The 57,671-nt window shown below is 39.0% G+C and carries 54 protein-coding genes (1 of these 54 running past the window's edge); 33 read left to right on the top strand and 21 right to left on the bottom strand.

Translation table 11 applies throughout. The annotated features are described in order from the left end of the window. On the top strand, nucleotides 1-392 hold the 3' portion of the coding sequence (locus tag QL998_RS04930) for a Spy/CpxP family protein refolding chaperone (RefSeq protein WP_290192253.1). It extends 97 nt beyond the left edge of the window; only the last 392 of its 489 coding nucleotides appear in the window; its start codon lies beyond the left edge, outside the window; its stop codon occupies nucleotides 390-392. A gap of 72 nt (nucleotides 393-464) precedes the next feature. On the opposite strand, the gene yacG is transcribed toward QL998_RS04930, so the two are convergent. From yacG to nadC, 7 genes are all read right to left on the bottom strand, one after another. Beyond that, on the bottom strand, nucleotides 465-695 hold the full coding sequence (gene yacG, locus QL998_RS04925) for a DNA gyrase inhibitor YacG (RefSeq protein ID WP_002957774.1): 231 nt from the start codon (nucleotides 693-695) through the stop codon (nucleotides 465-467). A 101-nt stretch (nucleotides 696-796) separates the two neighbouring features. After that, complete coding sequence (pilB, locus tag QL998_RS04920; RefSeq protein ID WP_290192252.1) at nucleotides 797-2,473, bottom strand: type IV-A pilus assembly ATPase PilB; 1,677 nt, start codon at nucleotides 2,471-2,473, stop codon at nucleotides 797-799. A gap of 126 nt (nucleotides 2,474-2,599) precedes the next feature. Continuing rightward, nucleotides 2,600-3,241, bottom strand: a complete 642-nt coding sequence (coaE, locus tag QL998_RS04915) for a dephospho-CoA kinase (RefSeq protein WP_290192251.1) — start codon at nucleotides 3,239-3,241, stop codon at nucleotides 2,600-2,602. 1 nt (nucleotide 3,242) lies between these two features. Next, nucleotides 3,243-4,136, bottom strand: coding sequence for an A24 family peptidase (locus QL998_RS04910; protein WP_290192250.1), 894 nt, complete (start codon nucleotides 4,134-4,136; stop codon nucleotides 3,243-3,245). 162 nt (nucleotides 4,137-4,298) lie between these two features. Next, nucleotides 4,299-5,516 (bottom strand): type II secretion system F family protein, encoded by a 1,218-nt coding sequence (locus QL998_RS04905; RefSeq protein ID WP_290192249.1) that lies wholly within the window; start codon nucleotides 5,514-5,516, stop codon nucleotides 4,299-4,301. 71 nt (nucleotides 5,517-5,587) lie between these two features. Continuing rightward, a complete protein-coding gene (locus tag QL998_RS04900; protein ID WP_290192248.1) occupies nucleotides 5,588-5,989 on the bottom strand; it encodes a prepilin-type N-terminal cleavage/methylation domain-containing protein in 402 nt (133 codons plus the stop codon). Nucleotides 5,990-6,472: 483 nt separating this feature from the next. Further along, the gene (gene nadC, locus QL998_RS04895) at nucleotides 6,473-7,324 is read right to left on the bottom strand and encodes a carboxylating nicotinate-nucleotide diphosphorylase (RefSeq protein ID WP_290192247.1); all 852 of its coding nucleotides are present in this window, start codon (nucleotides 7,322-7,324) and stop codon (nucleotides 6,473-6,475) included. A 326-nt stretch (nucleotides 7,325-7,650) separates the two neighbouring features. On the opposite strand from nadC, the gene ampD reads away from it, so the two are divergent. Together ampD and ampE are read left to right on the top strand one after the other, a co-directional pair. Beyond that, nucleotides 7,651-8,205 carry a 1,6-anhydro-N-acetylmuramyl-L-alanine amidase AmpD gene (gene ampD / locus QL998_RS04890; protein ID WP_290192246.1) on the top strand — a complete coding sequence of 185 codons (555 nt, stop codon included), beginning with the start codon at nucleotides 7,651-7,653 and terminating at the stop codon, nucleotides 8,203-8,205. A gap of 13 nt (nucleotides 8,206-8,218) precedes the next feature. Continuing rightward, nucleotides 8,219-9,070 (top strand): beta-lactamase regulator AmpE, encoded by an 852-nt coding sequence (ampE, locus tag QL998_RS04885; RefSeq protein WP_007586130.1) that lies wholly within the window; start codon nucleotides 8,219-8,221, stop codon nucleotides 9,068-9,070. Nucleotides 9,071-9,221: 151 nt separating this feature from the next. On the opposite strand, the gene QL998_RS04880 is transcribed toward ampE, so the two are convergent. Continuing rightward, entirely contained in the window at nucleotides 9,222-9,674 is a 453-nt protein-coding gene (locus QL998_RS04880) for a transposase (RefSeq protein ID WP_290192245.1), read from the bottom strand. Between the two features lie 546 nt (nucleotides 9,675-10,220). Here QL998_RS04880 and pdhR point away from each other — a divergent pair. The 5 genes from pdhR (at nucleotide 10,221) to QL998_RS04855 (ending at nucleotide 18,097) form a co-directional block, all read left to right on the top strand. Beyond that, the gene (gene pdhR, locus QL998_RS04875) at nucleotides 10,221-10,970 is read left to right on the top strand and encodes a pyruvate dehydrogenase complex transcriptional repressor PdhR (RefSeq protein WP_002957764.1); all 750 of its coding nucleotides are present in this window, start codon (nucleotides 10,221-10,223) and stop codon (nucleotides 10,968-10,970) included. 86 nt (nucleotides 10,971-11,056) lie between these two features. Then, complete coding sequence (gene aceE, locus QL998_RS04870) at nucleotides 11,057-13,723, top strand: pyruvate dehydrogenase (acetyl-transferring), homodimeric type (RefSeq protein WP_002957763.1); 2,667 nt, start codon at nucleotides 11,057-11,059, stop codon at nucleotides 13,721-13,723. A 10-nt stretch (nucleotides 13,724-13,733) separates the two neighbouring features. After that, complete coding sequence (gene aceF, locus QL998_RS04865) at nucleotides 13,734-15,650, top strand: pyruvate dehydrogenase complex dihydrolipoyllysine-residue acetyltransferase (protein WP_290192244.1); 1,917 nt, start codon at nucleotides 13,734-13,736, stop codon at nucleotides 15,648-15,650. Between the two features lie 205 nt (nucleotides 15,651-15,855). Beyond that, the gene (lpdA, locus tag QL998_RS04860) at nucleotides 15,856-17,280 is read left to right on the top strand and encodes a dihydrolipoyl dehydrogenase (RefSeq protein WP_002957761.1); all 1,425 of its coding nucleotides are present in this window, start codon (nucleotides 15,856-15,858) and stop codon (nucleotides 17,278-17,280) included. A gap of 136 nt (nucleotides 17,281-17,416) precedes the next feature. Further along, a complete protein-coding gene (locus tag QL998_RS04855) occupies nucleotides 17,417-18,097 on the top strand; it encodes a tRNA-uridine aminocarboxypropyltransferase (protein WP_024594643.1) in 681 nt (226 codons plus the stop codon). Nucleotides 18,098-18,107: 10 nt separating this feature from the next. Here the strand turns inward: QL998_RS04855 and QL998_RS04850 are convergent, their stop codons facing one another. Then, nucleotides 18,108-18,623, bottom strand: a complete 516-nt coding sequence (locus QL998_RS04850; RefSeq protein ID WP_024604547.1) for a hypothetical protein — start codon at nucleotides 18,621-18,623, stop codon at nucleotides 18,108-18,110. A gap of 935 nt (nucleotides 18,624-19,558) precedes the next feature. Between QL998_RS04850 and QL998_RS04845 the strand changes: the two genes are divergently transcribed. Genes QL998_RS04845 through QL998_RS04830 form a run of 4 tightly spaced genes read left to right on the top strand, consistent with a single transcriptional unit; the run spans nucleotide 19,559 to nucleotide 24,192 of the window. Further along, complete coding sequence (locus tag QL998_RS04845) at nucleotides 19,559-20,563, top strand: Fe(3+) ABC transporter substrate-binding protein (protein WP_182694322.1); 1,005 nt, start codon at nucleotides 19,559-19,561, stop codon at nucleotides 20,561-20,563. Beyond that, a complete protein-coding gene (locus tag QL998_RS04840; protein ID WP_290192243.1) occupies nucleotides 20,563-22,194 on the top strand; it encodes an iron ABC transporter permease in 1,632 nt (543 codons plus the stop codon). The genes QL998_RS04845 and QL998_RS04840 overlap by 1 nt, the downstream gene beginning before the upstream one ends. Further along, complete coding sequence (locus QL998_RS04835; protein WP_165744811.1) at nucleotides 22,195-23,244, top strand: ABC transporter ATP-binding protein; 1,050 nt, start codon at nucleotides 22,195-22,197, stop codon at nucleotides 23,242-23,244. It abuts the gene before it with no gap. A 48-nt stretch (nucleotides 23,245-23,292) separates the two neighbouring features. Continuing rightward, entirely contained in the window at nucleotides 23,293-24,192 is a 900-nt protein-coding gene (locus tag QL998_RS04830; RefSeq protein ID WP_290192242.1) for a Dyp-type peroxidase, read from the top strand. 7 nt (nucleotides 24,193-24,199) lie between these two features. On the opposite strand, the gene argR is transcribed toward QL998_RS04830, so the two are convergent. Further along, nucleotides 24,200-24,667, bottom strand: a complete 468-nt coding sequence (gene argR, locus QL998_RS04825; protein WP_002957753.1) for a transcriptional regulator ArgR — start codon at nucleotides 24,665-24,667, stop codon at nucleotides 24,200-24,202. Nucleotides 24,668-24,892: 225 nt separating this feature from the next. On the opposite strand from argR, the gene mdh reads away from it, so the two are divergent. Continuing rightward, on the top strand, nucleotides 24,893-25,825 hold the full coding sequence (gene mdh, locus QL998_RS04820) for a malate dehydrogenase (protein WP_007586102.1): 933 nt from the start codon (nucleotides 24,893-24,895) through the stop codon (nucleotides 25,823-25,825). 86 nt (nucleotides 25,826-25,911) lie between these two features. Here the strand turns inward: mdh and ispB are convergent, their stop codons facing one another. Continuing rightward, nucleotides 25,912-26,883 carry an octaprenyl diphosphate synthase gene (gene ispB, locus QL998_RS04815; protein ID WP_290192241.1) on the bottom strand — a complete coding sequence of 324 codons (972 nt, stop codon included), beginning with the start codon at nucleotides 26,881-26,883 and terminating at the stop codon, nucleotides 25,912-25,914. Between the two features lie 422 nt (nucleotides 26,884-27,305). Between ispB and rplU the strand changes: the two genes are divergently transcribed. The 7 genes from rplU (at nucleotide 27,306) to QL998_RS04780 (ending at nucleotide 32,049) form a co-directional block, all read left to right on the top strand. Then, a complete protein-coding gene (rplU, locus tag QL998_RS04810) occupies nucleotides 27,306-27,617 on the top strand; it encodes a 50S ribosomal protein L21 (RefSeq protein WP_002957748.1) in 312 nt (103 codons plus the stop codon). 16 nt (nucleotides 27,618-27,633) lie between these two features. After that, nucleotides 27,634-27,891, top strand: coding sequence for a 50S ribosomal protein L27 (gene rpmA, locus QL998_RS04805; RefSeq protein ID WP_002957747.1), 258 nt, complete (start codon nucleotides 27,634-27,636; stop codon nucleotides 27,889-27,891). Between the two features lie 138 nt (nucleotides 27,892-28,029). Next, nucleotides 28,030-29,187: an Obg family GTPase CgtA gene (gene cgtA, locus QL998_RS04800; RefSeq protein WP_002957746.1), complete on the top strand. Its 1,158-nt coding sequence runs from the start codon at nucleotides 28,030-28,032 to the stop codon at nucleotides 29,185-29,187. Nucleotides 29,188-29,260: 73 nt separating this feature from the next. Next, nucleotides 29,261-29,752: a type 3 dihydrofolate reductase gene (gene folA, locus QL998_RS04795; RefSeq protein ID WP_182193978.1), complete on the top strand. Its 492-nt coding sequence runs from the start codon at nucleotides 29,261-29,263 to the stop codon at nucleotides 29,750-29,752. A 78-nt stretch (nucleotides 29,753-29,830) separates the two neighbouring features. Next, a complete protein-coding gene (locus tag QL998_RS04790) occupies nucleotides 29,831-30,208 on the top strand; it encodes a DUF3718 domain-containing protein (protein WP_182193981.1) in 378 nt (125 codons plus the stop codon). Between the two features lie 294 nt (nucleotides 30,209-30,502). Next, nucleotides 30,503-31,387, top strand: coding sequence for a UTP--glucose-1-phosphate uridylyltransferase GalU (gene galU / locus QL998_RS04785; RefSeq protein WP_290192240.1), 885 nt, complete (start codon nucleotides 30,503-30,505; stop codon nucleotides 31,385-31,387). 188 nt (nucleotides 31,388-31,575) lie between these two features. Further along, on the top strand, nucleotides 31,576-32,049 hold the full coding sequence (locus QL998_RS04780; protein ID WP_007586078.1) for a peroxiredoxin: 474 nt from the start codon (nucleotides 31,576-31,578) through the stop codon (nucleotides 32,047-32,049). 104 nt (nucleotides 32,050-32,153) lie between these two features. On the opposite strand, the gene QL998_RS04775 is transcribed toward QL998_RS04780, so the two are convergent. After that, nucleotides 32,154-34,280, bottom strand: a complete 2,127-nt coding sequence (locus QL998_RS04775; protein ID WP_182193986.1) for a S8 family peptidase — start codon at nucleotides 34,278-34,280, stop codon at nucleotides 32,154-32,156. A gap of 328 nt (nucleotides 34,281-34,608) precedes the next feature. Here QL998_RS04775 and QL998_RS04770 point away from each other — a divergent pair, with 328 nt between their 5' ends. After that, nucleotides 34,609-35,793, top strand: a complete 1,185-nt coding sequence (locus QL998_RS04770) for an NAD(P)/FAD-dependent oxidoreductase (protein ID WP_290192239.1) — start codon at nucleotides 34,609-34,611, stop codon at nucleotides 35,791-35,793. A 4-nt stretch (nucleotides 35,794-35,797) separates the two neighbouring features. Here the strand turns inward: QL998_RS04770 and QL998_RS04765 are convergent, their stop codons facing one another. From QL998_RS04765 to coaBC, 4 genes are all read right to left on the bottom strand, one after another. Further along, complete coding sequence (locus QL998_RS04765) at nucleotides 35,798-36,907, bottom strand: GGDEF domain-containing protein (RefSeq protein WP_197098806.1); 1,110 nt, start codon at nucleotides 36,905-36,907, stop codon at nucleotides 35,798-35,800. Between the two features lie 251 nt (nucleotides 36,908-37,158). Further along, complete coding sequence (locus QL998_RS04760; protein WP_290192238.1) at nucleotides 37,159-39,927, bottom strand: prolyl oligopeptidase family serine peptidase; 2,769 nt, start codon at nucleotides 39,925-39,927, stop codon at nucleotides 37,159-37,161. Between the two features lie 140 nt (nucleotides 39,928-40,067). Continuing rightward, complete coding sequence (gene slmA / locus QL998_RS04755; RefSeq protein ID WP_004335558.1) at nucleotides 40,068-40,655, bottom strand: nucleoid occlusion factor SlmA; 588 nt, start codon at nucleotides 40,653-40,655, stop codon at nucleotides 40,068-40,070. A gap of 111 nt (nucleotides 40,656-40,766) precedes the next feature. Further along, on the bottom strand, nucleotides 40,767-41,960 hold the full coding sequence (coaBC, locus tag QL998_RS04750) for a bifunctional phosphopantothenoylcysteine decarboxylase/phosphopantothenate--cysteine ligase CoaBC (protein WP_290192237.1): 1,194 nt from the start codon (nucleotides 41,958-41,960) through the stop codon (nucleotides 40,767-40,769). A 144-nt stretch (nucleotides 41,961-42,104) separates the two neighbouring features. Between coaBC and radC the strand changes: the two genes are divergently transcribed. The 3 genes from radC (at nucleotide 42,105) to rpmG (ending at nucleotide 43,457) form a co-directional block, all read left to right on the top strand. Further along, nucleotides 42,105-42,779, top strand: coding sequence for a DNA repair protein RadC (radC, locus tag QL998_RS04745; RefSeq protein WP_024598926.1), 675 nt, complete (start codon nucleotides 42,105-42,107; stop codon nucleotides 42,777-42,779). Between the two features lie 274 nt (nucleotides 42,780-43,053). After that, the gene (gene rpmB / locus QL998_RS04740) at nucleotides 43,054-43,290 is read left to right on the top strand and encodes a 50S ribosomal protein L28 (protein ID WP_016708423.1); all 237 of its coding nucleotides are present in this window, start codon (nucleotides 43,054-43,056) and stop codon (nucleotides 43,288-43,290) included. 11 nt (nucleotides 43,291-43,301) lie between these two features. Beyond that, complete coding sequence (rpmG, locus tag QL998_RS04735) at nucleotides 43,302-43,457, top strand: 50S ribosomal protein L33 (RefSeq protein ID WP_004335545.1); 156 nt, start codon at nucleotides 43,302-43,304, stop codon at nucleotides 43,455-43,457. A gap of 133 nt (nucleotides 43,458-43,590) precedes the next feature. Here the strand turns inward: rpmG and QL998_RS04730 are convergent, their stop codons facing one another. Further along, nucleotides 43,591-44,517, bottom strand: coding sequence for a manganese-dependent inorganic pyrophosphatase (locus QL998_RS04730; protein WP_182194000.1), 927 nt, complete (start codon nucleotides 44,515-44,517; stop codon nucleotides 43,591-43,593). Nucleotides 44,518-44,635: 118 nt separating this feature from the next. Between QL998_RS04730 and QL998_RS04725 the strand changes: the two genes are divergently transcribed. Both QL998_RS04725 and mutM read left to right on the top strand, forming a co-directional pair. Continuing rightward, complete coding sequence (locus QL998_RS04725; RefSeq protein ID WP_182194002.1) at nucleotides 44,636-45,151, top strand: hypothetical protein; 516 nt, start codon at nucleotides 44,636-44,638, stop codon at nucleotides 45,149-45,151. Beyond that, nucleotides 45,151-45,960, top strand: a complete 810-nt coding sequence (mutM, locus tag QL998_RS04720; RefSeq protein WP_007581941.1) for a bifunctional DNA-formamidopyrimidine glycosylase/DNA-(apurinic or apyrimidinic site) lyase — start codon at nucleotides 45,151-45,153, stop codon at nucleotides 45,958-45,960. The genes QL998_RS04725 and mutM overlap by 1 nt, the downstream gene beginning before the upstream one ends. A 101-nt stretch (nucleotides 45,961-46,061) precedes the next feature. On the opposite strand, the gene QL998_RS04715 is transcribed toward mutM, so the two are convergent. Genes QL998_RS04715 through QL998_RS04700 form a run of 4 tightly spaced genes read right to left on the bottom strand, consistent with a single transcriptional unit; the run spans nucleotide 46,062 to nucleotide 49,609 of the window. Beyond that, nucleotides 46,062-46,562 carry a DUF3299 domain-containing protein gene (locus QL998_RS04715; RefSeq protein ID WP_182194005.1) on the bottom strand — a complete coding sequence of 167 codons (501 nt, stop codon included), beginning with the start codon at nucleotides 46,560-46,562 and terminating at the stop codon, nucleotides 46,062-46,064. Between the two features lie 14 nt (nucleotides 46,563-46,576). Next, complete coding sequence (locus tag QL998_RS04710) at nucleotides 46,577-47,836, bottom strand: ABC transporter permease (protein WP_290192236.1); 1,260 nt, start codon at nucleotides 47,834-47,836, stop codon at nucleotides 46,577-46,579. Continuing rightward, on the bottom strand, nucleotides 47,833-48,531 hold the full coding sequence (locus QL998_RS04705; RefSeq protein ID WP_290192235.1) for an ABC transporter ATP-binding protein: 699 nt from the start codon (nucleotides 48,529-48,531) through the stop codon (nucleotides 47,833-47,835). Before QL998_RS04705 ends, QL998_RS04710 begins: the two co-directional genes overlap by 4 nt. Nucleotides 48,532-48,538: 7 nt before the next feature. After that, the gene (locus QL998_RS04700; RefSeq protein WP_290192234.1) at nucleotides 48,539-49,609 is read right to left on the bottom strand and encodes a CDP-glycerol glycerophosphotransferase family protein; all 1,071 of its coding nucleotides are present in this window, start codon (nucleotides 49,607-49,609) and stop codon (nucleotides 48,539-48,541) included. Between the two features lie 178 nt (nucleotides 49,610-49,787). On the opposite strand from QL998_RS04700, the gene QL998_RS04695 reads away from it, so the two are divergent. The 7 genes from QL998_RS04695 (at nucleotide 49,788) to QL998_RS04665 (ending at nucleotide 57,328) form a co-directional block, all read left to right on the top strand. Next, entirely contained in the window at nucleotides 49,788-50,891 is a 1,104-nt protein-coding gene (locus QL998_RS04695; protein ID WP_290192233.1) for a phosphoribosylaminoimidazolesuccinocarboxamide synthase, read from the top strand. Between the two features lie 122 nt (nucleotides 50,892-51,013). Beyond that, nucleotides 51,014-51,676, top strand: a complete 663-nt coding sequence (locus tag QL998_RS04690; RefSeq protein ID WP_076925058.1) for a methylamine utilization protein — start codon at nucleotides 51,014-51,016, stop codon at nucleotides 51,674-51,676. Further along, the gene (locus QL998_RS04685; protein WP_290192232.1) at nucleotides 51,669-53,984 is read left to right on the top strand and encodes an EAL domain-containing protein; all 2,316 of its coding nucleotides are present in this window, start codon (nucleotides 51,669-51,671) and stop codon (nucleotides 53,982-53,984) included. The genes QL998_RS04690 and QL998_RS04685 overlap by 8 nt, the downstream gene beginning before the upstream one ends. Further along, nucleotides 53,971-54,804 carry a DUF3034 family protein gene (locus tag QL998_RS04680; protein WP_024605086.1) on the top strand — a complete coding sequence of 278 codons (834 nt, stop codon included), beginning with the start codon at nucleotides 53,971-53,973 and terminating at the stop codon, nucleotides 54,802-54,804. Before QL998_RS04685 ends, QL998_RS04680 begins: the two co-directional genes overlap by 14 nt. Then, on the top strand, nucleotides 54,804-55,223 hold the full coding sequence (locus QL998_RS04675) for a group 1 truncated hemoglobin (RefSeq protein WP_024605085.1): 420 nt from the start codon (nucleotides 54,804-54,806) through the stop codon (nucleotides 55,221-55,223). The genes QL998_RS04680 and QL998_RS04675 overlap by 1 nt, the downstream gene beginning before the upstream one ends. A 222-nt stretch (nucleotides 55,224-55,445) precedes the next feature. After that, on the top strand, nucleotides 55,446-56,495 hold the full coding sequence (locus QL998_RS04670; RefSeq protein WP_290192231.1) for a capsular biosynthesis protein: 1,050 nt from the start codon (nucleotides 55,446-55,448) through the stop codon (nucleotides 56,493-56,495). Beyond that, the gene (locus QL998_RS04665) at nucleotides 56,495-57,328 is read left to right on the top strand and encodes a sulfurtransferase (protein ID WP_290192230.1); all 834 of its coding nucleotides are present in this window, start codon (nucleotides 56,495-56,497) and stop codon (nucleotides 57,326-57,328) included. Before QL998_RS04670 ends, QL998_RS04665 begins: the two co-directional genes overlap by 1 nt. Nucleotides 57,329-57,671 lie beyond the last annotated feature (343 nt).

Genomic DNA, 57,671 nt, shown 5'->3' with positions numbered 1-57,671 from the left:
ATAAGCAAGGCCATTCTCAAGCTCGTTTTTTACTTTCTGAGCGCGGCGTTGAAAAATTAAACCTAACAGATGAGCAGCAAACTAAGCTAAAGGCTATTTTTGAAGCGCAAAAAACACAAATGAAAGCACTGCGTGGCGACGATAAAGAAGCCCGTAAAGCGATGCGTGAAGCGCACAAAGCAAAAATGGATGCATTACTTTCGGCTGCAACATTTGACGAAAATGCAGCAAAAGAGCTATTAAATGAACGTCATGAAAAAGGTGAGCAATTTGGTTTAATTGAACTAAAAACACAACACCAAGTAATGCAAGTGCTTAACGCTGAGCAAAAAGAGAAGTTTGCTAAAATGCAAAAGCGTATGAATAAAAAGCACCGTAAACAAAAAAGTTAATTTTACTTTTTTGTAAATACTAAAAAACCAGCGTAATGCTGGTTTTTGTATTTAGGGCATTATGAAGATAAATTATTTAAAAAAGTCATCTTCATTTTTAGCCATCATTGCCTCAATATCTTCTATCATGTCTTGGCTAAACTCTTCAGCCGAGGTAATTGGTGCAGAAATTTTATTATTTTCGAACGACCATTCACCTAAATCAATTAGTTGGCAGCGCTTTGAGCAAAAAGGGCGAAATGGGCTTTGCTCTGACCATTCAACTTTAGTTTTACAGGTTGGGCAGTTTACAACAGTAGGCATAAATTACTCTCTACAAATTTTTGGTGCATATTACATTACTTAGATATGAGTCTCTAGCTATAAGGCTCTGAGCTTAGAGTCTTATCTTTTACTATGGGACTTTAAAAATTGGTTACGCGGTTTATTTCACCAAGGGATGTAAGGCCATCGGCTGCTTTGCGTAAACCCGATAAACGTAAATTATTAAACCCGGCTTTAAGTGATACGTCTGCTATTTCAAGCGAATTACCACCGCGCATAATAATTTGGGCAATTTCAGGAGTAATTTGCATTACTTCGTAAATACCCACACGCCCTTTGTAACCATCAGTACAGCTATCACACCCTTTAGGCGTATATAACGTCATTTCTTCAATTTGCTCGGCACTAAATCCTTGGCGAGCTAGTTCTTCACTCGGAAGTTGTTCTGGCGTTTTACATTTAGGGCACAAGCGACGTGCTAGACGTTGGGCTATTATTAAGCTGATCGAGCTTGCTACGTTATAAGCGGGTACACCCATATTTAATAAACGAGTGATTGTTTCCGGCGCTGAGTTTGTATGCAATGTTGATAAAACCAAGTGACCTGTTTGCGCCGCTTTTATTGATATTTCTGCGGTCTCTAAGTCACGTATTTCACCTACCATAACTACATCAGGATCTTGACGTAAAAATGCGCGCAGTGCGTTGGCAAAAGTCATGTCGGCTTTAATATTTATTTGTACTTGGTTTACACCTTCAAGGTTAATCTCAACCGGATCTTCCGCAGTACTAATATTACGCTCTGGCTGGTTTAATATATTTAAACCTGTGTATAGCGATACTGTTTTACCAGAACCGGTTGGCCCTGTTACAAGTATCATCCCTTGCGGCTGGGCAAGTGCATCCATGTAGAGCTTTTTCTGCTCAGGCTCGTAACCTAATACATCAATGCCTAACATAGCGCTTGATGAATCAAGGATACGCATTACTATTTTTTCGCCCCACAAGGTAGGCATGGTACTTACACGAAAGTCGATACTTTTGCGTTCAGTGATTTTTAGTTTTATACGACCATCTTGTGGTTTGCGTTTTTCGGCAATATCGAGTCGCGACATAACCTTAATACGCGCAGAAAGCTTGGTTGCTAATGTGTTAGGTGGGCTTGCTACCTCATGTAAAATACCATCAATACGAAAACGAATACGGTACTTGTGCTCGTAAGGTTCAAAGTGTAAATCAGAGGCGCCTTTTTTAATGGCATCCATTAAAATTTTGTTGATGTAAACGATGATAGGCGCATCGTCTTTATCGTCATCTTGCAGGGCTGTATCTTTTTGGCTGTCTGAGTCTAAATCAGCAAATTCCTGAAACTCGTCATCGGTTAAATTTAAGCTGCCAGCGGCATCTAGTAATTGCTCAATTTTGGCATCGAGTTGAACATAATCAACAACAACGACTTCGCATGAGAGACCAGTACTAAATTCAAAGTTTTCGAATGCGCCGTAATCTGTAGGATCGGATGCTGCTATATAAACTTTTCGATCTTTTTGAACAAGCGGCAAAATGTGATGCTTGCGAATAAGTTTTTCTTTTACAAGATCGGCCGGGATTTTTGTAGGATCAAAGTCTTTTAAATCAAAATAGGGTACGCGAAACAAATCAATACATTGTTCAGCTAAATCATTACTATCGATTTTTCCACATTTAGAAATAAGCTCAGCTGTTGAGGCAAATTCATTTTGTTTGTTTTTAACCGTGTCGGCATCAATGCGGCCAAGGGTTATAAATTTTCTCAATAACGGTGAGTTAATATTCATTGCGCACCTGTTTTATTCCTTCAATAGTAAGCAATTTATCAGAAAAAAGAAGGGGATTACATCTCCTTTCATTCTTTGTTGTGATTTTACTAACTAAAATACGAGTTTGTGTGAGTTAGGACAGTGTTAATATGAGTTAGTTTTGTTGTGTAATGCATATTGTAGGTACTTTTTATGCAGATCAACAAGTTCTATATGCACTAGGTTTAAACTACGGTCGTTATTTAAAATATCATTCGCTTTTTGCTGTTTATCGGCACGTGACATTTGTGAGGCAATAATACTTTTAACTTGCTCAATATTTGTGCTGTCACGTTTTACTGTACGCGCTATTTGTACAGAGGTTGGTACATCAATAAGTAGGGTATGGTCGCAATACTTATCAAGATTATTCTCAAACAATAAAGGCGCTACTAAAACAACATAAGGGCTAGTTGCATTATTTAAATCGTTTAGTATTTTTGACCGAATAAGAGGGTGCAGCAACGCATTAAGCCATTCTTTGTCACTGTTGTTAGTAAATATTTTTGCGCGCAGCGCTGCTCTATTTAATGTGCCATCTGGCAATAAAATATCTTTGCCAAAGTGTGCTGTAATCGCTTTTAGCCCTTTGCTATTTGGGAGTACGACTTCACGCGCAATTATATCGGCATCAACTATTGTAATACCAAGCTCTTCAAACATGTTACTGATGGCCGTTTTACCACAGCCAATACCGCCTGTTAAGCCTAATACCCAGCTGTTTACTTTAGTTATTTGCTCACTCATTTTAATAACCTATTAAATTAAAATAAGCGCCTTGAATTTGGTTGCCCCAAAGCATAGTGATCCAGCCTGCTATCGCTAAATAAGGGCCAAAAGGGATAGGGGTCGCTTTGTCTTTACCTTGTATGCTCAACAGTGCAATACCTATAATGGCACCCACTACGCTCGAAAGCAGAATAATAGTAAGTAATGACTGCCAGCCAAGTAATGCCCCAAATACAGCAAGCAATTTAAAATCGCCATAGCCCATGCCTTCTTTGCCGGTTAATAGCTTAAATAACCAAAATACGCTCCATAAGCTTAAATAACCACAAGCAGCGCCAATAATGGCATCAGTAGGCGTAATTGTGTAACCTAATACCGAGGCAATAAGTGCAAGCCATACAAGCGGTAATGTAAGCTGGTCTGGCAGTAACATGTGATCAATATCAATAAAGGTCAGTGCGACTAAAATCCACGTTACAAAAATATATAAAAGGGCTTGCTCGGTCGCACCAAAGCTATAGGCAACAATTAAACTTAATAGGGCAGTAATTAGCTCTACAGCAGGGTATCGGGCCGAAATAGGATTACTACAACTTGCACATTTACCTTTAAGTGCTAACCAACTAATAATAGGAATATTCTGCCAAGGCTTAATGGCTGTTTTACATTTAGGGCAGGTAGAATTGGGTTTTACTAAGTTAAAAGGCTCGTTGATATTGGCTTGTTTAGATTTATTGGCTGTAAGTTCATCCTCTAACAGTAGTCTGCATTCGCTTTGCCACTCACGTTGCATCATCAGCGGTAAGCGATAAATAACCACATTTAAAAAGCTACCGATACATAAACTAATTAAGCCAACTGTGGTTAAATAAAACCACAATTGGCTTTGCATTACTTCAATAATACTTTGCATCATATTACCTGAAAATTATTTTAAAAATTAAGCGTTTAAAAATTAAGTGAAATTATTATCACAAAGAGAAGTGAAAGAGAGTAAATGAGAAAACATTAATAGCTATGCCTTACCAAAAAGTAAGCCTCTCTTTTATTTCCTGTAAATTGTTATTTTTGGTAATTAAATAACAGAGCCAAGTTGGAAAATAGGCAAGTACATCGCAACAATCAAGCCACCAACAAGTACACCGAGTACAGCCATAATAAGTGGCTCAAGCAAGCTCGATAGGCCATCAACTGCATCATCAACTTCTTGCTCGTAAATAGTCGCTACTTTAGCAAGCATACCGTCTAGCGACCCTGACTCCTCACCAATAGCAACCATTTGTATTACCATATCAGGGAAGATTTTTGAGTTACGCATTGCCCAGTTCATTTGATTACCTGAGCTAACCTCTGCCTTAATATCAAGTATTGCATAGCGGTAAACAGCATTACCTGAAGCGCCTGCAGCAGAATCAAGCGCATCAACCAGTGGTACACCGGCAGCAAACGTAGTCGAAAGAGTTCGTGCATAGCGAGCAACAGCTGCTTTATTTAAAATCATGCCAATAACAGGCAGTTTAAGTATAGCTCGGTCGGTTGCATCTCTGAGCTTTAAACTTCTTAGTTTTGCTTCTTTAAATATCCAGCCAGAGACTACAACGAAAATAAGTGCTACCCACCAGTAACTTTGCATGAACTCAGATATGCTAATTACAAATAAGGTGAATGCTGGTAGTTCAGCACCAAAGCCTGCAAAAATGTCTTGAAATTGAGGAACTACAAATATAAGCAGTATAGAAGTAACTATGAGTGCAACAACTAAAACCGCGATAGGGTAAAACATCGCTTTTTTAATTTTTGATTTTAAGGCTTCAGACTTTTCTTTATAAAGTGCAACTCGGTCAAATATTTTATCAAGTGCACCAGATTGCTCACCAGAGGCTACAAGGTCGCAATATAAGTCATCAAAATAACGTGGGTGTTTTCTAAGTGCTGTAGATAACGGTTGACCCGCTTTTACTTCATCAGCAATAGTATCCATTAACTTGGCAACGCTTTTATTGGTAGAGCCAGAACCTATCATCTCAATTGCTTGAATGAGTGGTACACCAGCCAGAAGCATAGTTGCTATTTGTCTGGTAAGTAAGGCTATGTCTTTCGGGGTGATTTTTTGAACGTTTTGAATGCCAAATAACGGTTTAGGCTTGCGTTTGACTTTTGAGGGGGTAATGCCTTGCTTCCGCAATTGAGCTTTAACCAAAGCAATACTGCTCCCAGTTAACTCTCCTTCCAGGCGTTTTCCTCGAGCACTAACTCCAACCCAAAGAAAAATATCGAGCTTATTTTTTTTCATGAAGTAAATATAACTCTAGAGTAGGGAAAGGGGGGAGCAACTGCTTTTTCAAGCAGTTGCTTTTTTATTTATTAACAGTATTGACCGTCACTGCAAGTTTGTGCCCAAGTCAATTGCCCAGAAGTTGCTCTAGTTGGTGTTAATGACATAACAACGCTATCAACTGCAGCTGTACCTGATACTTTAATTACCCCATCATCAACTGCAACACTAGCTACCATTGGTGTTGTTGTAGTATTTGGAATGCCATTACTTCCTAAGTCGCAACCTGTAAGAGTGTCAAGTTTCATAGCACATGTTTCTACACCAGCCTTGTATGCCGATGAAGCTAATACCACTTCAGTGAATTTACTTTTCTTGGTATAAAGCTGGTACTGAGGTAATGCAATTGCAGCAAGAATACCGATGATTGCTACTACAATCATTAATTCAATTAGGGTGAAACCCTGTTGTTTTTGAGTCATTGTTTTCATGTTTCCTCTCCTAAAGGATAGATTTTTGTAACTTAAATCACTTAAGCGGCAAAATGCCTCACTTAATTTAACTGATTTACTTTACAGTTTTACTTAAATTTAATTTTATTACACTTTAGCTTTAGAGTATGAAACACAAAAGCCGTATGTGAATTCATTATGTTTAGTACTAGCTATAAAAGTTTACTAAGAGCACTACATGTTGTAGCAACAAATAGTATAGGCATAAAGTAAGTAGTTTAGTTGCTTTAGTTTTTAATTATGTCTTTAAAAACTAAAGGTACTAGTTATTTATGACTACCTTTTTAAATAAAATAGTACAACAGAATTAGTCTACCATTTTATTTTAGTATTTAGCACGTATCTTATTATAAAAAAGCGATTTTATTTAACAATTTGTTACAAAGTAAGCCTTTTGGGTTATTTAATGCTTTTTTACTTAACTTGTCAATCGATTAGCGGTATTAATTGGCAGTTGTTGCTTTAAAGTTGTTCAAAACGCATCGACAAATCGATTGATTGTAAGTTTTTTGTTAACGCCCCGCTTGATATAAAATCGACGCCGGCTTGTGAATAAGTTTTGAGCGTTTCTAGGGTCATATTGCCTGAAACCTCTAGTTTTGCGCGCTTATTGGTTAAAATTACGGCTTGCTTAATTTGCTCTATGCTAAAGTTGTCAAGCATAATTATGTCGGCGCCAGCTTCAATTGCTTGCTTAAGTTCTGGGAGTGATTCTACTTCTACTTCGACAGGTTTGTTTGGGTGATTTTGTTTAGCTTGAGCAACGGCTTTGTTTATTGTGCCACAAGCCGCTATATGATTTTCTTTAATTAAAAATGCGTCAAATAAACCAATACGATGATTTGCCCCCCCGCCACATTTTACTGCGTATTTTTGAAGAGCGCGCAGACCAGGTATGGTTTTGCGTGTATCGAGTAGTTGCGTAGTTGTACCACTTAGCTCTTTAACATAATGCGCTGTAGTAGTGGCTGTACCCGATAACGTTTGTACAAAGTTAAGTGCAGTACGCTCGGCAGTTAATATTGAACGCGCTGAACCAGTGGCTGTAAATAATGTGCTGTTTGCTTTAACTGCTTCGCCATCGTTTATAAGTACGTTAACCTCAACGCTTGGGTCTACTTGTTTAAATACTTCAAGGATGATGTCTTTTCCGCAAAAAATACAGTCTTCGCGGGTAATTACTTTGGCGCTTGCTTGCTCATTTTGAGGGATCAATTGCGCGGTAATATCGCCTTCTTGTGCTGTTTGATAATTTAAATCTTCGTCAAGTGCTAGAGTAACAAGCTGAGTAATAAGAGTGTGCGAAATAGACATGGAATGCTCATAAGCGTTAATAAATTAAGCAAATTTTACTATGTTTATAAAAGAAAGAGAAGCAATTGCCTTTTCACCAATATAAAGATAAGCGCGTATAGTAAATTAGTATCTACGAGTGGGTTTGTATTATCTGTAGATGAGGTTTTATACCTCGCTTTTAATTTCAAAATTTACTTTACATGAGCAGACGTAAATTAGCACCTACGTGTGGGTTTGAATTATTTGCAGGTAGGGTTTTATACCTGTTTGTCACTATCATTGTTTTAATAAATCCTTTAGCATCAGTGCTATGTATATCTTGATATTTATATAATAAACGTATCATGAAAATAGATTTAGACGGTGTTTTAAGTATTGTAGCGCAGCGGCCTTGTTCGCATTTTGATGAACGCCCTGATGAGGCCGATATTTCTTTATTGGTGATTCACAATATATCATTGCCAGCCGGGCAGTTTGGTACACCTTTTGTTGATGGGTTATTTATGGGTAGTATTGACTGTAATGCTCATCCGAGTTTTAGTAACTTAAAAAACTTACGTGTATCGGCCCATTGCTTTATAAAGCGCACCGGTGAGGTTATACAATACGTGCCTTTTGAAAAGCGTGCTTGGCATGCTGGGCAATCTGAGTTTGAGGGGGTATCTGCTTGTAATAACTTTAGCATTGGCATTGAGCTTGAAGGTACCGACACCACGCCATACTCTTTAGCGCAATACGAAGTATTAACTACACTTAGTAAATCTATAATACAGCGCTATCCAAAAATTACCCCTTCGCGTATTGTTGGCCATTGCGATATTGCCCCGGGACGTAAAACCGATCCTGGCAGTAGCTTTAATTGGCCATTGTTTTTTAATATGCTTGAACAACTAAGTTAAGAGAGTTATTCCAATGATTTTAGTTTCTATAATAATTGCATTAATACTTGAGCGCTTAGGAGCTCGGTCTAATTACTGGCAAATAAGTTATTACGCAAATGGTTATTTAAATCGTTCTAATAAACTACTTGGCGATAAGGGCTTATTTAGCTCAGCACCGGGCTTTTTAATTTGGCTTTTACTTCCAGTGATTGCGATGGCACTAATTTATTGTTTATCTGATTTTGTTTTGTGGCAGTTGGGCATTAATATCGCGGTGCTTTTGGTTTGCTTTGGTTGTGCTAAGCAGCGTGCTTTATATAAGTCGTATTTAAATGCGTTAACGCGAGATGACGGTACTGCTGCATCTTTATATGCGTTGCAAATAGGTCAAAAGCGTACTGATGATCAAGATGGTGGCGAAACCTTTGGGCAAACATTGGCGTGGGTAAACTTTAGATTTTACTGTGCGGTTATTTTTTGGTTCGTTGTTTTAGGCGCGCCAGGTGCGGTTTTATATGCATTGGTACGTACTTTAGCTGATTTAGTACGAGAAGATCATAAAGTAATATTTGCTAAGCGTTTTAAACTTATACATAAACTATTGTTTTGGCTCGACTGGTTACCTGCACGTATTACCAGCTTTGGTTATTTAGTAATAGGTAACTTTAATAAAGGCACAAGCTGTTGGCTACGTTACGTACTTAACTTTAAATCTCCAAACCGAGAAGTAGTAACATGTACTGCACTTGCTGCAGAGCAAGTTGAAAAGCGTTATTACGGCTGTACCTACGAGGCCACTTGTATGATTAAGCTGGTTAAGCGCAATGTATTATTTTACTTAGTACTTATAGCGTTGCTTACATTATTTGGTGGGCTGTCGTAGTCGCGATTTTACATCGCGCATTGTGTTTTTCGGTTGGGAGGTTAGTTGCCAAATGTCGCGGGGTAAACCCGCTGCTACGATATTGCGTAGTCGCGATTTTATATCGCGCATTGTGTTTTTCGGTTGGGAGATTAGTTGCCAAATGTCGCTGCTACGAGTTTAGATAAATACTATCCCAATATGGGTAGTCTGCAATATTTTCTATTAAATTTGCACGCAAAGGGTTTGCGACTATGTATCTAGCACAGCTATTTAAGTCTTCGGTATTTCTTATTAAGTGATCATAAAACCCTTTTTGCCAAAGCTTTTGTCTGCCAAATTGTCTATACACCGTGGCTGAGCGTCCTTTGAAGCTTCTAATTACCTCACTTAATGTTGCGCTATCGGATAATTGTAATAACCAATGAATATGGTTTGGCATTATCACGAAAGTATTTGATTTAATTAGTTGCTCTCTTTCTAATCCCCTCATTTCATTGATAATAGCTCCATTAATTATTAAGCTTGTGAATAGGTTGTTTCGCTCATGACAAACCAGTGTAATAGCATAATATTGGTTTGCTTTTGATACTCTTCCCTTTCGTAATAAATATGAACGATGCATAACATACCCGTATTTTAGCAATCACAGACCCACGAATTTAAAGCATATGCAATTTTTATAAATTTGCGTAGTCGCGATTTTACATCGCGCATTGTGTTTTACGTTTAGGTAATTACTTGCACAATAGTCGCGGGGTAAACCCGCTGCTACGATATTGCGTGAGCGAAATTTTATATCGCGCATTGTGTTTTATATTTAGTGGACTGATCGTGTGTAAATTGCAGCTATTTCTTTGGTACTTTTATCCTGTTATTAATTTCTTTAATAAATTCAACTAGAGTTAACACTCTATTTTTCTGGTCAGACCAATTGTTTTCATCCTATTAACGTTATAACAATTTTTGTAAATTGCGCATTGTTTGATCTTCGTTCAAAATGCGTTACGCTACTTTAATTGCTCAAACTACCTGTAAATTGACAGCTAATAGTGTTTTTGATACCGTATTGAAAATTTTTGGTATGACCAATTTACCTTTTGGGTAAATCATACTACTTAAAGCCCCGTTTTATGGGCTCTTGGTATTTATACAACGCGGACGTTGATTCATGTCTTTAAAGATTAAAGCGGCAAAATTATCTGATGTTATTTTACAGCAACTTGAGAATATGATTCTTGAAGGCTCGTTAGCACCAGGTGAAAAGTTGCCACCAGAGCGTGAACTAGCAAAGCAATTTGAAGTGTCTCGCCCGTCACTGCGTGAGGCAATTCAAAAATTAGAAGCGAAAGGTTTAGTTACGCGTCGCCAAGGTGGCGGCACGTTTGTAAAAAATCAGCTCGAAGAAGGGCTTACTGATCCACTTTTTGATTTGATTAGTAAACACCCTGAGTCGCAGTTTGATTTACTTGAATTTCGTCATGCATTAGAAGGGATTGCTGCTTACTACGCAGCACTGCGCGGGACCAGCAACGATTTTAGCAAAGTAAAACAAAGCTTTGATGAAATTGCCTTAGTTAATGATGATTTACAGCAAAAAGCAAAAGCAATTAATGCATTTCACTTTAGCGTGGCAGAAGCCTCGCACAATGTGGTGTTACTGCATTTAGTTAGAGGTATGAAAGCGCTGCTTGAGCAAAATGTATTGCAAAATTTAACTGTTCTATTAAAAAAGTCAGATATTAGCAGTCAGTTAGCCCAACACAGGCGTTTATTAATGGATGCCGTTATTGACGGTAATCCAGAACAAGCCCGTTTAGCAAGTAATGCGCACTTAGCATTTATCGAAGAAGCACTACTTGAAGCAGGCAAAGAGCATTCGCGAATTGAACGTAGTTTAAGACGCACTAAACAAAATTAAGTACATAACTACTTTGAACACACAAATTAAGTAGCTGTGATATTAAATTAACAATATTCGTATTTTAAACATAAGGAAACCTCCATATGTCTGAAGTCAATAAAATTGACGTAGACGCGCTAGAAACACAAGAGTGGTTACAAGCTCTTGAATCAGTTGTGCGCGAAGAAGGTGTTGAACGAGCTCAGTTTTTACTTGAGCAAGTATTAGAGCAAGCCCGTTTAGACGGCGTTGATATGCCAACGGGTATTACCACGAACTACGTTAATACTATTCCTGTAGATCAAGAGCCTGCTTACCCAGGTGATGTAAATCTTGAACGTCGTATTCGTTCAATTATACGTTGGAACGCGATTATGATCGTTCTACGTGCATCTAAAAAAGATCTCGACTTAGGCGGCCATATGGCGTCTTACCAATCATCTGCTGCATTTTATGAAGTGTGTTTTAACCACTTCTTTAAAGCACCAAATGATGTAGACGGTGGTGACTTAGTTTATTACCAAGGTCATATTTCTCCGGGTATTTACGCACGTGCATTTGTTGAAGGCCGTTTATCGGCTGCGCAACTAGATAACTTCCGCCAAGAAGTTGATGGCGAAGGCTTACCATCGTACCCACATCCTAAGTTAATGCCTGAATTTTGGCAGTTCCCTACGGTATCAATGGGCTTAGGTCCTATTTCATCAATTTATCAAGCTCGCTTCTTAAAATACTTAGATGGTCGTGGCTTAAAAGACACTAAAAACCAACGTGTATATGCGTTTTTAGGTGACGGTGAAATGGATGAGCCAGAATCACGTGGTGCTATTTCTTTCGCTGCACGTGAAAAACTAGATAACCTTTGTTATTTAATTAACTGTAACTTACAGCGTTTAGACGGCCCAGTTATGGGTAACGGTAAAATTATTCAAGAGCTAGAAGGCTTGTTTAAAGGCGCTGGCTGGAACGTAATTAAACTAGTGTGGGGCAGCGGTTGGGATATTCTGCTTGCTAAAGACACAACAGGTAAATTACTACAATTGATGAACGAAACAATTGATGGCGATTACCAAACATATAAAGCTAAAGATGGCGCATATGTGCGCGAGCATTTCTTTGGTCGCTACCCTGAAACAGCTGCCCTTGTTGCAGATATGACAGATGACGAAATTTTTGCGCTTAAGCGTGGTGGTCATGAGCCATCAAAACTATTTGCTGCATTTAAAAAAGCAGAAGAAACAAAAGGTCGTCCAACTGTAATTCTTGCTAAAACTGTAAAAGGTTACGGCATGGGTGAAGCAGCTGAAGGTAAAAACATTGCGCACCAAGTGAAAAAAATGGACATGTCGCATGTTGCACATTTACGTTCACGCCTTGGTCTTGATGACTTAGTATCTGAAGAGCAATTAAAAGAATTACCATACCTAGAGCTTGAAGAAGGTTCACCTGAGTACAAGTACCTACATGCGCGTCGTGATGAGCTTAAAGGCTACACACCTAAGCGTATTCCACGTTTTAGTGAAAAACTTACGTTGCCAGAAGTAGATGCATTTAAGCCACTGCTTGAAGAGCAAAAGCGTGATATTTCTACTACTATGGGCTTTGTTCGTGCACTTAATATCTTATTAAAAGATAAAGGCATTGGTAAAAATATCGTACCAATTATTGCAGATGAAGCGCGTACATTTGGTATGGAAGGTTTATTTCGTCAAATCGGTATTTACAACCCGCATGGCCAAAACTACACGCCACAGGATCGTGATATTGTTTCTTACTATAAAGAAGCAACTTCAGGTCAAGTATTGCAAGAAGGTATCAATGAGTTAGGTGCTATGTCGTCATGGGTTGCTGCTGCAACATCATACAGCACTAACGATTTACCAATGATCCCATTTTACATTTACTACTCTATGTTTGGTTTCCAACGTGTTGGCGACATGGCATGGATGGCGGGCGATCAACAAGCACGTGGTTTCTTATTAGGTGCTACAGCGGGTCGTACAACGCTAAATGGTGAAGGCTTACAACACGAAGATGGTCACAGCCACATTCTTGCAAACACGGTTCCTAACTGTGTTTCTTATGACCCAACTTACGCGTTTGAAGTGGCTGTTATTGTACAAGACGGTATTCGTCGTATGTACGGTGACGACCAAGAAAATATTTACTACTACCTAACGCTTATGAACGAAAACTACCATCAGCCAGCTATGCCAGAAGGCGCTGAAGAAGGTATTCGTAAAGGTATTTACAAGCTTGAAAGTTACGAAGGTAAAAAAGCCAACGTACAGCTATTAAGCTCAGGTACTATTATGACTGAAGTGCGCAAAGCTGCTTCAATCTTAAGCGAAGAATATGGTATTGCATCAGATGTTTACTCAGTAACATCTTTCAATGAGCTAACGCGTGATGGTCAAGATGTTGAGCGTTTCAACATGCTTAATCCTGAAAGCGAGCAAAAAACAGCATTTATCACAAGCGTATTAAACGACTCTGTGACTGTTGCAGCAACGGATTACATGAAAAACTACGCAGAACAAGCGCGTTCATTCATTCCAAGCAGCAACTACAAAGTGTTAGGTACAGATGGTTACGGTCGTTCTGATAGCCGTGAAAACCTACGTCGTCACTTTGAAGTTAACGCAAGCTACGTTGTTGTTGCTACGTTATCTGAACTTGCTAAACGCGGTGAAGTTGAGAAGTCAGTAGTTGTTGAAGCACTTAAAAAGTTCAACATCGACACTAACAAACTTAACCCACTGTACGCATAAGAGGTTTGCAATGAGTATTGAAATTAAAGTACCTGATATTGGTGACGACGAAGTAGAAGTAACCGAAATATTAGTAAGCGTTGGCGATAAAGTAGATGTTGACCAATCATTACTAAATGTTGAAGGCGACAAAGCATCAATGGAAATACCTGCTTCTCAAGCGGGGACTGTAAAAGAGATTAAAGTTAACGTTGGCGACACCGTTACAACAGGCTCTTTAGTATTTTTGTTTGAAGGCGAGAGTGAAGGCACTGATGAGAAAAATACATCAGCCGCTGCTCCAGCTAAATCTGAAGAGGCAGCACCAGCTGCTTCTACAGGTTCTTCAATTAAAGAAGTAACTGTACCAGATATTGGCGATGATGAAGTTGAAGTAACTGAAATCATGGTTGCTGTTGGTGACACCGTTTCAGAAGAGCAATCTATCTTAAACGTGGAAGGCGACAAGGCAGCAATGGAAGTTCCAGCTCCATTTGCCGGTACAGTTAAAGAAATTAAAGTAGCCGCTGGCGACACAGTTAAAACTGGCTCGTTAGTGTTTGTTTTTGAAGTAGCAGGAAGTGAATCTGCAGCACCGGCTAAAGAGTCGGCTCCTGTAGAAGCGCCAGCTGAGAGCTCAACAGCAAGTTCAGCACCAAGCACTAAAGAAGTTAATGTACCTGATATTGGTGGCGATGAAGTTGAAGTAACTGAAATTATGGTTGCCGTTGGCGACGAGGTTTCAGAAGATCAATCAATCTTAAACGTTGAAGGCGACAAAGCTGCAATGGAAGTACCAGCTCCATTTGCAGGTACAGTTAAAGAAATTAAAGTAGCCGCTGGCGATAAAGTATCGACTGGTTCATTAATTTTTGTATTTGAAGTTGCAGGCAGTGCGCCAGCGGCATCTGCACCAGCTGAAAAATCAGCACCTGCAGCAGCGGCTAAAACAGAGTCAGCACCGGCTCAAGCGGCACCTGCAAAAGCAAGTAATGAAAGCTTCACAGAAAACAGCGCGTATGCTCATGCATCACCCGTTGTTCGCCGTTTAGCGCGTGAGTTTGGTATTAACCTAGCCAACGTTAAAGGCACTGGTCGCAAAGCCCGTATAGTTAAAGAAGACGTGCAAAACTACGTTAAAAACCTAGTTAAGCAAGTTGAATCTGGTCAATTATCTGCAGGCAGTAGCGCAGGTGGTAGTGAGCTTGGTCTTATTCCATGGCCTAAAGTAGATTTTGCTAAATTTGGCGAAATTGAAGAGAAAAAGCTGTCTCGCATTCAAAAGCTATCAGGTAAAAACTTACACCGTAACTGGGTACAAATCCCACATGTTACACAATTTGATGAAGCTGATATCACAAGCCTTGAAGTATTCCGTAAAGAGCAAAATGCACTTAGCGAGAAGAAAAAACTTGGCGTTAAAATCACACCACTTGTGTTTGTGATAAAAGCAGCAGCTAAAGCACTTGCAGACTTCCCAACATTTAACTCTTCACTGTCTAACGACGGCGAAAGTTTAATTCTTAAGAAGTACATTAACATTGGTGTTGCTGTTGATACGCCAAATGGTTTAGTAGTGCCAGTGTTTAAAGATGTTGATAAAAAAGGCATTATTGAATTATCACGTGAACTAATGGAAGTATCTGTTAAAGCACGTGACGGTAAGCTTACATCGTCTGATATGCAAGGCGGCTGTTTTACTATCTCTAGCCTTGGCGGTATCGGCGGTACGGCATTTACGCCGATTGTTAATGCGCCAGAAGTTGCTATTTTAGGTGTATCTAAATCTGAAATGAAACCTAAATGGAATGGCAAAGAGTTTGAACCAAAACTAATGGTTCCGCTGTCTATGTCATACGACCATAGGGTTATTGACGGAGCATTAGCTGCACGCTTTACTGTGACTCTTGCAAGTTACATGAGCGATATTCGCCAGTTGGTGATGTAACCAGTTTAGTAAAATTGGTATACGCAATAAAATAAATAGAATCAAATCCCAGCCAGTTGTTTTTAGCTGGGATTTTTACCATTTGCAATGATACAATCTTTGTACGAATTGCATCACTTTGTGCGCTGCTCACTCTTTCTGCCTTGCAGAAACATGGCAGTTAAATTTTAGGGCAGTGTCCCGTTCAAACAATTAAGGTAAAAGCATGAGCAACGAATTAAAAACTCAAGTTGTTGTACTAGGCGGTGGTCCTGGTGGTTATTCTGCGGCTTTCCGTGCTGCTGACTTGGGCTTAGAAGTTACATTAGTAGAATCTCGCGAAACATTAGGTGGCGTATGTCTTAATGTTGGTTGTATTCCTTCTAAAGCACTTTTACACGTAGCTAAAGTGATTGATGACGCAGCAGAAATGTCATCTCACGGTGTTACTTTTGGCGCACCAAAAATCGATCTTGACCAAGTTCGTACTTGGAAAGATTCTGTAGTTGGCCAGTTAACTGGTGGACTAGAAGGCATGGCCAAAATGCGTAAAGTGAAAGTTGTATCTGGATACGGCAAATTCACTGGCAGCAATACTTTAGTAGTTGAAGGCGCAGACGGCGCTACAACTATCACGTTTGATAACGCGATTATTGCAGCAGGTTCTAAACCAGTTAACTTACCTTTCATCCCAGAAGATGACCGTGTAATTGATTCAACTGGTGCATTAGAACTTAAAGACGTACCAGAAAAACTACTTGTATTGGGTGGTGGTATTATCGGTCTTGAAATGGGTACGGTTTACCGTGCGCTAGGTTCTGCAATTGATGTTGTAGAATTTGCTGATCAATTAGTACCAGCAGCTGATAAAGACATTATCAAAATTTACCAAAAATACGTAAGCAAAAAATTCAACGTAATGCTTTCAACTAAAGTTGTTGGTGTTGAAGCTAAAGAAGACGGCTTATACGTAACGTTTGAAGGTAAAAACGCACCAGCAGAACCAGTACGTTACGACAAAGTACTTGTTGCAGTTGGCCGTACTCCAAACGGTAACTTACTTGATGCTGAAAAAGCGGGCGTAAACGTTGATGAGCGTGGCTTTATTAATGTTGATAAGCAATTACGTACTAACGTAAGCCATATTTTTGCAATTGGTGACTTAGTTGGCCAGCCTATGCTTGCGCATAAAGCGGTTCATGAAGGTCATGTTGCTGCAGAAGTTATTTCTGGTCAGAAGCATTTCTTCGACCCTAAATGTATTCCTTCAATTGCGTACACAGACCCAGAAATCGCTTGGGTAGGTGTTACTGAGAAAGAAGCAAAAGAGCAAGGCTTAAAAGTTGAAACTGCGGTATTCCCGTGGGCAGCATCTGGTCGTGCAATTGCATCTGCTCGTACTGAAGGTTCTACTAAACTTATCTTTGATAAAGAAAGTGGCCGTATAATCGGTGGTGCTATGATCGGTATTAACGCGGGCGAAATGCTTGGCGAAATCGGTTTAGGTATTGAAATGGGTGCTGATGGTGAAGACTTAGCGCTTACAATTCATGCTCACCCAACATTGAATGAATCAATCGGCCTTGCAGCTGAAATTTTTGAAGGTTCAATCACTGATTTACCAAACAAAAAAGCAGCTAAAAAGAAGTAATTTAACTTTTTAGTATTTGCTTTAAAAACCCAACTTCGGTTGGGTTTTTTTATGTCTATTTTTAACTTGGATAAATATAAGATTAAATAACAAGAAGTCGTTACAATGCGCGCTTAATTAATTGAAGGTAAATACAGTGAAAAACTCAGTTCTAGCATTACGCGCTCAACAAATAAGTGAATCTCGTCGAGAGTTTAATGCTCGAGGCGGTAAATTAGATCGTTGTGAACAATGCCTGATTGCTAAGCACTACTGTATTTGTAAAGGTGTTGAGCACGCAGATTGTAAGGCCGCTGTATGCTTACTGATGTATCATAATGAAAGCTTTAAACCTTCTAATACAGGGCGTTTAATTGCTGAAATAGTGCCAGATAACCACGCATTTAGATGGGATAGAACAGATCCTAATCCCGCTCTTTTAGCTTTAATAAATGATTCGCAGTATCAGCCTATGGTCGTCTTTCCCGCAGAAGATGTAGAAGAGGGCAGAGCCATTACAGAAGTGAGTATTGAATCAGGTAAAAAGCCGCTATTTATATTCTTAGATGGTACGTGGCGCGAAGCTAAGAAAATGATTCGTAAAAGCCCTTATTTAGATAACTTGCCTGTACTTTCTGTTACTGCTGATAAACTGTCTGATTACCGATTACGTGTAGCCCCTCATGCACATCAACTAGGCACTGCTGAAGTGGCTATTATGGTATTAGCACTTGCGGGCGAAATGGATGCATCGACAAAATTAGAGCAGCATTTTATTAAGTTTCGTGATGCGTATTTATTGGGTAAGCGCAACAAGGGCCGACCGCTAGAAGGTTAATTTTACGAAGTTAAGCAAATGCTTGCTGATTTTTTAAGTGAGCAAGTGCTTTATTTTGAATTGCTCTGAAGCCTTCTTCAGATGTTAATTGTAAAACAGTATTATACAATTGACTTATACTATTATGCACTTGAATAAACGAGATACAGTCTTCACCAATCATTTCTTTTGCTTCTTCAACTCGTTTTAAAAAGTAGCAGTTAATGTCTATTTTGCCATTAAATTGAGTCGTTGCAATTGCGTCTGCTATTCTATTAAGTTGATAACTAAACTCATCAGGTCGAGCACCCTCACCCCACTTGCTAATACGAATGTCGCGTTCTAACTGAATAATTTCGTTAAGTATATTTTTAAACTCACTCATTGGCATATTTAAAAAGTTATAACCTTTGGGGTTAAATAAAGCTTTATAGGGATTTTCGCTGGGGGTTTGGGCACTAAATACACCAATTGGTTTTGCTGTACTTGCGTCTGATACTTTACATAAAAAGGTATTACTTTGAGATGTTTTAAAATTCATATCCATTGAGTATTTATGATCCTTGCGTTATTTAGTTATCGGCGCAATTAATAAAAAACTTAGCGAAATTTAAAATATTAATAAAGTATTTTAAGGTCTTAGCATTGATTTGCTGTGACGCGATATTACTCAGTAAAGATTAGTGATAGTTGCTCAGTGCTTTACTCACCCAAATTTTAGGCAAAGAAAAGCGCGCTCTATCTCTAGGCGCGCTTGCGGAATCTTCTAATTTTCTGCATCCTGCAATTGAACTTAATCAACTCCAATTTTCACTAATCCATGTTTATTACTATATTACTTTTTAGTTCTATGTAATGTAGACCGTCCGGGCCTGTATCCTTTAATTCCTAAACATCCTGTAGGGTAAATACTATTACCAAATCCTTAATTACACTTCCTAGTGTATCCTTGTTTTAACCAATCCCTTGTGTTGCCTTAAAGGCCTGTCCATTTATTCCTTCAACATCCTGTTGAACAACTTAGCCTTGTTATTATCCTTTTCGCATCTTCCTGACGCTGTCCTTTTTACAACATTGCGTTGTGATACTCATCCTGAGCCTGTCCTAAAATCCGTGTTGTCCTGATAACCTAATCATTGGTTGGTTGAGTAAGCAGTCCATTTCCTTTTACTCAATAAGCGTCATTGCTTGGTTGATGCGTAAATTATAGTGCAATAGAGCAACTAAAATAGAGATAAAACTACATTCAATTAGTGTTTTTGCAATAGCAATAAAAATAAATCTCATATAATTCATGTGTTTAACTGTTTTTAGGTTGTTTTTTATCTTGTTTTTTACTCATTAGCTGTCACATCCGTAAGACATCTCTTACACCGTATTTCCTTTTGGGCGTTATTTACATATTTACATTTATTTAAAGTGTGCACTTTTAGAATGAGCACGGTAGAATTCGTTGATAATAACAGTTATTTAGGTGGAATAATGAAGAAAGTATTTGCACTTGTTTTAGGGGTAGTTGCATCGGCACCAGTCTTTGCAAACGATGTTGTTAACATCTACTCTTTTCGTCAACCGTTTTTAATTCAGCCAATTTTAGAAGACTTTACAAAGCAAACAGGCATAAAAACCAATGTTGTTTTTGCTAAAAAAGGGCTAATTGAGCGTGTTAAACGCGAAGGCAAGCACAGTAAAGCTGATTTAGTATTAACCTCTAACTTTAGCGCGCTTATTCAATTAGAAGATTTAAAATTAACACAAACTATAAAAAGTGACAGTGTAAATAATAATGTTCCAGCCGCCTTTCGTGACGGTGATGGCCAATGGGTTGCGCTTACTAAGCGAGTGCGTAATGTGTATTCATCAAAAGAGCGAGTTGGTGAGTTACCTAAGCTCACTTATGAAGATTTAGCAGACTCTAAATACAAAGGACAAATTTGTACGCGCTCTGGCAAACATCCATATAATTTAGGTTTAGTGGCTTCTATGATTGCACACCATGGTGAAGCGCAAACTAAAGAGTGGCTTGAAGGTGTTAAGGCTAATTTAGCACGCAAGCCTCAAGGTAACGATCGTGCTCAAGTTAAAGCTGTTAAAGAAGGTTTATGTAACTTGGCATTAGGTAATAGTTACTACCTTGGCAAAATGCTAGAAGATAAAGAACAAAAAGGTTGGGCAGAGGCCGTAAATATTAACTTTCCGAATCAAGTTAATCGTGGCTCACATATAAATGTATCGGGTGCGGTTATTACCAAATACGCTAAAAACCCTGAAAATGCATTAAAGCTCATAGAATATATGACCGACAGCAAAGCACAAAACATGTATGCCTCATTAAATATGGAGTATCCAGTTAAGTCGGGTGTTGAATTATCAACTTTGGTTGCCTCTTGGGGTAGCTTTAAAGAAGACAGCTTGCCACTTGATGAGATTAGTAAATATCGTCCGTTAGCACTTAAGCTAATTGATGAGGTGAAGTTCGATCTTTAATGACTAATAAATTTAAGCTGTCTAAATGGCAGCTCTTTGCGTGGTCGACTGGCTTAATACTATCGGCCCCGTTGTTTTTTCTTCTTTTTGAATCTCTACAAGGTAGCTCTGAGGTGTTTTCTCACCTGTGGGATACCGTGCTTTGGGATTACATAACCAATACCGTATTGTTAGTTTTAGGTGTTTGCGTCCTTAGCTGCGCCATAGCTTTGCCACTTGGGTGGCTAACGGCTTACTGTAGTTTCCCGGGTAAAAAACAGTTTGAATGGGCACTTATGCTACCCCTTGCTATGCCCACCTATATTATTGCCTATGTATACACTGATTTATTAGATTATGCGGGCCCGGTGCAAATAGCATTGAGAGAATGGTTTGGCTGGCAATCACCTAACGACTATTGGTTTTTTGATATACGAACATTACCCGGCGCCATAGTTATGATTGCCTTGGTACTTTACCCGTATTTATTTTTAATTTTTAAAACAGCCCTTCGCGAGCAGTCATTCAAATTAGTACAAGCTAGTCAGTTAATGGGGCTATCTCCTGGGCAAAGCTTTTTTAAAGTCAGCTTAGTACTCTCTCGTGGGGCAATTGTGGCGGCCCTTGCACTTATTAGTATGGAAACCATGGCCGACTTTGCAACAGTGAGTTATTTTGCCGTAAGTACATTAACAACCGCCGTATACGATACGTGGTTTGGTTATTACTCACTTACAGCGGCCGCTAAAATATCGGGTGTGATGTTACTTCTGTTATTTTTAGCATTAATGGCAGAGCGTTTTAGTCGCCGAAACCAAGCGGTATTTGAGCGACAATCAAGTGTAAATAGTGAATCTCTCTATGTATTAAAAGGAAAGTCTGCTTGGCTCGCAACGGGATTTTGTAGCTTTATTTTACTTATCGCTTTTGTAATTCCTATTGCAGTACTTATAAATTATGCCATTACCTACTTTGATAAAGCATGGGATGTAGAGTTTTTTAGTTACGCTTGGCAAAGTTTAAAGGTGGCGGGAGTTGTAAGTGTTATAACCATTACATTGAGTGTTTTTGTGGTTTTTTATCAGCGTGTTGCAAAGCAAACGTATCCGCTTATTCCTGGTCGTTTAGCAAGCACAGGCTATGCGCTGCCAGGAACTGTACTCGCTATTGCGGTTTTATTACCTCTTACATTATTAGAGAACACCATTAACACAGCGCTCGAGAAGTATAACTTAGACATTGGCTTACTACTTACAGGTAGCATTCTTACTATTATTATTGCTTATATTGTTAGGTTTTACGCCATTGCACACGGAGCAATTGAGTCGAGTTTTTTACGTATTAGTCCATCACTTGATATGGCAAGCCAATCAATGGGTAAAAGCCAAGGGCAAACGCTGCGTTTAGTGCATCTACCTTTACTGCGAAGAGGGTTACTCACTGCTGCCTTATTGGTATTTATTGAATGTATGAAAGAGTTGCCAGCTGCGCTATTGCTCAGACCGTTTAATTTTGAAAGCTTAGCTACTCATGTATTTCAGTATGTGAGTGATGAGCAATTAGAGCTTGCTTCAATATCTGCATTATTTATTGTTATTGTTGGGTTTATTCCTTTGTATTTTATTAATCGTTCTATGGAGCAGCGTAGTTAAATGAGTAGTTTAATTTTACAAGGCGTGAGCTATCACTATAACGGCACAAAGGTTATTCACGATTTAGATTTAACAGTGGGTAAAGATGAAATTGTTTGTCTACTCGGGGCGAGTGGATGCGGCAAAACAACCACATTAAAGGCGATTGCAGGTTTAATTGAAGCCAAGCAAGGGTCTATTTTTATAGACGGTAAATTAGTGAGTGATGAGCAATCTTTTGTCTCACCTGAGCATCGTAACATCGGCATGATGTTTCAAGATTATGCGTTGTTTCCGCATTTAACGGTGGCAAATAATATTGCATTCGGGCTTGGTAATATGAGCAAAGCTCAAAAGCAGCAACGCGTTGATGAAATGCTTAAGCTTGTGCATTTAATTGGATGTGCTGACAGGTTTCCACATCAGTTATCGGGTGGCCAACAGCAACGCGTCGCTATAGCTCGTGCATTAGCTTATAAACCTAGTTTATTACTCCTTGATGAGCCTTTTTCAAACATCGACACACAAGTACGCTTTGAATTAATTGCCGATATACGTCGAATTATTAAGGCAACTCAAGTATCTGCTGTGTTTGTTTCACACTCAAAAGAAGAGGCGTTTGCGTTTTCAGATACACTTGCCATTATGCATCGCGGTAAAATTGAGCAACAAGGCACGCCTGAGCAGCTTTTTGCAGCTCCATGTTCAAAGGAGGTTGCAGAGTTTCTGGGTCAGGGCATATACTTAAGCGCAGAAGTGTTAACCGCAACTGAATATAAAACACCATTTGGTTTAGTCGAATCTTATGTTGAGAGTAAGCATAATGTAAGTGCAGGGCTTATATATGTGCGCCCTCATCAAATAGAATTAGTGGCAGATAACCAAAGTGACAAATTCAGCAAGCGAGCTACAATCATAAGTCGTCGCTTTATTGGTTCGGCGTATGTTTATTCGCTTGTTATTGATGAACAAGAAATTGAAGTTGCTGCACAATATGGCCAGTCATTTGAAAATAATGATCAGGTTATAATAAAAATAAAACCTCACACGGTGAATTTTTTCGAATCGTAATTAATTTGTTATTCGCTGTGTTTTTATCTGTAAAACTAAGGAATAACAATGGCGCAAGCGCAATCAGGGATTTGTGCTGAAGCAAACTTACACGGTTTGCACTTATTTTTTAATGTGTTTGATGGTCAAGACGAATCACTTCGCGCAAAGTTAAAACAAGTAAGCGCTATAGAAGAAGAGTTTAGCGATCAATTTTCAGAATCAATGCTCTCTTGTATGGTTGCTATTGGTGCGCAATACTGGCCGCATATCCTCCCTGAATACATTCCAAGCGAATTACAGAGCTTTCCCAATATAACCCATAGCGATCACCAAATGAGTGTACAACCGTGTGATTTATTTGTGCAAATTCGCTCTGACCGTGAAGATGTTAACCATTTATTTGCGCTGCAAATTTTAAAATTATTTGCCCCCGATGTTGAGCTGGTGGAGCAAATTCGGAATTTTCGCTTTTTAGATGGTCGTGATTTTAACGGTTTTATTTATGGTGGCGACACCGCACATGGAAGAAAAAAGCGCGCTACGGCTTTAATCAGCAACCCTGGTAGCTTTGAAGATCAGGGGAGTTATATTCATGTTCAGCGTTATAAACATGATTTAACTATGTGGCAGCATTTATCATTGAGTGAGCAAGAGCAAATAATGGGACGTACGCGTCTTGATAACACGCTAATTACCCCAGCGATCGAAACCAGCCATGCTTCGCGAAGTGAGCTAAAAGACGGAGACGGACAACCGCTACTATTAAATCAAAGCATGCCTTATGGCGACGTGTATGAGCAGGGAATGTTATCAATTACATGCGCTTGTACGGGCACCGCGTTTGAAAAAGTACTTAATAGTCGTTTAGGGGAAGGGGATTGCTACGACCACTGGCTTGATTTTACTCAAGCCGATATGGGCTCTACTTTCTTTGCACCTTCAATAGGGTTTTTAAAACAAATTTAATTTGCTATTAAACCGTATCAAATAAAATGCGAACGCGTTCAAGAGTTACATCTATTTCAGATATTTTAGCAGGAGCGATAAAAATAGTGTCATCGCCGGCAATAGTTCCTAGTACGCCATCTGCTTTACCTAATGAATCTAATAAACGTGCAATAAGCTGAGCAGCACCTGGGCTGGTACGAATGATGATCATCATTTCGTTGTGCATAATGTCGATTACTAATTGGCGTAATGGGCTTTTAGCCGTAGGCACACCCATTTCAGCAGGTAAGCAGTAAACCATTTCTTGTTTGGCATTGCGTGTGCGTACAGCGCCAAATTTACTTAACATGCGTGATACTTTACTTTGGCTTATATTGTCAAAACCTTGATCTTTTAACGCATCAACTATTTCGCCTTGAGAGCCAAAATTTTCTTCTTTTAATAGTGATTTAAATGCTTTTACCAGTGCTTCTTGTTTATCTTGTGGTTGCATAGTCTTTATTCGTTTTTGTTATTTATGCCGCAAATTCTACACAAAAATGAATAATTATGCAGCAGTTGTTTAGTTAACTTGCCAGTTTGATGCGTTAAATCACAAAAGTTTACGACTATGGTCGAAAATATACTTGAAATAGACAGGATAAATTTGTTTTTAGTCGCTAATTTCATTATCTTAAGAGCCACAAATGTTTCCTACCTCAAATTACGGAGAATTCCAATGAAAGTTGCTGTATTAGGTGCTGCAGGCGGTATCGGCCAAGCGTTGTCTTTATTATTAAAAACAGGCTTACCAGCTGGCTCTGAATTATCACTTTATGATGTTGCACCAGTAGTACCAGGTGTTGCGGTTGACCTTTCTCACATCCCAACAGATGTTAAAGTAGCAGGCTTTGGCGCAGACGAATTAAACAAAGCGCTTGAAGGTTCTGACATCGTTCTTATCCCAGCGGGTATGCCACGTAAACCAGGTATGGATCGTGCTGATTTATTTAATGTAAATGCTGGTATCATCAAAACTTTAGCAGAAGGCATTGTTGCTAGCTGTCCTAAAGCGTTAGTAGGTATTATTACTAACCCAGTAAATGGCACAGTTCCAATCGTTGCTGAAGTATTCAAAAAAGCAGGTACTTACGACGCTAAACGCGTATTCGGTATTACTACGCTTGACGTTATTCGTTCAGAAGCATTTGTTGCTGAACTTAAAGGCGTAGACGTAGCAACTGTGAAAGTACCAGTAATTGGTGGTCACTCAGGCACAACTATTCTTCCTCTACTTTCTCAAGTTGAAGGTGTTTCTTTCACTGATGAAGAAGTTGCTGCACTTACTCCACGTATCCAAAATGCGGGTACTGAAGTTGTAAATGCTAAAGCAGGCGGTGGTTCAGCTACGCTATCTATGGGTGCTGCTGCAGCTCGTTTTTGTATGTCTTTAGTTAAAGGCCTACAGGGTGAAGAAGTTGTAGATTACGCTTACGTTGCTGTTGAAAATGGCGATGCAGAGTACTTTGCACATCCAGTACGTTTAGGTAAAAACGGCGTAGAAGAAATTCTTTCTTACGGCGAACTAAGCGCATTTGAAACAAAAGCAAAAAATGACATGCTTGAAACACTGAAAAAAGACATCAAAGAAGGTGTTGATTTCATGGCGTAATAGCCAAAGTAGAATAACAAAAAAGCCTGCATTTGCAGGCTTTTTTATTACTCAGAATTAATGTCACACTGTGTAACTAGTTAAAACTAGTGGTCGCGGTCAACCGCAATACGAGCAAGGCTTATGAGTGCTTGCTTATAGTCAGACTCAGCTAAAAAGTCTAAACACGCAATAGCTTTGTCAGCTTCAAGCTCTGCTTTTTGCATTGTAAATTCAAGCGCATTAGTTTGCTTTAGTGCCGATAAAATTTCTTCTAAATGCTCCATACCATTACAGTGCTCTATTGCATCACGAATAAGCTGTGTTTGCTGCTCGCTACCATGTTGCATGGCATAAATAAGTGGAAGCGTTGGTTTGCCTTCAGCTAAATCATCACCAATATTTTTACCCAACTGCTCAGCATCTGCATTGTAATCAAGTACGTCATCCACTAACTGAAATGCAGTACCTAAATGCATACCGTACAGGTTTAGTGCATCGAGAGTACTTTGATCTTGCTCAGTAATAATGGCAGCAAGCCCTGTCGCTGCTTCAAACAACTTAGCTGTTTTAGAGTAAATAACCTGCATATAACTGGCTTCGGTCGTATCTGGGTCGTTGCAGTTCATTAACTGCAATACTTCACCTTCAGCAATAATGTTTGTTGCATCGGCAAGTACTTGCATAACCTGCATTTTGCCAAGGCCAACCATAAGCTGAAATGAACGAGTGTAAATAAAGTCACCAACCAATACGCTAGCAGCATTACCAAATTCAGCATTTGCTGTAGGCGTGCCACGTCGTAAGTTTGATTCATCTACAACATCATCATGCAATAGCGTTGCTGTATGAATAAACTCAACAATTGCTGCAAGTGTTATGTGATCTTTACCCTGATAACCGAGCGCTTTGGCTGCTAAAATTGCCAGCATTGGACGAACGCGTTTGCCGCCACTGCTAACTATATATAAACCAAGCTGATTAACTAACGCCACATCTGAGCGCATTTGCGCATGTATAAGTTGATTGACGTCATTCATATCGCTTTCGATTAACGCCTGGATAGCTTTTATATCCATTGATCTCCGAGCCAATTTTTATGTGTGAACGGCGCAGATTGTACAACAAAAAATGCACTAGCTCGATATTTTGTGACGATTGATTGAAAAAACACTATTAAAGTACTTAATTTAGACTGAATTGGCCAAGATAACTGATTAATTGATAATCAATATGCAGTTTGTGGTGTGCTTAGATATTAAGCTGTGAGGGTCATATTTGAGTACATTAGTTTATTTTGACTAAGAGTTAAAAAGCGCTTGGCAAAAGGGCTAATTAATATAAAATGGGGTAAATATTGAATTGCTCTCAAAGCAGCTACTTTTTATTCATTTTAATTACAAAATAGGCTTGCTAGTTATTTCGCGTTAGCGTAAACTTCGCGCCCTATCGAAGAATATTTTAGTTGCGCCGATTTGAGGGTGCACAGACGGAGTTAATTATGTACGCGGTTTTCCAAAGTGGTGGTAAACAGCATCGTGTGACTGAAGGTCAAACGATTCGTCTTGAAAAATTAGACGTTGAAACTGGTGCGGCAGTAGAATTTGATTCAGTACTTTTAGTTGCTGATGGTGAGAAAATCGAGATCGGTGTACCGTTCGTAAACGGTGGCAAGATAACAGCTGAGGTTGTTTCACATGGTCGCGGTGAGAAGATTAAGGTTGTTAAATTTAGACGCCGTAAGCATTCTCGTAAGCAAATGGGCCATCGTCAATGGTTCACTGAAGTTAAAATCACTAGCATTAGCGCTTAATTAGAGGTACTTAGAAATGGCACATAAAAAAGCAGCTGGTAGTACTCGTAACGGTCGCGATTCAGAAAGCAAACGCCTAGGTGTTAAGCGTTTTGGTGGCGAATCAGTTCTAGCGGGTAGCATCATTGTTCGTCAGCGTGGAACTCGTTTCCACCCTGGTACTAACGTAGGTATCGGTAAAGACCACACTATCTTCGCAAAAGCAGATGGTAAAGTTCAGTTTGAACAAAAAGGTCCTTTAAACCGTAAATACGTAACTATCGTAACTGAGTAATCAGTAAGGTAGTTAAAAACCCCGCCTTTGCGGGGTTTTTTGTTTTGTAGTCAGCCAATATATACCCAAGCCTGCATTTGTGCTGGCTTGGGTATATAATAGAGTTATTAAACAAGCCAATCCCTAAAGTGAGTAATCATGAAGTTTGTAGATGAAGTAGAAATTCGCGCAGAAGCTGGAGACGGTGGCAGCGGCATCGTGTCTTTCCGTCGTGAAAAATATGTTCCAGATGGTGGACCAGACGGCGGTGACGGTGGAGACGGTGGTAGTGTTTATCTACAAGCTGATGAAAACTTAAATACCCTAATTGATTATCAGTTTGAGCGTTTCCATAGGGCTGAACGTGGCACTAACGGTCGTAGCCGTAACTGTACAGGCCGAAAAGCCGACGACTTATTTGTTATGGTGCCTGTAGGCACACGCATCATGGATGTTGATACCCAAGAGGGACTTGGCGACTTAACTCAACATGGTCAACGAATTTTGGTTGCAAAAGGTGGTTTCCACGGCTTGGGGAATGCACGTTTTAAATCAAGTACTAACCGAGCACCTCGTCAAAAAACATTGGGCACACCTGGTGAAGTACGTAACTTAAAATTAGAGTTACTATTATTAGCTGATGTAGGCTTACTCGGATTACCTAATGCAGGTAAATCTACGTTTATCCGCAGTGTATCTGCAGCGAGACCAAAAGTAGCTGATTACCCATTCACGACGCTTATTCCTAATTTAGGTGTGGTACGTCCTGAAGCAAATAAATCATTTGTTATAGCCGATATTCCAGGTCTAATTGAAGGTGCATCTGATGGTGCAGGCCTTGGTATTCGCTTCTTGAAGCATTTAGAGCGTTGTCGTGTGTTATTACACATTATTGATGTAATGCCGGTAGATGGTTCAAACCCTGTTGATAATGCGTTTTCGATTATTAACGAACTGCACCAATACAGCCCTAAATTAGCTGAGAAGCCACGCTGGTTAGTATTTAATAAAATAGATTTATTACCAGAGGATGAAGCAAAAGCGTTATGCGAATCGATTGCAGAAGAGCTGGGCGAAACTGAAAATATTTATCACATCTCAGCAATTAATAAACTTAATACTCAACCTTTAATCCACAACATAATGACGCTCCTTGATAGCATGCCTAAAGAGAAGTTTGTACAAGTTGAGGATGAAGAAGTTGAATTCAAGTGGGATACCTATCATGAAAAAGCCACTAAAGGTAAGGGCAATGATGATGATTGGGACGACTGGGATGAAGATGATTACGACGTAGAAGTAGTCTACGAGCGTTAATTAAATAGAATTTATTAAAAAGGAGCTTATGCTCCTTTTTCTTTGTTTAAGAATAAAGTACTAGGTGTTTATTATGATAATTTCAATGATTGCAGCAATGGCAAATAACCGTGTAATTGGCCTAGATAATAAAATGCCATGGCATTTACCAGCGGATCTTCAGCATTTTAAAAAAGTAACTACGGGTAAACCTGTGATCATGGGTCGTAAAACGTTTGAGTCAATAGGCCGTCCTTTACCTGGGCGTCGTAATATTATTATTACTCGAAACAGCGAATATACTGCAGAGGGTATTGAAGTGGTAACTACACCAGAGGCTGCACTAGAGTTAGTTTGTGCTGTTGAAGAAGTAATGATTATTGGTGGCGGTAATATTTATGAGCAATTTTTACCAAAAGCAGAACGCTTGTATTTAACCTTTATTGATTTAGATATTAAAGGCGATACACAGTTTCCCGATTACAATAAAGTTGCTAATTGGGACGTGAGAGAAGAGCAAGAAAACCTCCCTGATGAAAAAAACAAATCTAGTTATAACTTCGTAACCTTATATAAAGCACGTTAACATTATTGCGTAATTTTTAGTAGGTTGGTATAATATTAAACAGTCTATATAAGAATAAAGTACCATAAAGGGTTTGTCATGTTTAAATTATCAAAGCTAGTTGTACTTACTGCTGTTATCGCTGTAAGTTCATTTTCGTACACAGCACCTGCAAGTGCTGAAGATCAATTAGCGGTATCTATTTGTGAGTATATTGCTGCTGATGATAAAAACCGATTACGCAGCAAGCTTAAAAGCTCTCGTGTAAAAATCCGTAATATTTATGATGCAGTACAATGTAATGGTAATAATTTATTACGCCATGCTGTTGCTAGTAATGCAGTGGATACTGGTGAGTATATAGTTAAAAACTTATCAAAAAGTGCTTTAACAGATGGTGCCGATATTGCTTGGGCTGAAGGCAACTTTGCCAGTTCACCACTTATTGCAGTAATTAAAGATCGCGCTGGTCTTTAATCATAAATAGATTTTACAGCTCTACTTCCAATAAGTATTGTTGAAAAATTGATTGGTCTAGGTTTGTTATTAATAACAAACCTAGACTGGTTTCTCTTAGCTAATCTAATCTCACTTCCCAACAAAATCATTAATAAATTCACTATTTACCTATCTATTTTATATACCCAAAGTGTAGAGACTTCACTTTAAAAGCAGCTTCAAATTTACTTCTTCAAAAGAGGTAACTTTGTTCAGCTAGTATCTATTTTGTATCTGCTAGTTTATGTACAAACTTAATCACTAAGGATAGATATGAAAGCTGTAATTCCAGTGGCAGGCTTAGGGACAAGAATGCTCCCTATGACAAAAGCTATTCCAAAAGAAATGCTCCCTATAGTCGATAAACCTCTTATCCAATATATTGTCAGCGAATGTGTGTCTGCTGGTATTAAAGATATCGTATTAGTGACGCATAGCTCTAAAAATGCAATCGAAAACCATTTTGATACAAGTTACGAGCTAGAAGCTACTCTTGAAAAGCGGGTTAAACGTGCTTTATTAGATGAAATACGCTCTATTTGTCCGCCTGACGTAACTATTATGAGTGTTCGCCAAGGTGAAGCTAAAGGGCTGGGGCATGCTATCTTGTGCGCTAAACCAATAGTTGGTGACGATAACTTTGTCGTACTCCTGCCAGATGTGATACTTGATGCTTATACTGCCGATCAAAAAACTGAAAACTTAGCGGCTATGATTAAACGCTTTAAAGAAACTCAAGCAAGTCAAATAATGCTTGAGCCAGTAGCTAAAGAAGACGTTAGTAAATATGGTATTGCTGATATAAACGGTGTTGAGTTAATGCCAGGTAAAAGTGCTGCAATTAAAGCGATGGTTGAAAAACCTGATGCAGACTTAGCACCTTCAAATCTTGCTGTTGTAGGGCGATATGTACTGAGTAAGAATATTTGGCCTCTACTCGCAAAAACGACAGTAGGTGCTGGCGGTGAAATACAACTTACAGACTCTATTGATGCATTAATGGCACAAGAAACCGTTGAAGCATTCCATATGAGTGGGCGTTCACATGATTGTGGAGACAAACTTGGTTATTTAAAAGCTATAGTTGAGTACAGTATGCGTGACGAAAAGTTAGGTAATGACTTTTCTCGCTTTATAAATGATTTGAATTTGCCTTAACTACAGAGCAATAAATTTTATGAAAACTATAGAAGCTAAAATAGTTTTCATAAAATGTAGTGAACACGGTCTACAAACCTTTGCTAGACTACTCTGAGTTACTAAGTTAGTTACACTTTACCTACACTGTAATAGGTTACGTAGTATGATTGTTACTTATTCTGTATTGATCTTTTAAAGGAACCACCATGATTGAGCAAGGCCAAGAATTACCATCGGTTACGTTAACGCAATTAACTGACGACGGTATGCAATCTCTTACAAATAAAGAGTTGTTTGAAGGTAAAAAAGTCGTGTTATTTGCAGTGCCAGGTGCATTTACACCAACGTGTTCAAATGCACATTTACCTGAATTTATTACCCTTGCTGATAAAATTAAAGCAAAAGGTGTTGATGCTATTTACTGTGTATCTGTTAATGACGCATTTGTTATGAAAGCATGGGGCGACTCGCAGAACGCGCAAGAAATTACAATGCTTGCTGATGGCGATGGAAGTTTTACTAAATCGTTAGGGCTTGATAAAGATACCGCTAGTTTTGGTGGTTTACGCTCAACGCGTTACGCTATGATTGTTGAAAATGCAGTAGTAACTGGTTTATTTGTAGAGCAAGACAAAGAGTTTGTTGTAAGCCGTGCAGAATCAGTACTAGAGAAGCTATAACAGTAATAAAGTGTAGGTTTTAGCTTTAATTAATCAGCTACTTACTATTTAAAAACCGATGTTGGAAACAACATCGGTTTTTTATTTACGGCTCAAATTTTAAATTACGGTTGGTATTGTCCGCTAAGTGTTAAACCAGAGAAAGTGCTATAAGCGTTAACGCTTAAGTGCCAAGTACCTGCTTGTGGATTGGTAAATGTACATGTTTCTGCGTTGCCATTTTTATAAGGGCGACAATCGTATGAGCTTGCTGTTGGTTGGCTACCGTATTTTACAAATAAATCAGCATCGCCACTGCCACCCGATGTTGTTACTGTAAACGTAGTCATTCCAGCTGGTACATCTAACGTGTAATGTTTCCACTGCCCAGTATTGGCTGACACATCGCTTATAGTGCCGCCACCTGCTTGTGGAGTACCTGAACCGCCACCCGATGATGAACCACCAGTAATATTACCTACCAAGGTAACAGCTGAATACGCAGAGTAGCCGTTAAGCATTACGTGGTAAGTTCCCGCAGTAGGGTTATCAATAGAACACTCTTCGCTATTACCGCCTTTATATGGACGACAATCATAGGTAGTAGTTGTAGGTTTACTGCCTGCACGTACGTATAAATCAGCATCGCCAGTACCACCACTCATAGTGAATGTTACGTTAGTTGCACCGCTTGGTACTGTCATCGTGTAAAATGCTTGTGCATTTGCAGCCCCACTTAAACCTGTTTTAGCTTCACCATTAATAAGCTCGCTATCACCGCCTGTAGGCGGAGTAGTGTCGCCACTTGCTGCTGCAACAGCTGCGGCTGCATCAACAATACCCGTACCACAGCTAGTACATGTAGCAGGGAATGAGCGGGTTGTTGATTTTAAAATACTTTCTATTTCGTCAGGCGTTGCATCTGGTTTTGCTTGCTTAATAAGTGCCGCAACACCTGCTACGTGAGGCGCAGCCATTGATGTACCTTGCGAATAACCGTAGCTGTCGCTTGAAGGTGTAGACGAACCTGAATTGTAAGTTGATAGAACACCTTCAGAGTCGTTTGCAAAACTTTGCGCGCCACCCGGTGCTGCAACATCAATATTGCTACCGTAGTTTGAGTAATAAGCTCGACCGCCATTACGACCTACTGATGCTACGTTTACTACACCGTTACAGTTACCTGGGTTGTAGTTTGCTGAGTTATCGTTATCGTTACCTGCAGCAATAACTACCACAGTGCCGTTACTACGTGCTGTGTTAATTGCATTTTGAGTTGTAGAGCTACATGAACCGCTCCCACCTAAACTCATATTAATTACATCAGCAGGGTTTGAGTTAGCAGGAATACCTGAAACACTTCCACCAGATGCCCAAATAATACCGTCTGCAATATCAGAGGTTAAACCACCACACTTACCTAGTACACGAACAGGAACTACTTTTGCGTTATAAGCTACGCCTGCAACACCTTCACCGTTATTGGTTACCGCAGCAACTGTGCCGGCTACGTGCGTGCCATGCCAGCTAGAGTTTTGTGCACCGTTAGTACCACATTCATTCGCAGCAACTGCATCACCAGGATCACGTGCATCGCTATCGCGACCACCACCGTCATTAGCTACCGAAAGGTTAGAGATCATATCGTAACCCGGTAAAATATTAGCGTTTAAATCAGCATGAGGGCGGTAGCCCGTATCTAGTACAGCTACAACTACACCGCTACCCGTTGCGGTATCCCATGCGGTCGGTAAGTTTAAACCACCGGCTTGCTCGTAGTAGTGCCATTGGTCATCAAAGCGTGGATCGTTAGGAGTTGAAAACGGCTTTAACATTTGATCCACTTCAATGTATTCAACATTGCCAGAATCAACCATTTCTTGCATAAACTCTTGGGCCTCTGCCGCACTTAATTTTTTATCAGCACGCATTACGTGGTGGTTATTAAGTGCCATTGCACGAATATATTTTGCTTTTACTTTGCCTTTTTTAGAAGCGAAGTTTTTAACAAAGCTTTGTGCGCGCTTTTTCATGCTAGACGGGCTTGCGTCAGCAGTTGAAAAGCTCGCCATTTCGTTATTATTTTTATATTTAATAATGAACTGAGTTTCGAAACTGCCTTGGCTTTGTAGTTTAGCCGATGTTTCAGCCATTGAACTTGAAACTGATTGAGCCATGCCAGATGTTGCTGCAAAAAGCGTACTAACTGTAATTGCAATTGCGCATCTTTTAAAAGTTTTACTAGTTGTCATAATTATCCCTAGATTTTTATTTATTATTTCGTGATATAAGATCACGATGCGGGAACAAAAGTAAACGATCTGTTAACTAGATTGAAATATCAATTTATTATGTACCTCTTTCATTTAGTTATAACCCAGGTTTTTAGCGGTTTACTCGTTGTTTAGTATTTGTCATATAAATTAAAAATAAGCATAAAGGGTTGTTTTATTGTGAGGGTAATTATTCCCTACTTATTACTGATGTGTTTTTGTTGTGTTATTACTAATAATTCAAATGCTGCGTTGTTAGCTATTAAACTTTGCTATAATCGAGCAAATTTTTTAATGAGATAAATAAATGACCCAAGTAGATGTAATTGTAATAGGTGCGGGAGCAGCAGGATTAATGTGTGCAGCGCAAGCTGGATACCGTGGCCGAAGCGTTACAGTACTTGATATGGGGAAAAAACCAGGTCGTAAAATTTTAATAAGTGGTGGTGGGCGTTGCAATTTTACAAATGAAAATGCAACCCCGGATAACTACTTATGCACAAACTCTCATTTTGTTAAATCATGCTTAAGTCGTTATACACAGCATGACTTTATTGAGCTGGTGGACAGACATGGCTTGGCGTATCACCATAAAACACTAGGCCAGCTTTTTTGCGATAACAATGCACAAGACATTGTTGATATTTTACTAACAGAATGTGAGTGGGCCGGAGTAAATATAAAGCTACGCAGTGAAGTGATCAGTGTATCAAAAACCGAAACCGGCTATAGCGTTACCACAGAGCAAGAAACATTAAGCTGTGAGTCGTTAGTTATAGCATCAGGTGGCTTAACTATGCCAAAACTAGGGGCTACACCAATAGGTTATAAAATTGCAGAGCAGTTTGGCTTAAGCGTGTTACCAACTATGGCTGCACTTGTGCCGTTTACTCTGCATCAGCACGATAAAGAGCGTTTTGAAGGGCTCTCGGGAATTAGCATTCCTTGTGAAGTTTCAAGCGAAGACGGCACCGTATTTAAAGAAAACATCCTCTTTACTCACCGAGGGTTATCGGGCCCTGCAATATTGCAAATAAGCTCATTTTGGCGAGCAGGGCAGGCTGTCACTATAAACCTATTACCTGAAATTGATTTAAGGCAGCAACTTGCTGATTGGCGAGAAACGCAAGCCCAAAAGTCCTTAAAAAATAGCCTTGCGACTATTTTACCTAAACGCTTTATAGAAATACTGCATGAAAGCAAAGCGATACCAGATTGTAATATTAATCAGCTTACCCATGCTCAAATAAATGAGTTAGTAAATTATATTCATGCGTGGCAAATTAAACCCAATGGCACAGAAGGTTATAGAACAGCAGAAGTAACATTGGGCGGTGTAGATACCGACGAGTTGAGCTCAAAAACCTTTGAAGCTAAAAAAGCTAAAGGCCTATACTTTATAGGCGAAGTAACTGACGTAACAGGGTGGCTTGGAGGCTACAACTTCCAATATGCGTGGAGCTGTGGATTTGCTTGTGGGCAGTACGCTTAAGTGTTTAGGCTATAAACTCATTTAAGTAAGTTGATTGAGTGATAACGGTTGAATCGTTATCGCTAACACTAACATATACTTTATTGCGTCCATTATTTTTAGCCTTATATAGCGCTGTATCAGCCCGCTCCAGTAGTTTTAGCACTGTATCGTCTTTTTGTATCGTTGCTAATCCAATACTTATAGTAAATGCTACATTTGTAACTGTGTTTTCGGCAATATACTTTCTCAGGTCATCGGCTTTTTTAGCGCTATCATTTAAAGAGGTGTTGGATAAAATAATAGTGAATTCTTCTCCACCCCATCGCGCAATAAGTGCGTCATTTCCCATACGGCTTTTTAATATTTTTGCAAATTCAGTTAGCACGTTATCACCAACCAAATGCCCGTAGGTATCGTTTATATTTTTGAAGTGGTCTATATCGCAAATAAGTAAGCAATGTGGGGTTTTAAAAACGTCATTTTTAGCAATTAACTGTGATAATTCAAAATCAAATTTTTGCCTGTTATAAAGCCCCGTTAACTTATCGGTTTCTGCTAAGTGTTGAATTTCTAAGTTACGGATAGATAATCGAGTGTATGCCGAAAACCGTGTTTTTTCGTAAAACCTAAAAATTAAAATATGAGCAAGGCTTACCTCTATAAGATTAAATAAAGAGCCTAAGCCAATTGTTACAGTTTGCTGTTGTTGTAAATACACAAGATACGCACAAATAGCAAAAGCGACTGCACTAAATAGGCTTCCCCAGTTTCTTCCAACTAAAAAAAAGCTAAAAGGCGGGATTAACGTCGCCCAAAATAAAGAATGCGCATGCCCACCTACAGAAACCACAAACATCATTATTAAGCTAACGACCATAAGGGTAACAGCCCACGCTGCTGCATTTACATTGGCTGTTTTATTAAACCAAGTATAAATACCTAACGATATCGTAAGTCCTAAGGCATCAATTAAAGCAATGTCATAGCTTTTAAAATAAAAAAGATTGAGGAGTGTTAAAACTAAAAAGTAACATGTAGTTATTAGTAAAGAGTGGGCTATTAAGCGAGTACGCCAAAAATCCTTATGGTCTTTTGGGTATTGTGGAAACTCCTTATACCAAAAACCTAGCATAATGAACGACTCTTTAACCTCTGAATTTAGTGATTATTACTTATATTAGGCTTTTATTATAGTTTTTTACTTTGATTAAAACGCTTATATACGGTGGTGTTTATAAAAGTTTAAAGATCATTACAGCATTTTTCAAAGGTATGAAGGACTAGGTAGTGACTGATTACTTAAATGTAATATGCCTCGCCTTGATTTAATTGACGCAGAGCTCGCCGTTATCGCTTACGTAGAGCTCTGAATAAATGCTATATCTATTCCTCTATAAATGCTTCGCCTTGTGTCATCCACTTTGCAGCTGGTTTGCCTTTTAAGTAATGATCAAAGTACTGCATCATACGTACTGAAAAATCGACCTGATTAGGAAACTTTTTCAAGTGGTGTGGTTCACCTTCGTATTGTAAAAATGTAGCATCTTTTCCTGCACGGCGCAGAGCTAAGTAGTACTGCACGCTCTCATGCCAAGGTACTGCATCGTCTTTGTCGCCAGACATTATTAAGATAGGCGTATTAACTTTGTCTGCAAAAAATACTGGTGAGTTTTCTATATAAAGTTCTGGTGCTTCAAATAAGTTTTTGCCAATACGGCTTTGTCCTGTTTCGTATTGAAATTGACGAGCAAGGCCCGATTTTAAACGTATGCCACTGTAAGCACTTGTCATGTTTGATACTGGAGCGCCAGATACAACCGCTTTAAACATATCTGTTTGGGTTATCATAAACGCACTTTGATAACCTGCCCAAGAGTGACCTTGTAAGCCTATTTTATCTGGGTCGGCTATGCCTAAATCTATTAATTTTTGGGTGGCGTTTATCATGGTTTGCGTTGACGATTTACCAGGGTGACCTATTTCAAAACGAATATCAGGTAAAAATACCGCATAACCGTTTGAGGTAAACATAGGGAAGTTAGGGCGATGGTTTAATTCCATTTTAGGAAAATCAAACATGCGTTGACTCATGTAACGATAAAAATACACAACCACAGGTACTTTATCGCCTTTTTTATAGCCCGCTGGTTTTATTAGTACGCCTTGTAAGTCTTCGCCATCAAAACCTTTATAGCTTATTAGTTCTGGCTTTTCGCCCCAGGCAAAATTACTAATTTGTGGGTTTAGCGTGGTCACTTTTTTTGGTGCGCTAAAGCTAAAATCTGTTTGGTAGTAATCAGGAAATTGGCTATAAGTTTGCGAGGTGAATAAGTACTTGTCAGCCTTTTTGGCTTTTTTAACCATATCAAAGCGTTTATTACCGCTAAGCACGTTAGTTAGTGTGTTAGTGGTTAAGTCGAGCTTTGCAACTTCGCTTTGTTTAGTTTGTAAGTTAATAGCAGAGACAAGTAATGTATCGCCTTTTTTGAAGCCTACTTGGGTTTTATCAAGCTTAATAACACGGTACTGCGTATTACTTTGCTTACCATTAGTTAGGCGTTTAGCTTGCTTAGTTTTTACATCAAACGCCCAAATATCGTATTTACTATAAGCAAGCACTTGGCTGCTATCGGTCATCCAACCAGCAAAACCATAACCAGGTTGGGTAGAAGGGTAGTCGTGTTTATCATCAGCAAAGGTTGCCTGAATCGCTTTTGTAAGCGGTGTTACTTTATTATTTTTTAAATCTTTTAACTGTATTTGGCTATCGCTAAAATAAGCTGCAAACTCACCATTAGGGGCAAGGCTCGGTCTAAACGGGTAGTTACTTATAATTGGAGTTTGTTTACCGGTATTTATATTTACTGCAAAGTAATCAGCAAAAAAACCGCCGTACATTATTTTTTCTAGGTAGGGGATGTTAGATGAGCCAAGTAAAGACACATCTCGCTGAGGGTTTAGTGCAACCTCAGGCATGTTTGGTGTACTAAGTTGCGCAACTTTTTGCGAGTTAACGTGATACACCGCACTGTAATGGCGATTTTTATTAACTTCATTCCATTGCTGCTCTTCACGTGGTTTTATTTGCGCATCGTTGTTGTGCCATACATTAAGACCTTTGTGTTCACGTATGGTATCAAAGTCGTATAGTGAGGCTTCGTCGGTATATTCTTTAGTTTTTACTTTGGCTGTCAATTTAGGGTGGTTTTCAAAATATAAGCGCTCGCCATTTTCTGACCATTTAAGGGTGGCTGTTTTCCCTAACGTCCATGCTTTATTCGGTGAATCTATAGTTACAAGCTTCTCGTTTTTATATAGCTGTAAAGTGTAGCTACGACGGCGCGTGTCATCATTTACATAGTTACCCAATGTAAACGCTGCAATATTGTCAGTTGGGTGCCACGCTATTTTATTTGCGATTACGCCTGGTTCATCAATTAATACACTGCTATTAAAGTCACTTAGCTCAATTAACGCTATTTGGTTGTTATTACCATCGCTGTAACTTTGGCTCACTAATAGTTGGCTGTTAGCTGAGTTAATAGCGTAGCTAAATACGTTTTCTATTGTATGGGTGCGTTTATCAGATAAATTTACGATAACAAGCGCATAGCTCTTATCTTTTTTATCGGGCGTGATAGCGTTATCTTCTTCGTTTTTAGTGCTATCGGTTTTATCTTCTACTTTTACGTCATCGTCTTTTTTATTTAAACGATAAGCAAGCCACATACCGTCATCAGATAATGTGTAATCTTTTACATCAGCAAAGCTTTGTTGGGCACCTGATTGTGTGTTTACGAGTACCAAGTTATTTTTAAGTGTGTCTTTTTTTTTGGTTGTTTCTTTTTCAAGTAAGGTAGGTACTTGTGTAAAAGCGACCCAGTTAGCGGCTTTGTTAATATGAGGCTTAATGCCGCGCTCTACTTCTGCGATGAGTGTATTGCTTTGTAGTGAGTAAACTTGGCCCGTTGCATTTCCACGATACGGCGTTGCACTAAAAGAGAGTACTTGACCATTGTCAGATAGTTGCGTGCTTTTAGCTGATTTAAAACTAAATATGTCTTTAAATTGTAGTGATTCTTTGGCGTGTATGCCGGTGCTAGTTAAGCTGGCAACGAGTGCCGTGCTTAATAAGGTGAGTTTTGTTTTCATTATTGATTCTCGTATTATGACATTGTTTCATTGTAACGAGTTTGGTTCATAATTCGAGCGGATCAGATAAATGGCAGCTACATACGACAAAACGACCCGTAGGTCGTTTTTAGTATTCAATTTATTAATTTAGCAAAAGATTACAGCCAAATTTTTTGTAGCTCAAGCCACTGTTTTTCAAATTGAACACTTGGTTTTGCTTTAAAGTCGCTACGTACAAACTGATTCATTTTGCCTTCAACGTAGGCGAGTAAAAAGTTTGCAAGTGTAAGCTCATCACTTTGAAAGTTTTTACCTTCACGTAATTTACGCTCACGAAGTACTTGTTTAAACTGAGTTTCTAGTTTTTCAAACAAGGTTTGTACACGTTCTCGCAAACGTTCTTGCTCACCTTGCAGAGCATCACCCGTTAAAATACGAGTAATACCTGGGTTTTTTTCAGCAAAGGTTAGAAGTAATAATAGAATGTTATAAATGCGCGTTTGGCTTTCTTTTTCGTTTTCAATAATAATATTTATACGAGATAAAAGGGTATCTTCAATAAACTCAATTAAGCCCTCAAACATACGCGCTTTGCTCGGAAAATGACGGTATAGCGCAGCTTCAGACACACCCACCTCAGCAGCTAGTTTTGCTGTGGTGATGCGTTGTCCTAAATTAGTTTCTAACATTTGTGCGAGTGCTTGCAGTATTTGCTCTTTGCGATTACTTCTTTTTGTCGCAGGCATGAACATTCCTTTTTATTAGTTATTCTTAGTGGCGCAGTTAAGAACCCTAGTCATTTTTTGTTCAAATGATTGGCGTATGTTAATGTTTTATTCAGTTTGTTTCCAGCCTTTTTATAGATGTTTAGCCAGCTGTTTGATCACCTTGCGAGCTATTTCTATTTTACTTGTAGTTGGTAATTCTAGTTGTTCGTTATGCCAGTACAGTGTTAAAGCATTATGATCGGAATTAAATCCTAAGCCACTTTTTGATACGTCATTAGCGCAAATCATATCTAGATTTTTATTCTTTAGTTTACCTTTAGCATAGCTTTCTACATTTTGAGTTTCGGCGGCAAACCCCACAGTATAAGGACGGTTTTGTTTAAGATTGGCAATAGCTGCAATTACGTCAGGGTTTTTAGTTAAAGTAAGAGTGAGTTCGTCGCCTTGCTTTTTCATTTTTTGAGTCGCAATTTCTGCCGCTCGATAATCTGCTACAGCGGCGCAGCCAATAAATGCATCTGACTGTGGTGCATAAATTAATGATTCATTTAGTAACTGCTCAGCGCTTTCAATATTGATAAGGTTTACGCCAGTAGGGGCTTTTATAGTGACTGGACCCGAAATTAAATTAACCGTAGCACCGAGTTGCAAAGCGGCCTCTGCCAGTGCATAACCCATTTTTCCTGAACTGTGATTTGATACAAAACGTACCGGATCGAGAGGCTCACGCGTTGGGCCTGCTGTTATTGTAATTGTTTTTCCTGCAAGTAATTGCGGTTGCTCTTTTGCTGTACATAGTGCAACTAGCTCATGTGGCTCTAACATGCGCCCAGCGCCTATATCACCACACGCTTGCTCACCTTTACCTGGGCCCCAAATAAGTACGTTACGTGCTTTTAATGTGGCTAAATTAGCTTGTGTTGCTGCGTGTGCATACATTTGCTGGTTCATGGCAGGTGCAACTGCGACTTTTGCAGGCGTTGCTAGCAGTAACGTCGTTAGTAGGTCGTCAGCAATGCCGGCTGCCATTTTAGCAATAATATTACACGTCGCTGGGGCAACTAAAATTAAGTCAGCCCATTTTGCAAATTCAATATGGCCCATTGAAGCTTCAGCAGAAGGGTCTAGTAATGAGTCAGAGACTGTTTCTCCACTAACGGCTTGCATGGTCAATGGTGTAATAAAGTGTTTAGCTGATTCAGTCATAACTACTTTTACTTCACAACCAGCGTCTTTTAATCGCCTAACGAGTTCTGCACATTTATAAGCTGCAATACCGCCGGTAATACCTAGTACAATTTTTTTGTTTGTTAAGTTAGTCATGGATGTTCATCAGTTTTTATTAAATATTGGGCTTAAAATAACAAATCTTTACCCGTACAGCGAAGTTTTTTAATTCGAAATAACAGGCTAAATTTTAAATTTGCATTACATTTATAAGACACTTTCGCCTCTCAAGGATGAATAATGCAACTTACTTCACTACCAAACTCACTTCGACCTCGTGAAAAGCTCATCGCGAAAGGGGCTAAAGCGCTCAGTGACGCAGAGCTTCTTGCTATATTTTTACGAACAGGGTTGCCAGGAATGAATGTAATTGAGTTGGCTCAGCATTTATTAAACGAGAATAAAACACTGCATAATTTGTTTAATGCCAGTATTGAGGAGTTTTGCTCTCAAAAGGGATTAGGAACTGCTAAATATGTACAACTACAAGCTGTATTAGAGCTAAGCCAACGTTATATGCAGGAGCGTTGTCAACGAGATGCGGTGTTTAATTCGCCAAACTCAGTTTACGATTACCTGACCATTCAAATGCGAGGCTTGCAGCAAGAAGTATTTATGGTGTTATACCTAGATAGTCAAAATAGATTAGTAAAAGACGAAATACTTTTTTATGGCACAATTAATTCTGCCAGTGTTTATCCGCGTGAAGTGGTAAAGGCTGCCCTTAAAAATAATGCAGCAGCTGTTATTTTTGCGCATAATCACCCAAGTGGTATTGCAGAACCGAGCCAAGCAGACAAACTTATTACTAATAAATTGCAGCAAGCACTGCAATTGGTCGACATAAGTGTGCTCGATCACATCATTGTTGGTGGAGAAACGTGTGTTTCGTTTGCCGAACGAGGCCTGATTTAGCTTTGTTAGATACAGAAGTGTGTTAAAAATGAGCTGTTTAACGTGTTTTGGCAAATTAGTTTAATTTAAATGCAGTTTTTACTTTCCCTGAGGGCATTCGATCTTTATAATTAGCCGCTATCAAATTTACATATATGAGCTGATTGGATAGATCAGTGTTTGATCTTTGCCTGTAAAAGCTGTATAAAGAGCGCCCTTCGATTTATCTCTAGGGCGGAAATACACGGCCTTAGATTAAATTAAGCTCGAGCGAAGTTATTGGAGATATATAGACATGTCTAAAGTATGTCAAGTTACAGGTAAGCGTCCTGCGGTTGGTAATCACCGTTCACACGCGAGAAACGCGACTAGACGTCGTTTCCTACCTAACCTACAAACACACCGTTTCTGGGTTGAAAGTGAAAAACGTTTTGTAACATTACGCACTACTACTAAAGGTATGCGTATTATCGATAAAAAAGGCATCGACACGGTTCTTACAGAAATCCGTGCTCGCGGCGAAAAAGTTTAAGGATCTGAATCATGCGCGATAAAATCCGTTTAGTTTCAACTGCCGGTACTGGTTTTTTCTACACTACTGACAAAAACAAACGTAACATGCCTGAGAAGATGGAAATCAAAAAGTTTGATCCAAAGATTCGTAAACATGTTCTTTTTAAAGAAGCTAAAATTAAGTAATTTTATCTCTTTTAGAATTTAAAAACCCAGCTTAGGCTGGGTTTTTTGTTTTTAAACTATGATTAGCGAATTGACATAAAAAACCTCGTTGGCATAACCAACAAGGCTTTTAAATCAATAAATGAAAGCACAATTAAATTTTTGTGAATGCATCTTGTAGTGGTGGTACTACTTGCTTTTTACGGCTCAGTACACCATCTAACCATACTTTATCATTCTCTGGTTTTACACCGTAAGCCTGCTCAACTAAGTTTGCATCGTCAGATACAATTAGCATTTCTGAGCCTTTTTTCATTATATCGGTAAGCAGTAAAAATACAGAGTGGCGGTTGCCCTCAACTTTTAGCTTAGCAATATCGGCTGCAAGATCTGCTTTAATATCGTCAAAAACAGCAAGGTCGATTACTTCTAGTTGGCCAATGCCTACTAGGTTACCGTTCATGTTGAAATCTTTAAAGTCACGCATTACTAGATCACGTGCAGGTGTGTCTTCAACCGCAGATTTAACACGGAACATATCCATACCAAGCTCTTTAAAGTCTTCGATACCTGCAATTTCTGCAAGCGCTTCAACACATTTAATATCGGCAGTGGTACATGTTGGTGATTTAAATATTACGGTGTCGCTTAAAATTGCACACATCATAATACCCGCGATATCTTTAGGGATTTCTACGCTGTAGAAGTCGTACATCATTTTAATAATGGTGTTTGAACAACCAACAGGACGAATCCAGCATTCAAGCGGAGTAGATGATGTTAAGTCACCTAATTTATGGTGATCTACCACGCCAACAACGCGGGCTTGGTCGATATCATCAGGTGCTTGTGTTTTTTCTGTGTGATCTACAATATACACATCTTCACCCGCGTAGCTTAATTTAAGCTCTGGTGCTTCGAAGCCAAATTTATCAAGGATAAATTGAGTTTCAGGTGAAATTTCACCAAGACGAGTTGGAATTGCAGGCTCATCGATTTGGTTTTTTAAATAAGCCAGTGCAATTGCACCACAAATAGAATCTGAATCTGGGATTTTATGGCCCACTACATACATAGACATTGACGGAACTCCTTTAAATTTGCCGATATTCTAACAAAGTCTGCGGCCTTTAACATATAGACAGCGCAATTAAGTTTTAGTTACACTTTAAAATCTTGAATTTACTAGGTGTATTAATATGCGACTGGGCCGTAAAGGTTGGAACAACGTTATAATATTTTCGATGTTGATTATGATCTTCTTTTTAAATGGCTGGCATAAGCAACTTTTGGGAGGGGAGGATAAACCAACATTACAAGCCATACTCCCCGGACAAAGTTTTGTACTCACACTGCAATTTGTCGATCAAAAAATTGAGCGAATAGGAACAAGCTGGCGTACAACCCCACTACAAAAAGACATACCGCTTGTGTGGCAAGCATCTGAGCAGCAGCTTAGTGATTTAATTAATCAGTGGCAAAGCGCGCAGTTAATGGGTGTTAACGAATCTGTTGTTTTTAATCCTAATGCACCTTTATATGTTGCTACATTTGAGTTGGCTGGCGAGAGTTTACCTTGGGTTTATTTGCTTTATAAAGGCGATGGGCAATATTACTTACTCGAAAAGAGTAGCCAACGAATACTCGCACTCGATTTAAAAACTGCACAGCAGTTATTTCCTAGTTTTGATTTTTCACAAAGTGAGTCTAATTAATGCCTGAATTACCAGAGGTAGAAGTGAGCCGAATGGGCATCACTCCCCACGTACAAAACCAAGTAGTTACAAAGGTAAATATTTACAATGCCAGTATGCGCTGGCCAGTGCCAGATGACGTGTATCAACTTGAAGGGCTAATTGTTACTAGTATTGAACGACGAGCTAAATACTTACTTTTACACTGTGAGCTTGGAAGCACTATTTTACATTTGGGTATGTCAGGTAATTTACGTGTTGTAGATAAAAGTGAGCCGCTTAAAAAGCATGACCATGTAGAGTTTATTTTTGGCAACGGTAAAGCACTGCGCTTAAACGATCCTCGTCGCTTTGGTTGCTGCTTATGGCAAGAGCCTGGTGAAGTGCATAAGCTACTCTCTAAGCTTGGTCCTGAGCCGCTTACTGATGACTTTTTTGCTAAACGCGTGTACGAACAATCGCGCAATAAAAAAGTACCCGTAAAGCAATTTATTATGGATAACGCAGTGGTGGTTGGTGTTGGTAATATTTACGCGAATGAATCGCTATTTAAAGCGGGTATACATCCAAAGCGAGAGGCGGGAAAAGTATCGCTCAAACGTTATCAAGCACTTATCCCTATTATAAAAGACACGCTTGCTGCGGCCATTATGCAAGGTGGTACAACGCTTAAAGACTTTGCACAAAGTGATGGTAAGCCAGGGTATTTTGCTCAAGAGTTATTAGTATATGGGCGCAAAGGCAAGCCATGTATGACGTGTGAAAACGAATTGGAAGAAATTAGATTGGGGCAGCGCAGTACTATTTTTTGCTCAAATTGCCAAAAGTAGTTATCTAGTTATCTAGTTATTTGAGTATTCAGCTATTTGAATTTTATCGATTATAAATTTAATGAGATTTAAGGGCCAGCTTTAAAAGCGGGCCCTTAATTTTAAAGCTCAAACGGTGCTACACCGACCGCTTTCATTTTATATCCTACCTGCGCGATTTCGCCCGACCATGTTTCTGTACTTATTATTCCGGTTACAACGATTGCGTCGTACAAGCTATCTATAGGCACGCCACCTTTAATCGTTACATGGACTATTTGATTTGGCGGTGGTGGTGGTACGTGTATACAGGCACCAAAGTAAGGCACGAGTAAAAACTCAGTAATGACTTCGCTATCGCCTTCTAATGGCACAACAAAACCTGGCAAACTTACCGATTGACCATCAAGCGCTTTTACCACTGGAGCATCTAAATCGGGTTGCACCCAGTTTTGATCGCTGCCTTCGTGATTAGCTTGTGCTTGAGTGTCTATTTGCATATGACCTTTGGGAATTAAGTCTTCCCAAAAAATTTCTTTTGGTGGATTGGCATAGCTCGCTACGCTTATAAATAATAAGTTAATAGCAGCAATGTACTGAAAAGCTGTTTTAAAAAATGTCATAAAATACCTAAAAATTATGCTTTTATACTCATACCATCGCTGAGTGAATAAAAATAAGCGCGAGTAGCGGGTATTAAGCCAATAATAAAACCGGCTGCCATAATAACGCCGATTAAGCCCAGTTCATAGTAAGAGAGTATTGTGATATTTACGCTTATACCGGCATGGCTTTGTAAGTAACCGCCGGCTGAAAAAATAGCTAAATAGTAAAGCGCGCTACCTACTAGGCAACCAAGTAAAGTGGTCAGTAGTGACTCAATACTTATAAGTGTAAATAAATGCCAAGGGCGAGCGCCTACCGAACGTAATATAGCAAGTTCGCGACGACGCTGACTCAGGTTTGCAAGCAATGTCGTTAGCATGCCAAGTAGGCTAATTAACACGACAACAGCTGAGAATAGCAAAAGTATTTTTTCTACTATGGCGAGCATTTCCCATAACTCTTTAAGTGTTACGGTTGGCATAATCCCAAGCAAGGCTTCTGGCTTATATTGATTTATATTGCGCCTAATTTGTAGTGTGTACAAAGGCGAATTAAATCCCATTAAAAATGCTGTAATTTGCTTTGGATGCCCAACTAGGTTGTTATGTTCGTCATGCTCATGCTCATGCTCATGCTCATGCACAAGGCTAGCTTTACCGCCGTGAATTAAATCGATTGCAGCCAAAGGAATATGCAACGTTTTATCAACAGGCGTGCCTGTAGGGTTTAAAACACCGACGACTTTAAATGGGTTATCGTCATGATGATGAAAGCTGGTGTTCCCCATGCCGTGCGATATAACAATAGAGTCGTTAAGTTTATAACCTAATTTATTTGCGACTTCACTACCTAACACCACTTCGTTAATTGCGGCAAAAGGACGGCCTTTGTTAAAGGTTAAATTTTGTTTTTTCGCAAAGCGATAATGGCTAAAGTAATCAAGTGTTGTGCCTAGTACCGCTTGGCCTTTATGGCTGTCGCCTAGGCTTATAGGTATACTCCATTTTACGCCTCGCTGACTTGTTATGTATTCGTAACTTTTCCAACTTACGCCGTTATTAGTATGGCCAATTCTAAATACGGACGAAAGCAGCAACTGTATATCGCCGGTACGCGCACCGACGATTAAATCAGTGCCCGAAATAGTATTACTAAAACTACTTTTAGCATCAATTCGTACACGCTCAATACTTAAAAGTAGCATTACACTAATTGCGATAGTGAATAATGTAAGCAGTACACTTGCGCGGCGATTTAATAAGCTTTTGTAAGCAAGTTTAGCGATGATCATACCTGCTCCTGCAAATTTATAAGGTCAATGGAGCGGTCAAATAAAAGCTTTAGTGTTTCATCGTGGCTCACAAACACCAATGTACTATTAGATAGCTTTGCTTGCTCAAACAGTAACTTTATAAAGCTCTCACGATTGTTAGTGTCCAGTGCAGATGTGGGTTCATCAGCAATTATTAGTTCAGGGCTGCCTATGAATGCGCGAGCGGCTGCAACTCGCTGTTGTTGTCCAATACTAAGCTCTGCTACATTTTTATTGTGGTACTGCGCAGTAAGCCCTAAAGCATTTAATAACCGTATCGCTTCATTTTGTAAGGCAGCGCTTTTATTTGATGATTGCTTTAATATTTTTTGTTTTCGGATTTTTGAAAACTCACACCCAAGCGTTATATTTTCAATAGGTGATAAATAAGGGAGCAAGTTAAAATTTTGAAAAATATAGCCAATGTGATCCGCTCTAAACGCATCACGGGTAGTATTACTTAGTGTACTGAGGTTTTTATTTAGAATTAACACTTCACCGCTAGTGACAGTGTTAATACCAGCAAGAATCGCTAATAGTGTCGATTTACCAGAGCCACTAGGGCCATACAAAAAAATACGCTCGCCTTTTTCAATAACTAGCTCTTTTATGTTGAGCGTGGGAGAGCTATCGCTTTTATGCCACTTAAAAGTAACATTTTTTAGGTTTATCATTATTTGGTTACCAACCCCAATAGTTTAGATCTTTACGCATTTTTAGTTGTCTTATTATATTTAGTGGTTTGGATTTTAGTTTATCGCTACTTTGTAAAAATTCATTAGCTGCATTTAATACGCGCTGGCTAGATTGACCATCGGTATATGGATGAAGTTCCTGGCAATAGCTTTCAATACTTTGCATTAAATCACTAGGTTTAGTAAGCGCATGTTCAATAGCTGCTTCTACTTCATCAGCATCGGTAATATCAAGTAAATGAGGAAGTGGTTTTTGATTGCAAAATGTTACTACCGGTTTACGTAGTAGTAAAAACATTAAAAGAACTGACGAAGTATCGCACAGCATAACATCGGCAGCTTGCAGTAACGGCAAGACGTTATCGGTTTCAATAAATGTTAGGTTTTCGTTACTCAACGCTTTGTATTTATTAACCCATTCGGTAGGCATTTTAGGATGAAATTGCATCAAAATACGCCACTTACCTTGTTTACTAAAATGTTTTATTTGCTCATATAATTTAGGAGCAAGTGACAGCTTTCGTGAGAAAGTAGAGCATATAAGTAAAGTAGAGCGAGAGTCGTCACTTACATAAGGATTATTTGAAGTATTGCTAAAAAGTGGATCGAGCGTTGGCCAGCCAGTTTCAGCTACTTTAAAGAAACCATGCTGCTTAGCTAGCTCTTTAAATCGGGTTGTTGTATTTGGACCTTGCGTACAATATAAATCGTAACAACCACGAATAGTAAAATGCCCACGATTACCTTCAGAGCTGCGCTTTTCAGAGTTAAAACCATGAAATACAGCTACTTTTTTACCCGGAATAAAGCTCGGTACTATATTGCCCGGTATAAATGTAATGTTTGGAGACCAGCTTTTAACATCTTTTATGGTATGTAAACGCTGCTCGTTTGTGGTTAAAAAATCGGGGTTTACTTCGCTACCAGCTAAAAACCAGCGTACTTCACCACCATATGCCAATATTTGCGCCTGCAAAGGTCTCAAGATAGCGTATGAATAATTCTGAGAAATATACATCAAGTATTTTTTATTTTTAGTGGCAGTTAAGTAGTTCAAGCTATCTCCTCAGGCTGGTTAGCACATTAAGTTTACCCCATTGCGACTTGCTTATAAATATATGCCTTTATTTGTTTTAAGCATCCGATTGAGCTTTGAGGTTGGCTAGATTATTATACAGCCCATATAACCCCATACCATACTTTGCTCAAAGAGCATCCCTAACCCCGGAGATAGCATGACTAGCTATAAAGTTTTAGACGTAAACGATGATTTACCCATTCGTACCAAAGGTGAAGTACACAGCGGTAAAGTTCGTTCAGTTTATTGGTTAACTGATGAAGACAGCGCACGATTAATTAAAGACAAAGGCTACCAAGTACCGACAGGTACTGAGCTTGCTATTATGGTTATTTCAGACCGAATTTCTGCATTCGATTGCATTTGGCAAGGCGAAAATGGTTTAAATGGCGTACCAGGTAAAGGTATGGCGTTAAACTCAGTGGCAGCCCATTGGTTTAAGTTATTTGATAAAGCAGGCCTTGCGGGTAATCATATTGTTGATATTCCACATCCGTATGTGTGGATTGTACGCAAAGCCAGTACAGTAAAAGTAGAGGCAATTGCTCGCCAATATATTACGGGTAGCATGTGGCGTGACTACGCTAAAGGCATACGTAACTTTTGTGGTATTGACTTGCCTGAAGGCTTAAAAGCGAACCAAAAGCTTGATAACGTTTTAATTACGCCATCAACAAAAGGTATTATTAAAGGCGTTGCTGATATTCCGCCAGTTGATGATGTAAATATTACTCGCGCTAACATTACTAATAACTTAGACGTATTTAACTTTAAATCGGTAGATGACGTAACCAAATACGAAAAGCTGTTAGTTGAAGGTTTTAAATTAATTAGTGATGAACTAGCGAAGCTTGGCCAAATTTTTGTAGATACTAAATTTGAGTTTGGTTATGTAGAGGATTTAAATGGCGCGCAACAACTTATATATATTGATGAAGTAGGCACGCCTGATTCGTCACGCATTTGGGATGAAGCTGCATACAAAAACGGTAAAATTGTTGAAAATTCTAAAGAGGGTTTTCGACAATTGCTTATTAATAATGTGCCAGAGAGTGACGTATTATTAAATAAAGATCGCATGAGTGAGCGTGAGCAATTAGCTAAAGATTATATTTTACCAGAATCAGTAATGCTTGAAGTGTCAAACACCTATGTTGGTATAGCGAGCAAAATTGTAGGCAGAGATATTGTGATCCCTAAAGATCCTCGCCAAGAAGTAATTACTATTTTAGATAACGATTACGAATTAATTGTTAAATAGCAGCACTTAAGTGCTAACAAAGCCAGTAACTAAGTCTTTATTTTTAGTTACTGGGCTATAATTCTTGCAATTAGTGCTCGTCTCTAATTAACTTAACCTAACATTAATATTTAGGTGTTGTTATGTTTGAGCGGGCATTGCAAAAGTTTGCTAAAAGACATTGTTTTTTAGCTATAGGTTTGTTTTTTAGTCAGTTTGCTTTAAGTGCAAATATTGAATTAGTAATAGAGGATCAACACGGCCAAAAGTTATCAGGTGCAGTGGTTGAGCTTAATGTTGCTGATAAGCAAGCCACACCTTCAAATTTGCCCACTGCCATAATGGATCAAGTCCATAAGCAGTTTTTACCCGAATTATTAGTTGTACAACAGGGTCAAAAAGTTAACTTTCCTAACAGCGACAATATTCGCCATCATGTTTATTCTTTTTCACAAGCTAAGCCTTTTCAACTAAGATTATATTCAGGGCAACCAAAAGAGCCCATTACGTTTGAGCAACAAGGGGTTGTTGTTTTAGGGTGTAATATTCATGACTCTATGGTTGGCTATATCTATGTAGCGAGTAGTGAATCCGTCTATAAAACAGATAAAAAAGGCTATGTTAGTTTGCCTATTAATATACTGCCTGCACAAGTGAGTGTGTGGCACCCTTTACAAACAGCGCCATTGGAGAATAAAAAAATTATAACAATCAATTCTCAAAAAAAGTTACAGATAACAGTAAACACATCGACCCCAGCACCTAGAAATACCTTTGGTAGTAAGTTTAAGGCTGGTAATGACTAATAGTTTACGAAATCGCATAACCATTTTATGTGTTGGCTTAGTGTTATTAACCACTATGGTCAGCTTGTTTAGTTTTTGGTGGTCTACGAGTAAGTTTCAAGAAGAAAAAGTAAATCAAGATATTACCGTAGCGCAAAATGTTTATAAGCAATATTTAAAGTCAAAAGAAAGCCTACTGTTAACCGCTGCAAAAGTACTCACCTCCGATTTTGGTTTTAAGCAAGCTGTAGCAACGCGAGATGCAGGTACAATCAGCAGCGTGTTGTTTAATCACAGTCAGCGTATTGATGCCGAATTAATGTTGTTACTTGATTTATCGGGTAGGCTAATTTCCGCCAATACTGACGAAGACGTTTTTGCACACAACTTAAAGCCCTTGATGGAAGAGCTTTTAAGTGCGCCAGAAGAGTCTAGTTTTGTGGTGCTTAATAACGAGCTGTATCAAATTATTTTATTACCTGTAAAAGCGCCACGTACAGTAGCCTATAGTTTGGTGGGCTTTAAAATTGACGACAATGTAGCCCATGAACTAAAAAGCTTAACAGGCATGGATGTAAGTTTTATAGGCAGTGCTGACGATATTGTTATTAGCTCATTAGCTAATCGTCCTGAGCAATTTGAACCTGTTAGCTATTTTAGTACCGTAACCATATCGCGGTTTTTTGGTGAGTATTTAGTGTTTCGTAACCGAGAAATAGATTTACCATCGTTGTTGACCCATCCCATAATTATTTTGCTGAGTGCCGATTTAACACAAAGTTATAGTGATTTCGAAAAACTGCTTTTTACACTTATTATTTTAGCTATTTTAACTATGTTTGTAGGTGTTATTACTAGCAGTTTATTTGCTAATAACTTAACGACACCGCTAACCCAGCTCGCTGTTATTGCAAAGCAATTTGCCCAAGGTAATTATACTTTTGAATTTAAAGGGCAAAAGCAAAGTACAGAAATAGCCACCTTAGTTGCCGCTTTCGATAGCATGGGTAACGATATAAATCAGCGTGAACAGCAAATTAGTTTTCAAGCCAGACACGATTCCCTAACAGGCTTTTATAATCGCTCGGCAATGCTTGAGGTGCTTGATGATGAGTTAGATTCATCAGCCGAGTACACGCTCGTTGCAATAGACATAAAAGGGCTTCGCCATATAAACGATAAGCTAGGTCCGCGTATTGGTGATGACTGCCTAAAGGCGGTTGCTTGCAGAATAAGTGAGTTTTCGGATGAGTTAGGGGGCTTCCATGCTCGTATTGGCGGCGATGAGTTTTTAACTGTGTTTCCGACTGCGGCAGCGCGTGAACACAAAAGCGGTATTGTTGGCTTAATGGCACAATTACAAGCGTGCTACACCATTCAAAAACTAAAAATTAACTTACGCTTTAGTGCAGGCATTGTGCAGTATCCTACACAAGGTATTGCAAGTGATGACTTAATGCGCCGTGTGCTAATTGCAGTTGAAAGTGCTGCAAACACACAAGAGAGCATACATTACTATCAAAATGGCGAAGACGAAGCGCACTTAGAGCGCTTAATAATGCTTGATGAACTAAAGCAGGCTATTAGTGATGACGATGGTCAATTGTTTATGACTTATCAGCCAAAATTACATTTGAAATCGCAAAAAATAGATAAAGTTGAGTCGCTTATTCGCTGGCAGCGAAAAGATGGTAGCTGGGTTAATCCTGAACTGTTTATTGACTTAGCTGAGCAGTCGGGGCTTATTGTTGAACTTACTGGGTGGGTTGTTAATACGGTTGTAGCACAAGTAGCTGATTGGCAGTCTAAAAATATAAACTTACAGGCTGCAATAAATGTATCTGCGCAAGATATAGCATTTCCGGGCTTTCATGCCGCATTAGTTCGTACGCTTAAAAAGTACAAAGTAGATTCTAAGCTGATCACTATTGAGCTTACTGAGCGCGATATGATCGAAAACGAAGAAAAAGGTATTAAAGCGCTCGAAAACCTAAAGGCAATTGGCGTTAAAATATCATTAGATGATTATGGTGTAGGGCAAACATCACTTGGTAGATTAAAAATGCTGCCTATTGATGAGCTTAAGCTAGATAAGTGCTTTATCCTAAAACTTGATGAATCGCAAAAAGATCAATTTATAGTGCAATCATCAATTACGTTGGGACATCAGCTAGGTTTCTCGGTTGTAGCTGAAGGGGTTGAAACGCTTGGCTCATTAAATTTACTTAGAGGCATGCAGTGCGACCATGCACAAGGCTATTACTTAAGTCGGCCTTTAAAAGCAGAACTATTAGAAGAATGGCTGGAGGAATACTATGCAAAAAATTAAATACTTATTAGCAAGTTTGTTTTTAATAGTTAGTGTGCCGAGCATTGCAAGCAATGGAAAACTGCTAGCTACGCCGGGAGTTTCTCAAATTGAAGGCAGTGGCGGCGGGGGGATTGTACCGTGGGCACAACTTGCTGGGTACGCAAGTGATGATGAATTTTCGGTAAATGGCTTTTGTAGTCGCGCAGATGTAACCGACTACACACTTGACGTATGTGGTGCACAACTTAATTTATTTAATCGTGTTGAGCTTAGTTATGCCCAACAGCGCTTTGATGTACCAGCACTTGATGCTGAAATAGAGCAATCAATTACAGGTGCTAAAATACGTTTGTACGGCGATATTGTTTACAGTGATTGGCCACAGCTTAGCTTAGGGATTCAGCATAAATCACTAGATGATGGCAGTATAGCAACACTTGTAGGCGCAGAAGAGACTAGCGGTACTGACTACTACCTCGCTGCTAGTAAATTACATTTAGGGGCTATTGCTGGCTATAACTGGTTTTGGAACGTAACTACACGATACAGTGAAGCTAATCAACTTGGTTTACTTGGTTACGGTGGAGAAAATACTAGCGGAAAAGTATTATTTGAAGGCAGCACAGCTATATTTTTTAGTCGCGAAATAGCCGTAGGTGTTGAGTATCGTCAAAAATCAAATAACTTAAACTTAGGCGAACAAGATTGGAAAGACTTATTTGTAGCGTGGATGCCTAACAAGCATGTGAGTGTGACTGCGGCTTACCTTGATTTAGGAAGCATTGCAGGGGCTGACGATCAAACAGGTTGGTATTTATCGGTAACAGGGTATTGGTAATGAAAAGCGTTGGTATTTTTTTGATTTTTTTAGGGTTGCTTAGTGGGTGTGCAAATTCTACTAAGCTCTCACTTTATCAAAAGCTGGATGGTAAAGCGGGGATAGGCAGAATTGTTGATAGCTTTATCTATCAAATAGGCAATGACGAGCAGATAATTCATTACTTTGAACACAGTAATATAGCGCATTTCCGCCAAGGATTTATTAATCATATGTGCATGTTAGTAGAGGGCCCGTGTACATACGATGGCGACTCTATGGTGGCAATTCATACTGGTATGCATATTACAGAGAAAGATTTTAATCATGTTGTTGATTTGCTTATAAATGCAATGAATGAGCAAGATGTTAGCCATAGCTTACAAAACGATATTCTTTCTAGAATGGCGCCACTTCGTGATGAAATCATAAAAATGTAACTATAAAGCTTTCAAAGTAATTATTAAGTAAAGGGAACCTTGCTTTGATTGCATTGTCCACATAGAATTATTTCATAAAAACAACAATTGGCAAATATAGCTTGTATGGCTTATCTATTTATTTCTCGCAAAAATGTACACGCAAAATACTATAAAAAAATAATCAAAAAATTGTCGATGAATTGCCAATTACACATCATGGGAGCGCCTAAACTTTCTGCTGTGAAATATTTAAAAGATGCGTTCCAAGTTAATTTTACTGGTGTAGTCAACTCTCAACTAAAACGTAAAAGAGCACGTAATACAACTTGGAATAATTCTATCGTTACTGCGGTTTATAGTGCTGGTTTAGTTTTATTTGAACGATTACGATACGCTAAGTATTTAGCCTTATTAACCGAGACTAATCCTGAATGCATTGTTATTTGGAACGGCAATAAACTTCCAAATACAACCGTTGCTATGGCTGCAAAAGCATTAGGTGTAAAGCAGTTTTATTATGAAAATGGTTTACTACCCGGTACAAGCAGTTTAGACCCTAATGGTATTAACTATAATGCGTCGTTAAGCCGTGACCCTTCTTTTTACCTAAATTTTGACCCACAAAATAAGTTAAACTTTTCTGCGCCGGATTTAATTCCAAGAGCTGATCATAAAAAACGCTGTGAATTTGAGTGCGCCGATGTGCCACAACGCTATATATTTGCGCCTTTTCAAGTACCTCATGATACTCAATTAGCTAGCTTTTCTCCGTGGATAAACTCTATGGACATGTTTTACGATGAGGTGATTAAAGCCGTCAAAAGCTTAAATGATCCAAGTTTAAAAGTGGTTTTTAAAGAGCATCCGTCATGGCATAAACATTACGCTCATCTTTATGAAAAAGATCCGATTGCAATCTTTGCTAATGGAAATCAAACGAGTGATTTGATTAAGTGCGCTGAAGCCGTATTAACGATTAATTCAACGGTCGGCTTAGAAGCATTACTGCTAAATAAACGAGTTTTAACTCTTGGACAAGCCTGTTACAACATTGAGGGTTTGGTAAAGCATGCAAGCACTGCAGAGCAACTTGCAGCAAATCTGAACGAAGTAATGCAGGGCTGGCAACCAAATACATTATTAAAGGATAAGTTTTTTAGCTTTATTGAACATGTATATTGTATTCCTGGCGTTTGGAAACACACTGAAGATAAACACATTAAAGCGATTGAAGCGCGTTTTACGGGTAATGACGAGTTTGCTAAGTATCATGGTGATAAGGAATCGTAGTGAAAAACCTAATTAGCTGTCAGCAATTACACGAGCAACTTAATAATCCTGCATTAGTGATATTTGATGCAGGTATGCTGCGCCCAGGTGTTTTGGGTACTTATTCGCCGCAAGCAATGCTGCCCAACGCTAAACGTTTTGACATAAAAAACGAGTTGGCCGATAGATCAAATCCCTTACCAAGTACGGTATGCAGCGAGCAGCAGTTTACCCACGTGATGCAAAATGCAGGAGTAAATAACGATTCGTTTATAGTTGTATACGAAGATGGCGGTTTATTTAGCGCAGCAAGGGCGTGGTGGATGTTTAAAGCTATGGGGCATCACAACGTAAAAGTACTCAGTGGTGGCCTTAAAAAGTGGTTAGAGAGTGGTTACGCCACACAGCAAGGTTATAGCAAATCGTTAGGTAAAAGTGATTTTACGGCAAGCTATAATTCTGAGTATTTTATCAATAGCCAACAAGTGGTTGACGCAATTGATGAGCCCAGCACTGTATTGCTAGATGCACGTGCTTATAAGCGTTTTACAGGCGAAGAAAGTGAACCCCGAAAAGGCATGCGTAGCGGGCATATCTCAAATAGTCGCTCGTTGCCTTTTATGGATTTACTTAATAAAGGTGAAGCTAAACCACTTGCCGAAATTAAAGCGATATTTAGTGACGTGGTTGATGATGCGCGGCAGTTACAGTTTAGCTGTGGCTCAGGTATTACAGCGTGTGCTTTAGCGTTATTTGCTACCGAATGTGGTTACAGTAATTTAAGCGTTTATGATGGCTCGTGGAGTGAGTGGGGTGCAAGTGATTCATTACCCATCGCCACAGGAGAAAAGTAGATGTGTTGTGGGTTTAGAGCTTGCTCACGTTAAAGCCGCAGCGTCTCTAAACCTCTTTGTGAATAACAGTACTTAAAAATATTACTCACAAGGAGAAGTGAAAGAGAAGAAAATGAGAAGGTAAAAACCAGTGCTTACTCGTATTTGAATACTCTTTTTATACAATCACTTACTCTAAAAGCGCAGCGCCTCTAAACCTTCTTGTGAATAACAGTACTTAAAATATTATTCACAAGGAGAAGTGAAAGAGAAGAAAATGAGAAGGTAAAAACCAGTGCTTACTCGTATTTGAATACTCTTTTTATACAATCACTTACTCTAAAAGCGCAGCGCCTCTAAACCT

Origin of the sequence: Pseudoalteromonas sp. APC 3691, from assembly GCF_030408135.1 — a bacterium.
Taxonomy (GTDB): Bacteria; Pseudomonadota; Gammaproteobacteria; order Enterobacterales; family Alteromonadaceae; genus Pseudoalteromonas.
The sequence above is the reverse complement of the archived record's forward strand: the minus strand, read 5'-3'. Positions and strand labels throughout refer to the sequence as shown.

Coding starts and splice junctions, on each gene's coding strand:
- rplU (WP_002957748.1), top strand. CDS start 27,306: ATGTACGCGGTTTTCCAAAGTGGTGGTAAACAGCATCGTGTGACTGAA.
- pilB (WP_290192252.1), bottom strand. CDS start 2,473: ATGAATATTAACTCACCGTTATTGAGAAAATTTATAACCCTTGGCCGC.
- radC (WP_024598926.1), top strand. CDS start 42,105: ATGCAACTTACTTCACTACCAAACTCACTTCGACCTCGTGAAAAGCTC.
- argR (WP_002957753.1), bottom strand. CDS start 24,667: ATGCAACCACAAGATAAACAAGAAGCACTGGTAAAAGCATTTAAATCA.
- QL998_RS04835 (WP_165744811.1), top strand. CDS start 22,195: ATGAGTAGTTTAATTTTACAAGGCGTGAGCTATCACTATAACGGCACA.
- ampD (WP_290192246.1), top strand. CDS start 7,651: ATGAAAATAGATTTAGACGGTGTTTTAAGTATTGTAGCGCAGCGGCCT.
- QL998_RS04850 (WP_024604547.1), bottom strand. CDS start 18,623: ATGGATATGAATTTTAAAACATCTCAAAGTAATACCTTTTTATGTAAA.
- QL998_RS04675 (WP_024605085.1), top strand. CDS start 54,804: ATGAAAAGCGTTGGTATTTTTTTGATTTTTTTAGGGTTGCTTAGTGGG.
- QL998_RS04840 (WP_290192243.1), top strand. CDS start 20,563: ATGACTAATAAATTTAAGCTGTCTAAATGGCAGCTCTTTGCGTGGTCG.
- ampE (WP_007586130.1), top strand. CDS start 8,219: ATGATTTTAGTTTCTATAATAATTGCATTAATACTTGAGCGCTTAGGA.
- QL998_RS04775 (WP_182193986.1), bottom strand. CDS start 34,280: ATGACAACTAGTAAAACTTTTAAAAGATGCGCAATTGCAATTACAGTT.
- rpmB (WP_016708423.1), top strand. CDS start 43,054: ATGTCTAAAGTATGTCAAGTTACAGGTAAGCGTCCTGCGGTTGGTAAT.
- QL998_RS04780 (WP_007586078.1), top strand. CDS start 31,576: ATGATTGAGCAAGGCCAAGAATTACCATCGGTTACGTTAACGCAATTA.
- QL998_RS04880 (WP_290192245.1), bottom strand. CDS start 9,674: ATGCATCGTTCATATTTATTACGAAAGGGAAGAGTATCAAAAGCAAAC.
- galU (WP_290192240.1), top strand. CDS start 30,503: ATGAAAGCTGTAATTCCAGTGGCAGGCTTAGGGACAAGAATGCTCCCT.
- QL998_RS04910 (WP_290192250.1), bottom strand. CDS start 4,136: ATGCAAAGTATTATTGAAGTAATGCAAAGCCAATTGTGGTTTTATTTA.
- slmA (WP_004335558.1), bottom strand. CDS start 40,655: ATGCCTGCGACAAAAAGAAGTAATCGCAAAGAGCAAATACTGCAAGCA.
- QL998_RS04695 (WP_290192233.1), top strand. CDS start 49,788: ATGACTAGCTATAAAGTTTTAGACGTAAACGATGATTTACCCATTCGT.
- QL998_RS04765 (WP_197098806.1), bottom strand. CDS start 36,907: ATGCTAGGTTTTTGGTATAAGGAGTTTCCACAATACCCAAAAGACCAT.
- QL998_RS04730 (WP_182194000.1), bottom strand. CDS start 44,517: ATGTCTATGTATGTAGTGGGCCATAAAATCCCAGATTCAGATTCTATT.
- QL998_RS04760 (WP_290192238.1), bottom strand. CDS start 39,927: ATGAAAACAAAACTCACCTTATTAAGCACGGCACTCGTTGCCAGCTTA.
- ispB (WP_290192241.1), bottom strand. CDS start 26,883: ATGGATATAAAAGCTATCCAGGCGTTAATCGAAAGCGATATGAATGAC.
- coaE (WP_290192251.1), bottom strand. CDS start 3,241: ATGAGTGAGCAAATAACTAAAGTAAACAGCTGGGTATTAGGCTTAACA.
- coaBC (WP_290192237.1), bottom strand. CDS start 41,960: ATGACTAACTTAACAAACAAAAAAATTGTACTAGGTATTACCGGCGGT.
- QL998_RS04690 (WP_076925058.1), top strand. CDS start 51,014: ATGTTTGAGCGGGCATTGCAAAAGTTTGCTAAAAGACATTGTTTTTTA.
- QL998_RS04900 (WP_290192248.1), bottom strand. CDS start 5,989: ATGAAAACAATGACTCAAAAACAACAGGGTTTCACCCTAATTGAATTA.
- QL998_RS04715 (WP_182194005.1), bottom strand. CDS start 46,562: ATGACATTTTTTAAAACAGCTTTTCAGTACATTGCTGCTATTAACTTA.
- rpmG (WP_004335545.1), top strand. CDS start 43,302: ATGCGCGATAAAATCCGTTTAGTTTCAACTGCCGGTACTGGTTTTTTC.
- QL998_RS04790 (WP_182193981.1), top strand. CDS start 29,831: ATGTTTAAATTATCAAAGCTAGTTGTACTTACTGCTGTTATCGCTGTA.
- folA (WP_182193978.1), top strand. CDS start 29,261: ATGATAATTTCAATGATTGCAGCAATGGCAAATAACCGTGTAATTGGC.
- pdhR (WP_002957764.1), top strand. CDS start 10,221: ATGTCTTTAAAGATTAAAGCGGCAAAATTATCTGATGTTATTTTACAG.
- rpmA (WP_002957747.1), top strand. CDS start 27,634: ATGGCACATAAAAAAGCAGCTGGTAGTACTCGTAACGGTCGCGATTCA.
- mutM (WP_007581941.1), top strand. CDS start 45,151: ATGCCTGAATTACCAGAGGTAGAAGTGAGCCGAATGGGCATCACTCCC.
- nadC (WP_290192247.1), bottom strand. CDS start 7,324: ATGTCTATTTCGCACACTCTTATTACTCAGCTTGTTACTCTAGCACTT.
- QL998_RS04845 (WP_182694322.1), top strand. CDS start 19,559: ATGAAGAAAGTATTTGCACTTGTTTTAGGGGTAGTTGCATCGGCACCA.
- QL998_RS04705 (WP_290192235.1), bottom strand. CDS start 48,531: ATGATAAACCTAAAAAATGTTACTTTTAAGTGGCATAAAAGCGATAGC.
- aceE (WP_002957763.1), top strand. CDS start 11,057: ATGTCTGAAGTCAATAAAATTGACGTAGACGCGCTAGAAACACAAGAG.
- QL998_RS04770 (WP_290192239.1), top strand. CDS start 34,609: ATGACCCAAGTAGATGTAATTGTAATAGGTGCGGGAGCAGCAGGATTA.
- QL998_RS04905 (WP_290192249.1), bottom strand. CDS start 5,516: ATGAAAAAAAATAAGCTCGATATTTTTCTTTGGGTTGGAGTTAGTGCT.
- QL998_RS04680 (WP_024605086.1), top strand. CDS start 53,971: ATGCAAAAAATTAAATACTTATTAGCAAGTTTGTTTTTAATAGTTAGT.
- QL998_RS04725 (WP_182194002.1), top strand. CDS start 44,636: ATGCGACTGGGCCGTAAAGGTTGGAACAACGTTATAATATTTTCGATG.
- QL998_RS04685 (WP_290192232.1), top strand. CDS start 51,669: ATGACTAATAGTTTACGAAATCGCATAACCATTTTATGTGTTGGCTTA.
- aceF (WP_290192244.1), top strand. CDS start 13,734: ATGAGTATTGAAATTAAAGTACCTGATATTGGTGACGACGAAGTAGAA.
- lpdA (WP_002957761.1), top strand. CDS start 15,856: ATGAGCAACGAATTAAAAACTCAAGTTGTTGTACTAGGCGGTGGTCCT.
- mdh (WP_007586102.1), top strand. CDS start 24,893: ATGAAAGTTGCTGTATTAGGTGCTGCAGGCGGTATCGGCCAAGCGTTG.
- QL998_RS04830 (WP_290192242.1), top strand. CDS start 23,293: ATGGCGCAAGCGCAATCAGGGATTTGTGCTGAAGCAAACTTACACGGT.
- cgtA (WP_002957746.1), top strand. CDS start 28,030: ATGAAGTTTGTAGATGAAGTAGAAATTCGCGCAGAAGCTGGAGACGGT.
- QL998_RS04710 (WP_290192236.1), bottom strand. CDS start 47,836: ATGATCATCGCTAAACTTGCTTACAAAAGCTTATTAAATCGCCGCGCA.
- yacG (WP_002957774.1), bottom strand. CDS start 695: ATGCCTACTGTTGTAAACTGCCCAACCTGTAAAACTAAAGTTGAATGG.